This is a genomic window from Herbaspirillum sp. LeCh32-8, from assembly GCF_017814915.1.
In the GTDB taxonomy this organism is placed as follows: Bacteria; Pseudomonadota; Gammaproteobacteria; order Burkholderiales; family Burkholderiaceae_D; genus Herbaspirillum.
The window spans coordinates 115344-173014 of the sequence record NZ_JAGIPZ010000009.1; the positions used below are offsets into that span (position 1 = coordinate 115344).

Below are 57671 nucleotides of genomic sequence, written 5' to 3' on the forward strand. Positions count from 1 at the left end.
GATGTCTTCCACTGTCTGCAGCACGATCACACCGCGCACGCTGCGCCCCACCGGCAGCGGCGCCGGGAAACGCACGCGATTGAGGCCATAGTTGAGCAGCATCTTCACATCCGGGCCCAGGCTGATGGCGCTGCCCAGTATCTTCGAGAGCAAGGCCAACGTCAGGAAGCCGTGCGCCACGGTACCGCCGAAGGGCAGCTCGCGCGCCGCGCGTTCGGGGTCGACGTGGATCCACTGGTGATCGCCGGTGGCATCGGCGAAACGATTGACCTGGTCCTGCGACACTTCCATCCATTCGCTGACGGCCACTTCCTGGCCGACCAGCGCTTTCAACTCTTCCAGCGTAGCGATTTCGCGCATCCTGCTTCCTTGTCCTTGCCTTGTCTTTGTTTTGTCGCCGGCCTTGGCCAACTCGTCAGGCGTCTTTCGACACCACCCGGTTGCGGCCCTGCTGCTTGGCCTGATAGAGGCGGCGGTCCGCCATTTCGATCAATTCGCTGGGCTCCTGTTCCTCGCCCGGCACCAGGCAGCCGGCGCCGATGCTGACCGTCAGCCACTGGCTGGCGGCCGAACGCTCGTGCATCACCTGCTGCGCCTCGACCATGCGACAGATCTTCTCGCCGATGGCGTAAGCGCCGTCCAGCGCGGTGCGCGGCAGGATCATCGCAAACTCTTCGCCGCCGAAGCGCGCCGACAGATCGGCCGGGCGCATGATGCTGCCTTCCAGCGCCTGCGCCACCTGCTTGAGCACCGCATCGCCGGCCACGTGGCCGTAGGTGTCGTTATAGAGCTTGAAGTAGTCGACGTCGATCAGCAAGAGCGACAGTTCCAGCTTCTCACGCCGCGCGCGCTTCCATTCGGCGGCAAGGTAATCATCGAAATAGCGGCGGTTGGCGATGGACGTCAGGCCGTCGGTATTGGTCAGGCGCTGCAGCTCGAAGTTGGACTTCTGCAGCTGCTGCTGGCTTTCGCGCAGCGCGCGGTAGGCGGCGTCGCGCTGCAGCAGGTTGATGTAGGAGCGCGAATGGTGACGAATGCGCGCCACCAGCTCGATCACGTCCGGCAGCTTGACCATGTAGTCGTTGACGCCGCCGGCGAAGGCGTCGCGCTTGACCGTGGCGTCCTCCTTGGACGACAGCACGATGATGGGCACATCGGCCAGCGACGGCGTGGCGCGGTACTGGCGCACCAGCGTCATGCCGTCCACGCCCGGCATCACCAGGTCTTGGAGAATCACCGTGGGCCGGGTTTTTTCAGCCACGGCAACGGCCTCTTCGGCGCGGGTGCAGAAGTGGAAATCGATGTTCGGTTCGTTGAGCAGCGCGCGGCGAATAGCTTCGCCCACCATGGCCTGGTCGTCGACCAGCAGCACCATGATCTTGTAATCGTCTGCCGGCAGCGCGGGGGCGCCGGTCTGGATGTCGGTATGGACCGAGCTCATTTTTAATCCTTCAGATTGTTGCAGTCAAAATTGCCTGCAGCCGCGCCGCGATGCCCGTAACAGGGAGCACCTCGACGGCTGCATTGAGCGCCACTGCGGCCTTGGGCATGCCGTAGACCGCACAACTTTTCTGGTCCTGGGCGATGGTATGGCAGCCGCTGTCGCGCAGCGCTTTCAGGCCTGCGGCGCCATCGCGCCCCATGCCCGTCAACAGCACACCGATGGCCCGACCCGGCCAATGCTTGACGACGCTGTGGAAGAACATGTCTACCGAGGGCCGGTAGACGTCACTCGGCGAACCGCTGGCGTAGCCCAGCGTGTCGCCGCCCTTCAATACCAGATGCTTGTTGCTGCCGGCCAGCAGCACTTCCCCGCGACGCGGCTGGTCGCCCTCCGCCGCCAGGCGCACCTTGAGCAAGCACTGCTGCTGCAGCCACTCGGCCATGCCGGGGGCGAAGGCCTCATCAATGTGCTGCACGATCACCATGGCGCCGGCAAACTCGCGCGGCACCGCCTTCAAGACCATCGCCAACGCGGCCGGTCCACCGGCCGACGCGCCCACCGCCACCAGCGGCACCACGCCGTCCACCGGCGCGGCATGCGCCACGACGGCAGCAGCCTTCGGCCGCGGCGGCGGCGCCACCGCTTCGGGCGGCAGGCGGCCGAGGTTATCGATCTTCTCGATCAGGGCGGCGGCGTCACGCTTGCCGGCCGCGCCGATCAGGGCCGGCGTCTGCGTGGCGTCCAGCGCGCCGCAGCCCAGCGCCTCATAAATCTTGCCCGCGCTGGTGCCCATGTCGGAGGTCACTACCAGAATCGGGCAGGGCGTGTCCTGCATGATGCGGCGGGTCGCCTCGACGCCGTCCATCCTGGGCATCAACAGATCCATCAGCACCACGTCGGGCAGCTGCCAGGCGCACATCTGCACGGCTTCCTCGCCGTCGCGCGCAATCCAGATCAGTTCATGCCTGCCGGTCTCGGCGATCACCCGGCGCAGCACTTCCACCATCATCGGTGTGTCGTTGACGATGCCTATCCTCACGATGAAGCGTCTCCAATCAAGTCCGCGACGGCCTGCAGGAGGCTCTCGTCGTGGAAACTGCTCTTGGTGAAATAATGGTCGGCGCCGGCTTCGAGGCCGCGCTGCCGGTCTTCCTCCCGGTCCTTGTAGGACACGATCATCACCGGCAGCGACTGCAGGCTGGGCGCGCCGCGAATCAGCGTGACCAGCTCGATGCCGTCCATGCGCGGCATGTCGATGTCGGTAATGACCAGATCAAATCGTTCGGTGCGCACTGCGTTCCAGCCGTCCATGCCATCCACCGCGACGGTCACCTGGTAGCCGCGATTGGTCAGCAGCTTGCGCTCCAGTTCGCGCACGGTGAGCGAGTCGTCCACCACCAGCACCTTCTTGCGCACCTCGGCGGCAGACTGCACGCCGCCGCCCTGATGCACCGATTCCAAGCTGCCGGACGAAGTCAGCTTTTCCACCGAACGCACCATGTCGGCCACGTCCAGGATCAGCAGCGGCTCGCCGTCCTCCATCAGGGCGCCGGCCAACACATCGGGAATCTTGCCCAGGCGCGCGTCCAGCGGCTGCACCACCAGCATGCGCTCGCCCAGGAAGGCGTCCACCGCCAGGCCGTAGGTATGTTCATGATCGCCGATCACCACCACGCACACGCCGCCGTCGCGCTCGCGCCATTCCCCCTTTTGCAGGATCTGGTGCGCACTGACCAGGCCGACCTGGCGGCCGTCGTGCGTGAAGTGCTGGTAACCCTCCAGCGTCTGCAGCGCGTCGGTCTGCAGGCGCAGCGTGCGATTCACGTAGGCCAGCGGGAACGCGTACGGCTCGCCGCCGATCTCCACCAACAGGCTACGGATCACCGACAGCGTCAGCGGCAGCTGCATCAAAAAGCGCGTGCCCTGCCCCGGTTTTGTGGTGATGCGAATGGTGCCGCGCACCTGCTTGAGCATGTCGGCCACCACGTCCAGTCCGACACCGCGCCCGGAGATCTCGGTCACGGTATCGCGCAGGCTGAAGCTGGGCAGCAGCAGGAATTCCAGCAGCTCGGCCTCGGACAGGCGCGCCGCCGTCTCTTCATTGGAGAGCTTGCGCTGCACCACCGCGCGGCGTACCTGCTCCAGGTCGATGCCGCCGCCGTCGTCGGAGACTTCAATCAACAACATGCCAGCGCTGTGACGCGCCTCCAAGCGCACCAGCCCCTGCTCGGGCTTGCCGGCGGCCGCGCGCGCGGCGGCGCTTTCAATGCCATGGTCGACCGCGTTGCGCAGCAGGTGGCCGATGGGCGCATCCAGTTTTTCCAGGATGTCGCGGTCGATCTGCGTGGCGTTGCCGGAAATCTCCAGGCGAACCGGCTTGCCCAAGGCGTTGCCGACGTCGCGCACCATGCGCGCGAAACCGCCGGTGCCATCGGCGAAGGGCCGCATGCGGCAAGCCAACGCCTCGTCATACAGTCGCTGCGACAGATTCACCGAGCGGCGGTCGAACGCTTCCAGCTCGTTTAACTGGTCGCCCAGCAGGTGCTGGCCCTGCTGCATCAACGTGCGCAGCTCGGCCAGCGCGGCATGCGACAATTCGTCGGCGCTGGAGGCCGACAGCTTTTGCTGCAGCAGGTCGAGCGCCTGCATCGCCTCGCGCTGTACGCGTTTCATGCGCAGCATGCCGGCCGAGAATGGCTTCAGGCGGCGCGATTCGACCAGCGACTCGCCCGACAGGCTCAGCAATCGGTCCAGACTCTCGGCACTTACGCGCACGGCGCGCGAAGAGCTTGCCGGCAAGCCCGGGCCGGCATGCGCCGCCGGGGCCGGACTCTTGGCGTGTTCAGGTTCAGCGTGCGCAGCGACGGGCGCAGCGGCAGCCGGCTCGGCCGACACCGCCGGTGACGGCGGCGCCGAGGGCGCGCTCGCGACTGGCGCCACGGGCGCCTGCTCGGCAGCCGGTGCAGGCGTCGTCGCCCCCGGCCACGGCGGCGCTTCGCCGCCGCTCATTACCGCCGCCAGTCCCGCCATGAAGGCGGCCACCTCGGTACTGCCGGCGTGGTCGGCCCAGGCCTCGTCGCCGTCCGGCGGACTGGCGATGCGGCCCAGCAGGTCGGCGCCGCGCAGCAGCACGTCGATGTGTTTTTTCTCCAGCGCCAGCTTGCCCTGCTGGGCCAGTACGAAGCAGTCTTCCAGCACGTGCGCGATCTTCACGGCGGTGTCCAGGCCAACGATGCGGGCTGCGCCCTTGAGCGAATGGCCGGCGCGCATGCAGGCTTCCAGGTGTTCGGGCTGGGCGGGATTGTTCTCCAGCTCGAGCAGGCTGGTGTTAAGCAACTGGATCTGGCTTTCCGCCTCAAAGCGGAACAGATCCAGCATGGACATCTGGCTCAGGTCGGGCGTACTCATGTCATGCTCCGATTGAGCGCGTAGAACAGCAGGTCATGGTCGAGCAGGCCGACCTTGCGGCCGCGCCAGTCCACCAGACCGCGGGTGTACTGGGTGGCGGCGTGGGCCAGCGTGGTGGGCGTGGCGCTGAGCGCTTCGTCGTGATAGCGGTGCACGCCGGCCACTTCATCGACCGGGAACACCAGCGTCTGTCCTTCGTGCATGGCCACCAGCAGATGCTGTGCGGCGGGCTTGGCGCCGCCGTCGTCGATCTGGAACAACCGCGCCAGCGACACGCAGATGCGCAGGCCGCCGCGAATATTGAGCACGCCCAGGATGGCGCGATTGCGCTGGTGCGGCAGCGAATGGATGGCGCGCGCGCCGGCCACCTCGTTGACCACGCCGGTGGACAGCGCCAGCCATTCCTCGCCGATGCGAAACACCAGGGCGGAGTCGTCGCGAGTCAAATCCCGTACGTCCCCTTCCTGGAACGCCACCGGCGGCAGCTGCGCCTGTTCGCGCGCCAGGGCTTCGGAGGCCGAGACGCGGTCCAGCACGTACAGGACGCCGTCGGGATGCTTGTTGTCAGCCATGTGCGTTCTCCCGCGGCTTGCCCGCCTTTTCCGCACGCTCGGCGCGCTGGCGCATGGTCTGCGCGCCGGCGACGTCGCCTTGCGCCTGTAACAGCGCGGCCAGGTGCAGCAGCGCCTCGTGGTGCGCCGGCTGCAGATACACCGCCTTGCGGTAGCAGCGCTGGGCAGCAGTGACGTCGCCGCCCGCGTCCTGGATCAGTCCCATCAGATAAAAGGCATCGGCGCTGGCGCCATGCTCCCGCACGGCCTGCTCGCACAACTCGCCTGCCTGCGCGAAATCGCCCTGGTCCGCCAAGCGGCGGGCACGATCGAGCAGCAATTGAGGAACATGCACCTCGGTGGTTGCCGCGGCGGCCGGCGCGCTGCGCCGAGTCGGTGCGGCCACCGGGCGCGGCGGCACAGGCGGCGCCGAAGCCGGCGCCAGCATGATAGCCGGCAGCGGCGCAACCGCGGCGGCGGCCACCGGCCGGTCTTCCGGCAGGCGCTTGCGGAAACCGAAGGCCAGCGGGATACCCGCCGACGCCAGGCGCGGGCTGAGCATGATGCCGCCCTCGGCCGGGCCGACGAAGATATAGGCGTCGTCCTTCATCAGGTGTTCCAGCAGATCCACCACCTGCAGCTGCACTTCGCGCTCGAAGTAAATCAGCACGTTGCGGCACAGGATGAAATCGTAAGGTGCGCTGCCGCGCATGAAATCCGGCGTGAGCAGGTTGCCGGCCGAGAAGCGCACCTGCTCCTTGACGCGGTCGTCGATACGCCAGTCGCCATCCTGTACGGTGAAATAGGCATCGCGGAACGCCAGGTCGCGGCCGCGGAAGGAATTGCGGCCGTAGATGCCGTCGGCGGCGATCTCCAGCGAGCGGGTGCGGATGTCGACCGCGTCGACGCGGAACATGGATGCCGGCACGCCGGCATCGAACAAGGCCATGGCCAGCGAATACGGTTCTTCGCCGGTGGAGCACGGCAGGCTCAGGATGCGGATCTGGCCGGCCGGCATCGACGCCAGCTTTTCGCGCGCCATGCGCGCCACCGCCGACATCGCCTCGCGGTCGCGGAAGAACCAGGTCTCGGGCACCACCGCCAGCTCGGTCAGGCGCTGCAGTTCTGCGCCGGAAGTGATCAGCTCGGCCAGATAGCGTTCATCATCCTCGATCTCCAGCGCGGCCATGCGCTCGCGCACCACGCGTTCGATCAGGCTGGAACCGACGGTAGCCATGTCCAGGCCCATGGAGGCCTTGAGGGTGTCGGCGATGCGGTCGAGCGCCTTCATGCGCCCTCCTCAGGCGCCTGTGGTGCAACACCGGCGACATCGGCAATATCGGGATAGAGCAAGGCGCGGGTGGCGTCGTCCAGCAACTCATCCACCTTGACCCATTGCAGCAGGCCGTCGTGATGGTGCATCACCGGCCCCAGGTAGCGGGCCTCATCGTTGGAGATGCCGGAGTTGAGGAAATCATCGGGATCGCAACGCAGCGTGGAGGCCGCCTGCTCCAGCACCAGGCCCAGCAGCTCGGACGAACGACCGGCCGGCGCGTAGTGCACCAGCACCACGCGCGTGCTCAGCCGCAGCGCGGAAGGCTGTCCCTGGGCCAGGTGGGTCAGGTCGATCACCGGCACATGGCGGCTACCGTGGGACAGCAAGCCGCGCACCCAGGGCGGCGTGCCTGGCACCTGCTTGCATTGCGCCAGCGGCAGCACCACTGCCACGTCCGACGCCTGCAGGGCGTAACGGTCGCGGCCGATGCTAAACAGCAGGAACAGTTTCTGGGTCATGGCGATAAGGTATCCGGCGCGTTGACGGCGCTCTGGGTGCGGGTCGGGATCAGCCCGCCACCTTGAAGCGCGACACGCCGTTGCGCAGCTCGTTGGACACCACGGTCAATTCTTCGATGGCCTGGCTGGACTGCTGCAGCGACTCCACGGTCTGCTGCGCGGCCTCGGACAATTGCACCAGCGCCTGGTTGATCTGCTCGGCGCTGTTGGCCTGGGCCTGCATGCCTTCGTTGACCATCTGGAAGCGCGGCGCCAGCGCCTGCACCTGGGCGATGATCTGCGACAGCTGGCCGCCGGCGTTCTGCACTTCCTGCATGCCGCGACGCACCTGATCGGAGAACTTGTCCATGCCCATCACGCCGGCCGCCACGGCCGACTGGATTTCCTTGACCATCACTTCGATGTCGTAGGTCGCCACCGCGGTCTGGTCGGCCAGGCGGCGGATTTCAGTGGCCACCACCGAGAAGCCGCGCCCGTGTTCGCCAGCCTTCTCGGCTTCGATTGCGGCGTTCAGCGACAGCAGGTTGGTCTGGTCGGCCACCTTGGTGATGGTGGTCACCACCTGGTTGATGTTGCCGGCCTTCTCGTTCAGGATCGCCAGCTTGGCGCTGACCGAGCCGGCCGCGTCCATTACGCTCTGCATGGTGTCTTCCATGCGTGTCAGGCCGGCCTGGCCGTTGCCGGCCAGGTTGGAAGTCTGCTCGGACACGACCGACACTTCGCTCATGGTACGCACCAGATCGCGCGAAGTGGCGAAGATCTCGCGCGAGGTTGCGCCAATCTCGGTGGTGGTGGCGGCGGTCTCGGCAGCGGTAGCCTGCTGCTGCTTGGAGGTGGCGGCGATTTCGGTCACCGAGGTGGCGACCTGCGCCGAGGATTTCTGCGCCTGCCCCACCAGCGTGGTGAGGTCGTCGGTCATGCGGTTGAAGCCGGCGCCGAGATGGCCGAATTCGTCGTTGCTGTCGAGCTGCAGGCGGCGCGAGAAATCGCCGGAGCGCATGATGTCGAGGATGCCCATCAGTTTTTGCAACGGCTCGTTGATCGCGCGCATCAGGAAGAAGCCGCACACCAGCGCCGCCAGGAGCGCCGCCATCAGCGACACCAGCATGGCGAACTGGGCCGAGGTGACCGAATCGCTGATGTTGGCGGCGGCATCGTCGGCGATGGCCTTGTTCTTTTCCACCATGCGTTGGGTCAGTTGATAGGCCAAGCGCCATTGCGGGCGAATCTGTTCATTGAAGATCCTGTCGACCGCGCCTTCCTGGCTGAAGTCCATCTTCAGCACCTCGGTCACCATGGCGCGATACTTCTGGCGCGCTTCTTTGAAGTCGGTGAACAGCTTGCGGTCTTCGTCGCTGAAGACGGTTTTGTCGTAGTCTTCCTGCAGGCGGTCCAGGCGCTCGCCGTTACGACGCAGCAGCGCGATGTTGCCCTGGCGCTCGGCGTCGGTCTTGTCGATCTGGGCGATCTGTTGGCCCATCAGCAGGTTCTCGTACCAGGCAGCATTGATCATCGTGCTGTAGTAGAGGCCGGGTGTGGAATCCTTGCGCAGGCTGGTAGCGCTCTTTTCGATGCGGGACAGGTTGAAGGCCGAGATCCCGGCCATCAGCGCCATCAGAATGAGAATGAGCGTGAAGCTTCCCAGTATGCGTTGCTTGATCGTCCAGTTCTTCATGCGCAGGCTTTCTTGGTTTTGGTGTGCATTGATACGCTGAGCGTGTGCCGGCGGCCGGGTTGCACGTTCCAGGCGCTGCCGGAGCAATCATCCGGCTAGCAAATCACTGAGATTATGATCGAAACAATTCCATATGACCATCTTCCCCGCGCCCAGCCTGACATTTGCTTTTTAACAACATCTCGCCAACAGCGCCATCAATGCCTCGCCCCTAATAAAAAACGGCGTCCCGCAAGGAACGCCGTCCGATGAGCTGCCCGCTGCCGGGCTTCAAGCCGGGTCAGATCAAACCGGCATGGGCTTGTTGTCGTTGAGGTCGAGGAAGCCCTTGATCAGGCGATAGGCCTTCCAGATCCAAGCCAGCGTCCACACCAGGATGGCCAGCGGGATGCCCACTACCGTCACCCAGACCAGGCCGCCGGCGAACATCCAGAACAGATACCACCAGAACGAGCGGATCTGCCAGCGATGGTGGCTGTGCACGAAGGTGTCGCGGGCGTCGTCGCGCTTGATGTAGTTCACGATCAGCGGCAGCCACGACAGCATGCCCAGCGAGAACGCCAGGCAGATGCCGTGGAAGATATAGAGCCAGCGGGCCAGCTCCTTGGCCGATTGGGTCTTGTCGTCGAACACCAGTTCCTGGCTCATTGGGTCTCCTGTCTGTGGCAAAAGTCTGCGGCAAACATCAGCCGAGCAGATTCAAGATGCCGTCCAGACCGACAAAATTCAAGCCCACGTTGGCCTGCGCGCGCACCACCGGCTTGGCGCGGAAGGCCACCGACAGGCCGGAAATGCCCATCATCTTCAGGTCGTTGGCGCCGTCGCCCATGACGATGGCCTGCGACGGCTGCGCGCCGATCTCGCGGCACACGCGCTCCACGGTCAGGCGCTTTTCCTCGGCATTGACGATGCCGCCGACCACGCGGCCGGTCAGCTTGCCGTCCGCCACTTCCAGCGTATTGGAGTGGGTGTAGTCCAGGCCCAGGCGGGTCTTCATGCGGTCGGTGAAGAAGGTGAAGCCGCCCGACACCAAGAGCGTCTTCAGGCCGGCGGCCTGAATCGCCTTGAGCATGTGTTGCGCCCCTGGGGACAACTGCAGGCGCTCGTCGTAGACGCGCTGCAGGGCCGCGGCGTCCAGCCCCGTCAACAGCGCCACGCGGCGCGTCAGGCTTTCGTTGAATTCGATCTCGCCACGCATGGCGGCTTCGGTGATCTCGGCCACTTGCGGCTTCAGGCCCTGCATGTCGGCGATCTCGTCGATGCATTCGATGGTGATCAGGGTCGAGTCCATGTCCATCGCCACCAGCTTGAAATCGGCCAGCTTGCGCGCGGGATCGACGAAGGCGTAGTCCACCTTGGCGGCCAGGCTGGCGGCATCCACCCTCGCCTTGAGGTCGTCGCTGCTGGTGACGCCGGTCACGCGCCAGGCGTCGGCGTCGGGCACGCGGGTGTCGGCCAGCTTCTCGGCGGCGCCGCCGGCCAGTGCGGCGATGGCGTCGATGGCGGACTGGGAAACGGCGGTGCTCTTCAGGGCTTGCAGGATCAGGTTCATGTTCTTTTCTTGGTTGCTACTTTGAAAGGGTGGAATTCGTTGGCGCAACTGAGTGCTTCAGCGCCTCAGCCGCCCAGCGCCTTCATGATCGCCTTGACCTGCTGCACGCGGGCATTCAGGTCGGGCATGTTGGCGCTGATGCGCAGCTTGTCCTGGCCGTTGAGCTTGACTTGGCGATTCTTCTGCACCAGCTCGATGATGCGCATGGCGTCAATCGGCGGATTGGGCACGAACTGCATCAACGCCGCCTCGGAGTGGGCGTCGATCTTGCTGATGCCCAGCGGCTTGGCGGCGATGCGCAGGCGGTGCGTCTCGATCAGCGAACGAGCCGGCTCGGGCAGCTTGCCGAAGCGGTCGATCAGTTCTTCCTGCAACGCGTCGATGGCGTCGGCCTTCTCGCAGTTGGCGAAGCGCTTGTACAGCGACAGGCGCTCATGCACGTCGCCGCAATAGTCATTGGGCAGCAGCGCCGGCACGTGCAGGTTGATTTCGGTGGTGGACGCCAGCGGCGCGGCCAGGTCGGGCTCCTTGCCGTTCTTCAGCGCCCTGACCGCTTCGTTCAGCATGTCGGAATACATCTGGAAACCGATCTCGTGGATCTCGCCCGACTGGTGGTCGCCCAGCACCTCGCCGGCGCCGCGAATTTCCAGGTCGTGCATGGCGAGATAGAAGCCGCTGCCCAGCTCCTCCATCTGCTGGATCGCCTCCAGCCGGCGCTGCGCCTGCTTGGACAGGCCCTGCACGTCCTGCACCAGCAGGTAGGCGTAGGCCTGGTGGTGCGAGCGACCGACGCGGCCGCGCAGCTGGTGCAGCTGCGCCAGGCCGAACTTGTCGGCGCGGTGCATGATGATGGTGTTGGCGGTCGGCACGTCGATGCCGGTCTCGATGATGGTGGTGCACAGGAGGATGTTGAAGCGCTGCGCCACGAAGTCGCGCATCACCTTTTCCAGGTCGCGCTCATGCATCTGGCCGTGCGCCACGGCGATGCGCGCCTCCGGCAGCAAGGCCTCCAGCGCCGCCTTGCGGTTGGCGATGGTTTCCACCTCGTTGTGCAGGAAGTACACCTGGCCGCCGCGCTTCAATTCGCGCAGGCAGGCTTCGCGGATGGTCGATTCGCTCTCGGCGCGCACGAAGGTCTTGATCGCCAGACGCTTTTGCGGCGCGGTGGCGATCACCGAGAAATCGCGCAGGCCTTCCAGCGCCATCCCAAGCGTGCGCGGGATCGGCGTGGCGGTCAGCGTCAGCACGTCGACCTCGGCGCGCAGCGACTTCAGCGCCTCCTTCTGGCGCACGCCGAAGCGGTGTTCTTCGTCGATGATGACCAAGCCCAGGCGTGAGAACTTGACCTCGTCGGAGAGCAGCTTGTGGGTGCCGATGACGATGTCGATAGTACCGTCGCCCAGGCCCTTGATGGCTTGCGTGACTTCCTTGCCGGTGCGGAATCGCGACAGCTCGGCGATCTTCACGGGCCAGTTGGCGAAACGGTCGGCGAAGGTCTGCGCGTGCTGCTCGGCCAGCAGCGTGGTCGGCGCCAGGATCGCCACCTGCTTGCCGCCCATCACGGCGACGAAGGCCGCGCGCAGCGCCACCTCGGTCTTGCCGAAGCCGACGTCGCCGCAGATCAGGCGGTCCATCGGCTTGCCGCCGGTCATGTCCTTGATCACCGAATTGATGGCGGCGGCCTGGTCGGCGGTCTCTTCAAAACCGAAGCTGTCTGCGAAGGCTTCGTAGTCGTGCGCCGAATACTGGAAGGCATGCCCCTGGCGCAGCGCGCGGCGCGCATACAGGTTCAGCAGCTCGGCGGCCGTATCGCGCACCTGCTGCGCGGCCTTGCGCTTGGCCTTTTCCCACTGGCCCGAGCCCAGCGCATGCAGCGGCGCGTCTTCCGGCGAGGCGCCGGAGTAGCGCGAGATCACATGCAGCTGCGACACCGGCACGTAGAGCTTGGTCTCCTTGGCGTATTCCAGATGCAGGAACTCGGTCTCGCCCTCGCCCAGGTCCATGCTGATCAGGCCCATGTAGCGGCCAATGCCGTGGCTGGAGTGCACCACCGGGTCGCCGATCTTCAGCTCCGAAAGGTCGCGCACCATGTACTCGACGTCGGTGGCAGCCTGCTGCTTGCGGCTGCCGGCGCGACGGCCGGTGCCGGCGTACAGCTCGGTCTCGGTGATGAACACCAGGCCTTCGTCCTGCAGCGCAAAACCGGCGTGCAGCGGCGCCACGCCCAGCATCAGCTGTTCACCGTGGCCGCGGAAGCCCTGCCAGTCTTCGCACAGGACCGGGTGCAGGTCGTATTCGGCGAAGTACTGCTGCAGGGTCTCGCGCCGGCCGTTGGTCTCGGCGCAGATCAGCACGCGCTTGTCGGTCTGCAGCAGGAAGGAACGCAGGTTGGCCAGCGGATCCTCGATGCGGCGGTTGACGGCGATGTTGGGCAGCGGCGCCGACACCTCGGAAGGCGCGTCGTCGCCCTTCAGGATCCAGCGCGCGTGCGGCTTCAGCAGCGTGAAGAAATCCTCGTCGTCGAGGTAGATCGCCTTGGGCTCCAGCACCGGCCGCTCGCGGTCGGCGTTGAGGAATTTCCAGCGCGACTGGGTATCGCTCCAGAAGCGCTTGATGGCCTGCTCGATATCGCCGACGGTGGCGAACATCGCGCTCTCGAGCAAATACTGGAACAGCGTCGCGGTCTCTTCGAAGAACAACGGCAGGTAATACTCGATGCCGGCCGAGGCAATGCCGTTGCCGATGTCCTTGTAGATAGCGGTGCGCGACGGGTCGCCCTCGAACACCTCGCGCCAGCGGTTGCGGAAGGCCAGCCGCGCGGCCTCGTCCATCGGGAATTCGCGCCCCGGCAGCAGGCGCACTTCCGGCACCGGATAGAGCGAGCGCTGGGTGTCGGCGTCGAAGGTGCGGATGGTTTCCACGGTGTCGCCGAACAGGTCGAGGCGGTACGGCAGCACCGACCCCATTGGGAAGATATCGATCAGGCCGCCGCGCACCGAGTATTCGCCGGGCGACATCACCTGGCCGACATGGCTGTAACCGGCCAGCGTGAGCTGCGACTTGAGCTTGCCCTCGTCGAGTTTCTCGCCCTGCTTGAAGAAGAAGGTGTAGGCCGCCAGGAATTGCGGCGGCGCCATGCGCAACAAGGCGGTGGTGGCCGGCACGATCAGCAGGTCGCATTGCCCGCTCTGCACTTCGTACAGCGTGGCCAGGCGCTCGGAGACCAGGTCCTGGTGCGGCGAGAAGGCGTCGTAGGGCAAGGTTTCCCAGTCGGGCAGCAGGTGGCAGCGCAGCTTGTCTTCATCCTTGCCGCCGTCGGGCTGGAACCACGGGATTTCGGACAGCAGGCGCTGGGCGTCGGTGGCGCCGGCCACGACCACGGCCAGCATGCGGCCTTGCTTCTTGAGCTCCAGCGCCGCTTGCGCCAGCAGCCAGGCGTCGGCCGAACCGTGCACTGCGGGAGGCACGAAACGCACGCCGGGCTTGGGAAGGGATTTTTTCAGGTCAAAGGACATCGGGTGTTGGGGATGCGGCCAATGCGGGCGTCATTGCGAACGGCATCGCAGGCGACATCACGGGTAAATCGACGCCGCTTGCCTTGAATTGGCATTAAAATTCAGCCTCTCATTATAAACGATGCCCTCGTCGCGGGCCGCCCCGGACCGCCCTCGGCAGGGGCCCGCAGACCGCAATCCCGCCCGTATGAACCAACCGGCCTCCCCTTCTTGCGCCGCGGCCGCGCCGCAACGTTTCGCCCTGATCCCGGCCGCCGGCGTCGGCGCGCGCATGGGCGCCAAGATTCCCAAGCAGTACATGACCCTGGCCGGCAAGCCCATGCTGCACCATGCGCTGGAAACCTTCGCTGCGCATCCGCGCATTGCGCGCACCTTCGTGGTGGTCAGCGCCGGCGACGGCTGGATCGACGAGCTGCTCACGCCCGAACTGGCGCAGCGCATCAGCGTGCTGCGCGTGGGCGGCGCCACACGCCAGGAAAGCGTGCTGAACGGCTTGAATGAAATGCGCGCCGCCGCCACGGTCGGCGACGACGACTGGGTGCTGGTGCATGACGCCGCGCGCCCCGGCCTGAACGCCGAACTGATCGACCGCCTGCTCGACACGCTGGCCGAGGACGCCGTCGGCGGCCTGCTGGCCCTGCCGGTGGTCGACACGCTCAAGCGCGGGGACGATGCCCAGCGTTCGCAGGAAACCGTATCCCGCGCCGGCCTGTGGGCCGCGCAAACGCCTCAGATGTTCCGCTACGCGCTGCTGCAGCGCGCACTGGGCGAAGCCGCAGCGCAGGGCCGCATCGGCGCCATCACCGACGACGCCAGCGCCATCGAAATGCTGGGCCTGCAACCGCGCCTGGTCGAGGGCAGCCCGCGCAATCTCAAGGTCACGCTGGCGCAAGACGCCGCGCTGGCCGAATTCTTCCTGAAAGGCTGAACACCATGAGCACCTCATTTCCCTTCCGCATCGGCCAGGGCTACGACTGCCACGCACTGGTCGAGGGCCGTCCGCTGATCCTGGGCGGCGTCGAGATCCCGCACAAGAAAGGCCTGCTCGGCCACTCCGACGCCGACGCGTTGCTGCACGCCATCACCGATGCCCTCTTCGGCGCGGCCGCGCTGGGCGACATCGGCCGCCACTTCCCCGACACCGACCCGCAGTTCAAGGGCGCCGATTCACGCGCGCTGCTGCGCGAAGCCGGCAAGCGCCTGGATGCCGCCGGCTATGCCGTGGGCAACGTCGACGCCACCATCATCGCCCAGCAGCCCAAGATGGCGCCGCATATCCCGACCATGGTCGCCAATGTCGCGACCGACCTGGGGATTGCCGTCGAGCAAGTGAATATCAAGGCCAAAACCAACGAAAAGCTGGGCTATCTGGGCCGTGAGGAAGGGATTGCGGCTGAGGCCGTGGTGCTCATCCACAGCAAAAACCACGCTTGAGTTAATGTCAGCGTTTGACTGGCGGTGCACCGTAGGACAATGCCTGACACGCCAGAACCCGCACCAGACAAGGGATTTGGGAGAGGTGCATGCACCATTTCTCGACAAAAATCGAAATCTAAAGCACAAGCAAAAATAATTAAATATTTAAATTGAAGTTTGCATCTGAAAATAGCTTGCATTCTCGATTTAATGAGTATAATCAGCCCGTCGTTAGGATTCGAGCTGGTAGTGCGGTCATCGCTGTCATTCCTCCCGAGTAACGATAAAGAGCCGGGCGAATAGCCCCAATCAATTAAATTTAGGAGTCCGTAATGGCAACTGGTACCGTCAAGTGGTTCAATGATGCAAAAGGTTTTGGTTTTATCACCCCCGATGAAGGCGGCGAAGATCTGTTCGCTCACTTCTCGGCTATTCAGTCGAACGGTTTCAAGTCGCTGAAGGAAAACCAACGCGTTTCCTTCGAAGTGACCACTGGCCCGAAGGGCAAGCAAGCTTCGAACATCCAGCCTGTTGCTTAATAAGCTACAGCTGAATTAAAAAAAATCCCCGACTTGTCGGGGATTTTTTTCGTCTGCAGGTTTGTACACGGTGACACTCCACGTGCGTTCATACGGAATGTCACCCGGCTGGCCGTTCATGTCATTACACCAGCTCATCCCCTCCCTTTTCCGTTGCATCAATACTTCAGGTTCAACGCCAGCACTGCCGATCGCGGCGTCCCCGGGATGTAGCGGGCCCCACTGTTATTGAGCGCAGCCACGTACTTGCGATCGGCCAGGTTGTACAGATTCAACTGCAGCGAAGCACGCGGGGTCAGCGTGTAGGCAAGCATCGCGTCGAATACCCAATACGATGGCACGCCCGACATGTTGGTGGTGGCACCCGCGGCGTTGTTCAAGCTGCGCACCATGGAGTCGACATAGCGTGCGCCGCCGCCCACCAGCAACGATGGGCTCAGCTGGTAGCTGGTCCAGCCGGTGAAGGACAAGCGCGGCGACCAGTTCAATTGCGCGCCCTGCTGCGCCGCCGAGCCGCTGGTCACCGACGTGTTGACCAGCGCCAACCCGCCGCTGACTGCCCAGGCCGGTGTGATGTTGCCGCTGGCGCCCAGTTCCACGCCCTGGGCGCGCTTGCTGCCGCTCTGCACAAACAGGGTCGAATCGGTGGCGTCCTGCTTGATCTCGTTGCTGATGTCGGTACGGAACAACGCTGCGTTCAAGGCCAGCTTGCGGTCAAATACCTCCCACTTGCTGCCCAGCTCCCAGGTTTTGGTCTGCTGCGGATCGAAGCGCGGATTATCGGCGCTGCTGGCAGAAGCTGCATTCAGACTAAATGTCGCGCCGCCGGGCGGCTGCTGTGAAGTGGCATAGGCCAGGTAGATGCTGCCGATTGGGACCGGCTTGTATAGCGCCGCCAGCTTCCAGTTGGTCAGCACGCCCGACTTGCTCGCGGTGCTGGCAGCACCGGTCGCCGTGACCGACCTGAAATCGGTACGGTACCGGTCCACACGCAAAGCCGCGCTGAACTGCCATTGCGATCCGACATCGATGCTATCGGCGAGGTAGGGAGAAATGGTGTCGGTGCTGCCCAGCGAATAGCCCCCGTTGCGCCCCAGGGTCGTCAATGGCGATTGACCAGGATTGGGGGCATAGAGATTGGCCGGCGGCAGCTGATTGCGCCCGGTGCCGTTATAGAGTTGGTTGCGCTGCTGCTCGCGGGTCAACTCGAGGCCGCCGATGACGGTGTGCTTGACCAACCCGGTGCCGAAGCTGGCGCGCAGATTGGTCTGGTTGGTCCAGATCTCGTTCTCGATATCCTTGGCTTGGCGGATCCGCTCCACCGTCCAGTTGCCGCGATTGGGGCTGGTGGTGTTGAGGCTACCGGGAGCGCCGTCGGCAAAATACGGCGCTGCCAGGATCTGGTGCTGCGTAGTCTGGCCGTAGCGCGTGGTGTTACGCAGGCTCAGGGAGGAGCCGAAATCATGATCCACGCGCAGCGTCGCCATGTCGGAGCGCACACGGTTGTAGTCCGACACCAGGCCGTAGAAATTGGCACGACCGACTTCGGGCGCCGTGCGCGCCGCGGCTGAAGAACTGTAGAAGCCTGCCAGGCCCACCGTTGGAATGCCGCCATCTGGGACATTGTCTTGCTCGATGTGGGTGTAGTACAGCTGGACGCGGGTCGGCGTGCCCAGGCCGTAGGCAATGGTCGGCGAGATTCCCCAACGGTTCTCCTGCGCATTGTGGCGGCCCGGCACGCCGCTTTGCTGTTTCATCAGGTTCAGTCGGAATGCCGATCCGGTCCCGGTGTCAATTGCGCGATTGAGATCGGCAGTGACCCGCTTCTGGTTGCCGCTGCCGTATCCCACGCTGCTGCCGAAGGCATCGGTCATCGAGGCCGACTTGCTCTCCAGGTTGATGTAGCCGGCCGCCGCGCCGCGCCCGTTGTCGGCGGCAGCCGGCCCCTTGAACACTTCGACCTGCTCGACATTGAACATGTCGCGAGTGACCGCCCCGGTATCGCGGATGTTGTCGACGAAAATGCTGCTGGCGCTGGAGACGCCGCGCATGTAGACCGCATCGCCGCTCTGCGAATTGCCGTTCTCGCCTACATTGAACGTCCCCACTCCGGGTGTATTGCGCAGGGCCTCGGTCAGGCTGGTGGCGCCGGTCTGACGCAGCAGCTCGGGCCGGATCACGGTGACAGTTTGCGGCGTGTCCAGCAGCGGCCGCACGAACTTGGGCGAACTTACCGCGTCAGCCTTGAAACTCTCGCCCCGTTCGCTCCTGACCTCAATGCGCGGCAAGGGTTGGTCGGCCTCCTGCGCCACGGCCAGCGGCTGTAGGGACAGCGCGATGGCCGAGGCGGCGATGGATGAATGAATGCGTACGGCGCGGCGGTGCTTGGTGTTGCGGATGTAGGTCATGCGTGTTCCCCGATGGATGTGTTGAAGGCAAAACACCGCTTGCGGGGAAGACGCCAGCGCCCATCCGATGGATCGGACAGGCAACGCGAAATGGGATTGAAGCGGACTGGCGGGAGGCTGGCGGGCGTCAAGTGGCGTACGTCACCCGCGCGGGAAACCTGCCGCATCGCGGTGCGGATGCGCGGCCTCCCGACGGTGAACACGCAATGTAGTCAGGCTGGCCGCCGCCGTGCACGTGCGACGACAAGATACGAACAAATCTCGCCGCATCGCCAGCGACGCGCCGAAAGGCTGTATTGCAGATCCTCAATAAATTTCAGTCTCGCCCAAAGACGCCAAAAAAAAATCCCCGCCCTCTTGCGAGAGGCGGGGATGTTCCGTGACTTGATCAGGCCGGCGTGCAGTCGGCCTGCTGCACCAATCAGATTTCTTCGTACAGCGGCAGCGTCAGGAATTCCGCGAACTGCTCGGAAGTCGACATTTCTTCGAAGATCTTGGCGGCGCGGTCGTAGGTAGCACCGTTGCCGGCCACTTCCTTCACCTTGGCCAGCTCTTCCGGGATCATCGCGCGCACCATGTCGGCGGTGACCTTGCGGCCGTCTTCCAGCTTGCCCTTGGCGCTGCGGATCCACTGCCACACCTGCGCGCGGCTGATCTCGGCGGTGGCCGCATCTTCCATCAGGTTGTGGATCGGCACGCAGCCGTTGCCGGCCAGCCAGGCGCCCAGGTAGTGGATGCCGACGTTGATGTTGTAGCGCAGCCCGGCTTCGGTGATCGGGGTCTCCGGCTGGAAGTTCAGCAGGTCGGCCGCCTTCACGTCCACGTCCGGACGCTGCTTCTCGAACTGGTTGGGCTTGTCGCCCAGCACCGCGACGAATTCCTTCATCGACGCCTCGACCAGGCCCGGGTGCGCAACCCAGCCGCCGTCGTAGCCGTCGGTGGCGTCACGACGCTTGTCGTTGATGATGCCTTGCATGGCCACGGCATTCTTCTCCGGATCGTTCTTGATCGGAATCAGCGCGCTCATGCCGCCGATGGCCGGCGCGCCGCGCTTGTGGCAGGTCTTCAGCAGCAAGAGCGCGTAGGCGCGCATGAACGGCGCGGTCATGGTGACCTTGGCGCGGTCCGCCAGGCAGAAGTCCTTGTCGTTCTTGAACTTCTTGATGCAGGAGAAGATGTAGTCCCAGCGACCGGCGTTCAGGCCCGAGCTGTGCTCGCGCAGTTCGTAGAGGATTTCTTCCATCTCGAAGGCGGCGGTGATGGTTTCGATCAGCACGGTGGCCTTGATGGTGCCCTGCGGCAGGCCAATCTCGTTTTGTGCCATCACGAAGATGTCGTTCCACAGTCGGGCTTCCAGGTGCGATTCCATCTTCGGCAGGTAGAAGTACGGACCGGCGCCGCGCGCCAGCTGCTCCTTGGCATTATGGAACAGGAACAGCGCGAAGTCGAAGATGCCGCCGGAGATACGCTTGCCGTCGATGGTGACGTGCTTCTCGTCCAGGTGCCAACCGCGCGGACGCACCACCAGGGTGGCGATCTTGTCGTTGAGCTTGTAGCTCTTGCCGTTCGATTCCAGCGAGATGGTGCGGCGGATCGCGTCGGACAGATTGATCTGGCCGCTGATCTGGTTATCCCATACCGGCGAGTTGGAATCCTCGAAGTCGGTCATGTAGCTGTCGGCGCCCGAGTTGAAGGCGTTGATGACCATCTTACGCTCGACCGGGCCGGTGATTTCCACGCGGCGGCACTTCAGCGCCTCGGGGATCGGCGCGATCTTCCAGTCGCCGGTGCGGATGGACTCGGTTTCCTTCAGGAAGTCGGGGCGCTCACCGGCGTCCAGACGCTTGACGCGCTCGACACGGGCGGCCAGCAGTTCCTGGCGGCGGCCTTCGAAGGCGCGCGAGAGTTTGGCCACCAGCGACAGGGCCTCGAAGGTCAGGACGTTTTCGTAACCCGGTTTGATTTCACCGGTGATTTCCATGCCGGCGGGCAGCTTCAGTTGCGTCATGCTGGACTCCTTAAAAGAATTGAAATGGCTTGAGCGTGCTATTCCCTATTTCAGCCCCGCGTTCGGATGAGAAGGGGTAGTGCCAGGCGCGGCGCGCCGCTCAGGGAGGCCCCCTGTGCAAGCGCCGCAACACCGCAATACCCCTTCTCATCCGAACCCTGCGGGCAGCCTCGTAACAGGGCCGCCTGCTGCGTTACTCCTTCTTGCCGTAGTTCCGCTACGTCGCGTCGTCGCGCCTTGCATTCGACCCTGTTACGAAGCTGCGCGGGGACTGAAATAGGAAATAACACGCTCACGGATTGTGCCCGATGCGCGGCCATTTACCGCATTGCATCAGGAATTTTATGTACGCAGTATATTTAAACTAAATCGATATGAGTCGAACGTTTTATCAATTTATCTTTGCGTTTTAGTCACAAGTGGCAAGATAATCGGAAATACCCGTTTTTTGGCATCGCTCAGGGGCTTTCCATGGATCAGTTCAAGCAGATTTCGACCTTCGCCGAAGTGGTCGCGCGCGGCAGCCTGTCCGCCGCGGCCCGCGCCGAAGGCATTGCGCCGGCCATGATCGGACGCCGGCTCGACGCGCTGGAAGAGCGGCTGGGCGTCAAGCTGCTCCAGCGCACCACGCGCAAGATCGCGCTGACCAACGAAGGCGCGGCCTTCCTGGAAGACTGCCAGCGCATCCTGGCCGACCTGGAAGACGCCGAATCCGCCGTCTCCGAGCGCAGCGCGCGCGCCTCCGGCGACCTGCTGATCTCCGCGCCGGCCGGTTTCGGCCGCCAGCACGTGGCGCCGCTGGTGCCCTCCTTCCTGGCCGAGCACCGCGACGTTACGCTCACCTTGAACCTGAACGACCGCATCGCCGACGTCATCGGCGAAGGCATCGATGTCGCCATCCGCATCGCCACGCTGACCGACTCCAACCTGGTCAGCGTCAAGCTGGCCGACAACCACCGCGTGATCGTCGCCGCGCCCTCCTACCTACGCCGCCACGGCACGCCGCAAACGCCCGACGACCTGGCGCGCCACAACTGCCTCACCATGAGCAGCGAGGGCAGCCAGCGCGGCTGGACGCTGAAGCAGTCGGGCAAGGTCGGCGTGCAGAAGATCGGCGGCAACATGGTCTGCAACGACGGCGAAGTACTGCACAACTGGGCGCTGGCCGGGCGCGGCCTGGCGTGGCGCTCGATGTGGGAGGTCGGCGCCGCCATCGAGGCCGGCGAGCTGATCACGGTGCTGGACAAATTCGCCGCGCCCGCGCCTTCGATCTACGCCGTGTTCGCCCAGCGCCGCCACCTGCCGCTGCGCATCCGTGCGTTTGTCGACTTCCTGCGGCACGCCTATGCGCAGCCGGATTACTGGCGGCGAGGCTCTTGATCTCTCCCGATCCTGCAACTCCCGGGTTGCGATAAATTTCGCTTGCATTTTGGTTTCCAAGGAAACTAAAATGCAATCAAACAGGTTTCCCAGGAAACCAATTTATCTGACAGGATCCCCATGACCTCAAACAAGAAGCCACTACACGCCAGCCCATTGGAAAGCCATCTCGGTTTCTGGCTGCGCTTCGTCTCCAACCACGTCTCCGCGCGCTTCGCCGCACTGGTCGAAGAGCAAGGCATCACGGTGTCCGAATGGGTGGCCCTGCGCCACCTCTTCGACAGCGACGGCGCCGCCGCCGGTGAACTGGTCGATACGCTGGGCATGACCAAGGGCGCCGTCTCCAAACTGGTCGGCCGGCTCGAGGAAAAACAGCTGCTTGCGCGCGCCGCCAGCCCGGAAGACGGCCGCGCCCAGACGTTGGCGCTCACGGCGCAAGGCCGGAAACTGGTGCCCGCCCTGGCGGAGCTGGCCGACAAGAACGACGCCCTGTTCTTCGGCCACCTGCCGGCGGAAAAGCGCGAAGAACTCATCGCCATCCTGCGCGAGATCACGCAACGGCACCAGCTGCGCGCCCTTCCCACTGAATGAACCGAGGAGAAACACCATGATGGAAAAGCACATGGCCGACGCGGCCGCCCAATGCCTGCAAGATTCCTTGTCCGGCGCAAAACACTTCGGCCAGATCGTCGCGGCCTTGCAGGAGGCGGGCATCGAATCCTACTTCGCGGACTACCGCGGAGCTTGCACCACCTACTATGCCGGCGGCCAGTCATTGGCCTTGCCCCTGCCCATGCCGGAACAGGAAATCGCCGATCGCTTCGACGCCGCCGCCGTGCAGGAGGCGATCCGCGGCGCCCAGCGCGGCGAGGTGAAGTATCCCCGCTTCAAGCAGCTGACCATGGCGGCAGGGTGCATCGGCTACATGACGTGGATCGCAGGTCGCCACGTTGCCTATTTCGGCCGCCGCGGTGAAGTGCATGTCGAACGCTTCCCGTCCTGATGCGCATGGCCGGGTAAGTATCCGGTAAGGCTCCCCGGGGGATGATCCGCTGTCCTTTCCCTTCCCCCTCGACACGGAGCCTCCATGCGCAACACGCTTTTCCGCTTCTCCCACCTGGCCTGCGCGGCCGCCCTTCTGGCGTCCGGCGCCGCCCACGCCCAGCAGGGCGCGGCCCAGCCGGCCGCCGCCGATCCCGATGCACAGGAAGGCCAGTGGGCCCTGGGCGCCGGCGTGGGCGTCGAACGCAGCCCCTACGCCGGCTACGGCAACAAGACCCGGGCGCTGCCGCTGCTTATGTACAATGGCCGCTATTTCCGCTTCGCCGGCACCACCGCCGACCTCAAGCTGGGCGCGCTGGGCCCGGTCGGCTTCACGCTGCGCGCCCGCTACGCCGACGACGGCTACGACGGCAGCGACGCCCCCATCCTGAACGGCATGGAAAAACGCAAGGGCGGCTTCTGGCTCGGCGCCAGCGCGATGTGGCGCAATCCCTGGGCCGACTTGTCGCTGGAATGGCTGGCCGACGCCTCCGGCAACAGCCACGGCCAGACCGTGAAGCTGCAGGCCGAGCACCGCTTCACCGCCGGCCGCTTCACGCTGGCGCCTTACCTGGGAGTGAACTGGATGAGCAGCGACTACGTGGACTACTACTTCGGCGTGCGCCAGAACGAGGTCACCGCCCAGCGCCGCGCCTACCAGGGCAGCTCCACCGCCAACCTGGTCGGCGGCCTGCGCACCGACTACCGCTTCACGCAATCGCAATCGATGTTCCTCGACCTGCGCATGACCCACTACGGCTCCGGCATCACCGACAGCCCGCTGGTGGACCGCAGCAACTCGCCGTCGGCGCGCATCGGCTATCTCTATCGCTTCTGACCCTGCCATCCCGCCCATGATGAACCGCATCGCCCTGCTCGAAGACCATGAGCGCATGGCCGCCCTGGTGGCCAAGGCGCTGGCAGCGGCCGGCATTGAGACCGACGTCTACGCCTCGATCTCGCAAGCCACCATCGGGCTGGAGCAGATCCGCTACCCGGCGCTGGTGGTGGACCGCAACCTGCCCGACGGCGACGGCCTGGAGCTGGTGCGCAAGCTGCGCGCGCGGCGCATCGACACGCCCTGCCTGATGCTGACCGCGCGCGACGCCCTGCACGACCGCATCAGCGGCCTGGAGGCCGGCGCCGACGACTACCTGCCCAAGCCCTTCTCGATGGAAGAGTTGGTGGCGCGGGTGCGCGCGCTGATGCGGCGCGCGCCGCATCAGCAGAGCCTGGCGCCGGAGCACGGCGACGTGCGCATCGATCCGGTGGAAAGCCGCATGGCCTGCGGCGAGGAATCGATCTCGCTGTCGCCGGCCGAGCTGCAGCTGATGCTGGTCATGGTGCGCGCCGGCGGCGCCATGGTCAGGCGCACCGCGCTGGAAGCGGCGGCCTGGGGCATCGGCGAGCCGGTCACGCCCAACGCGCTGGACGTGGCCCTGCACCGGCTGCGGCGCAAGCTCAACGGCATCGATTCGCGCCTGCAGATCGCCAACCAGCGCGGCCTGGGCTATGCCCTGAAGGAAAACCATGCCGCCTGAAGCGCCGGGCTCCACGCATGGCCGCTGGCCGTGCTCGCGCAGCCTCTCGCTGCACCTGCTGGGCGTCACCGCCATCGTGCTGGCCCTGGCCGGCGCGACAGTGGTCGGCACCATCGCCGCCGTACTGCGGTGGGGCCCCGAACTGGCGATGGACCACATGCTGGAAGTCAACGCCGGGCGCGTGATCGATGGCCTGAAGTTCGACGCCGACGGCAAGCCCTTCAAGGTGGTCATCAACAACCGGCTGGAAGCCGCCTACGAGGTGCTGAAGAAGGATTGCGTCTACCGCGTGCTGGATGCCGACGGCGCGGTGCTGCTGGCCTCCGACGACGCCGCCTCGCCCTATACCCTTCCCGGCGCCGCCTTCGATCCCTTGCAGGAGCGCCTGAGCCTGACCTTGGACGGCGAGAAGCTGCAGGTCATCACCGAAGCCTTCGAGCACGCCGGCCGCCGCATGTTCGTGCAGGTCATGCGCAGCGACCGGCTGCAGCGCATCGCGCTGGACAACAATACCCAGCGTGTGCGTTCGCTGACCATCATCGCCGCCATCGTCGGCATGGCGCTGTTCTCCGTCGTCGTCGTGATCACGCTGCACCAGCTGCTCAAGCCGCTGCGCCGGGCGGCGGCTGCGGCCTCGGTGATCGATACCGACAATCTCTCGACGCGGCTGTCGCTGCAAGACGTGCCGCGCGAACTGGCGCCGCTGTTCAATTCGGTCAACCTGGCGCTGGACCGGCTGGAAAAAGGCTACCAGCAGCAGCGCGAGTTCCTCGCCACCGCCGCCCACGAGCTGAAGACGCCGCTGGCGCTGATGCGCGGCCAGGTCGAGCTGGACGCATCCGGCGAGCGCCGGATGCTGCTGCAGGACATCGACCAGATGGCGCGCCAGGTGCACCAGCTGCTGCACCTGGCCGAAGCCAGCGAGCGCAACAACTACCGGATGCTGGACATCGATCCCTACCAGGCGCTGGCCCAGGCCGGCGCCCAGCTGGAGCGGCTGGCGCAGCGCCGCCGCGTGCGCATCGTGTTCATGGCGGCCGCAGCCAATGCGCCGGCGCTGATCCACGCCGACCCGGGCGCGCTGTCGGTGCTGTCGAAGAACCTGCTGGAGAACGCCATCCACCACAGCCCCGAAGGCGGCGCGGTGACGATGCATGCGGATGAATATGGATTGTCGGTGCGCGACGAGGGCCTGGGCATCCCGCCCGAAGCCATGCCGCACCTGTTCGAGCGCTTCTGGCGCGGCCCGCACCGGCGCGACGACGGCGCCGGACTGGGCTTGTCTATCTGCGCCGAGATCGCCCGCGCGCACGGCTGGGAACTGCGGGCGTCCAACGCCCACCGCGGCGCCTTGTTCGAGGTGAGGTTCAAGCCGGCCACGGCTCACGCGCCGCAAACCCCGCCGCCAATCCGGCCATCGCTTCCTGAGGGCTACCAGTTGCCGTAGGTGGCCACCACGCCGCGCCACAGTGCGTCGCGCTCCTGGCCGAAGTGGTTGCCGCTGGCGTCGCCCGATGCCTCCTTGCCCACGCCCATGTGCACCATCACCAACTTGCGTTCCGGATCGACGAAGATGGCCTGGCCGTAGATGCCCAGCAAGGCGAAGCGGCGCGAACCGCCCGGCATGATCCAGGTCTGCAGGCCATAGCCGAAATAGGTGGCGCCGTGGCTGTCGACCATGGTCCCGGGCCGGAACGACGGCGGCTGGCGCGCGGCGTCGGTCATGTCGAGCAGGTGTTCACGGCTTACCACCTGGCGCCCGTTGGCCACGCCGTCATCGGCCAGCATCATGCCCAGGCGGGCATAGTCGTAGACGATGGCATTGAAGCCGCCGGCGGCGATCGGCTCGCGGTCGACCGGATTGAGCAGCCACGATGCCGTCGCCGCTGCACCGATGGGCTGCCAGATCTGTTCCCCTATCCACCGGCACAAACCCTGGCCGGTCGCCGCTTCCAGCACCAACCCCAGCACCATTGTCTGGGCCCCGGCGTAGTTGAAGCGCGCACCCTCGGGATCGGCGCGCTCGGTGACGCTGAGCGCCGCCTGCAGCGCGCCTTGCCGATGCAGCACCGCGTTGACGCGGGCGCGGTCGTCGTTGGGCGTGTAATCCTCCACGAAGCGCGCGCCCGAGGCCATGCGCATCAGATTGATCAAGCGGGTGCCGCCATACAGCGAACCCTGCAACGCCGGCAGGTAGTCTTGCGCCAGGTCGTCCAGCGAACGGATCTTGCCCTCCTCCAGCGCGCGCATGATGCCCAGCGCGACGATGGTCTTGCCCATGGAGTTGGAGAGCATGCGCATCTCCGGCGTGCGGTCGTAGTTGTAACGCTCGGCGACGATGCGGCCGTCCTTGATCACCACCACCGCGGTAGCGCGCTGGCGCTGCATGTAATCGTCAAGAGAATAGCTGCCGCCGCGGAAGCGGTAGCGGATGTCGGTCTGCGGCTCGGCCTTCTCCAATGTGCTCGGATGATCCGACGGCGGCTGCGTGCATGAAGGCGCGATGCGGTCCATCGCGCTGAAGGAGCCGACGATATAGCGCTGCTGGTAAGCCTGCGCCAGGTTGGGCGCGCGCGGGTAGCCTGCATCACGCCCCAGCGCCTGTTCGTCGGGCGCTGCCATGACGCCGGTGCAGGCCGCCGCCAGCAGCGCCGGCGGCACCAGCGACACCAGGCGCCGCCATGCAGACAACACGTTGGTCCCCGAAGCGTTCTTGCGTTTCATATCTCCCCGCATGCGATGTGATCGATGTGACGCGATAGTGCCTGCGCCCTCTGACAAAGCACTGACGCGCGCCATGAAAAATGGCGCCCGCAGGCGCCATGGTTCCGGATCATCGGCAGGCTCAGTCGCGCGCGGCCAGCTGGTTGGTCGGCGTAATGTCGATCTCGCGTCGCGCCGGCTGCTCGCCCGGCTGCAGCGTGAAGATGCTGACCACGCGCGTGAGCGTGTCGGCCTGGTTCTGCATCGAGGCCGCCGCTGCGGCAGCCTCTTCCACCAGCGCGGCGTTCTGTTGCGTCACTTGGTCCATCTGGGTGATGGCATGGTTGATCTGCTCGATGCCGCTGGTCTGCTCGGCGCTGGCGGCGCTGATCTCGGCCACGATATCGGTCACGCGGCGCACGCTGGAGACCACTTCGGTCATGGTCGCGCCGGCCTGCTCGACCAGCTTGCTGCCGGTGTCGACCTTGGACACGGAGTCGTCGATCAGGGTCTTGATTTCTTTCGCCGCCGACGCCGAACGTTGCGCCAGCGAGCGCACCTCGGAGGCCACCACCGCAAAGCCGCGGCCCTGTTCGCCGGCGCGCGCTGCTTCCACCGCCGCGTTCAGCGCCAGGATGTTGGTCTGGAACGCAATGCCGTCGATCACGCTGATGATGTCGACGATCTTGCGCGACGACTCGTTGATGGCGCCCATGGTATCGACCACCTGGCTCACCACGCCGCCGCCCTGCTCGGCCACCTCAGAGGCGGACACCGCCAGCTGGCTGGCCTGGCGCGCGTTGTCGGCATTCTGGCGCACGGTGGAGATCAACTCTTCCATGGCCGACGCGGTCTCTTCCAGCGAACTGGCCTGCTCCTCGGTACGCGAGGACAAGTCGAGGTTGCCGGCGGCGATTTCCGCCGAGGCGGTGGTGATGGTGTCGGTGCCGCTGCGCACGTTGCTGACGATGCCGCGCAGGCTGCTATTCATGTCCTTCAAGGACTGCAGCAGCTGGCCGGTCTCATCCTTGGATTTCACCTGCACGTCGCTGGACAGATCGCCTTCGGCCACACGACGCGAGATGCTCACCGCCGTGTCCAACGGACGCGTGATGCCCACCGTCAGGTAACGCGCGCAGACCACGCCCAAGAGCAGGATCAATCCTTCCAGCACCAGGATCAGCGTGCGGCTCTTGGCGGCGATCACGTCGATCTCCTGCGCGGTCTCGTCGATCTCCTTGCGCTGCAACTCCACCAGCTCGCGCATCGCGTCCTGATAGGCATTGGAGGCCGGCACGAAGACCTTGTCCAAGATGCGCGCGGCCTCCTCGGCATTGCCGGCGGCCTTGGCCTTGTTGATCTCGTCGCGCGAGGAGAGGTAGAGCTTGCGCTGGTCGCTGATCTTCTGGAACAGCGCTTTTTCCTGCGGCGTGCTCAACAGTGCCTCGACCTTCTTCTGGTACTCGCCGGAACTCTTGGAGGAGGCTGCCGCCTCTTCGGCGAAATACGGGCCCAGCGCCGGGTCGTTGCTCTTGGCGATGGCGATGGTGCGGCGGATGCCGGCGGCCAGGTTGGAATACCAGTCGGCCATCAGGCGCTCGGTCTTCAGCGGCTCGTCCATCATCTCGCGCGTGGCGGCCGATACGTTCTCCAGGCGCCACAGGCCGATGCCGGCGATGACGATGGAGAAGGTAAGAATGAGGGCAAAGCCCAGCGTGAGGCGTTTGCCAATTTTCATGTTGCCGATGAAATTCATGTCGTAAGTCCCTGTGTCGCGCGCCTTTGCGGCGTCGCCATTTTCTTGTGTTGGTGCTGATCCTGCAGCGTCTGGTGCTTGTTATTGTTTTATCTACATTCACCTGCGCGAACATAGAGTTGCACTATGGCACGCGGCGGATGAAGGAACAAGAAAGCTAAACGAGGAACAGGCGCCCATTGCGCCCTTACTTCGCCATTGCGTCAAAAAGCCTGCAATTGGCCTGGCATGCGGGACTCAGCCGGCGGGATTGCTTGAACTTTTGCCAAGAAGCTCACCCATGGCGCGGTAAAAGCGTTCGTCGGCCAGCAAGCCGACATTGAAGCGCGACCATGGCACCTGCTCGTCAGTGTCCAGCCGGAAAATGCTACCCGGAGCCAGCACGATGTTGCGCGCCATCAGGCCTTGAGCCAGTGCCTTGGCGTCGTCGAATTGCGGAAAGCGCGCCCACAGATACATCGATTGCTGCGGCGTGCAAAAGAGCTCCGCGCCGAGCTGTTCCAGCAGGTGGCGCGCGTGATCGGTAGCATGCGTGAGGCGGTCGCGCAGACGCGCGGTGTGACGGCTGAAATGGCCGTCCGAAAGAATCACGTCCAGCGTGCGCTCGCAGTACTCGGAGCTGGAGACGTGCACCAGCATCTTGATGTCGGCCAGGTCGCTGGCGAGATCGCGGTGGCAGGCGATAAAGCCCACGCGCAAGGCCGCCGATACCGACTTCGAAAAGCTGCCGATGTAGATCGTGCGGCGCAGCTGATCCAGCGTGGAAATACGTGCGGCGGTAGCCGGCTTGAAATCGGCGAAGGCGTCGTTCTCGACGATGACGGCGTTGTAGCGTTCGGCCAGCTGCAGGATCTTGTGGGCCTTGTGCGGCGAGGTGTCGGAGGCGGTCGGATTGTGCGCCAGCGACTGCGTGAAGAACAGCGGCGGCTTGCCCGGCAGCTTCAGCTCGCGCTCCAGCGCATCGACGTCCGGCCCGTCGGCCAGGCGCGGGATGCCGACGATACGCGCGCCGGACAGCTTCAGCTTCCCGTACAGCATGTAGTAGCCGGGCTCGTCGACCAACACGCGATCGCCGGGCCGGATGAAGTTGCGGATCACGATGTCCAGCGCCTGGTTGGCGCCGTGGGTCAGCACGATCTGCCCGGTGGCCGCCTCGATGCCATGCTGCGCCAGCTTGTGCGCCAGGTGCTGGCGCAGCGGCAGGTAACCGAAGCGGCTGCCGTAGCCGAACAGCGCGCCGATGCCGGTGCGCACCACCTTCTGGTGGAACTTGTCCAGGCGCACATCGTTGAGCCACTCCAGCGGCGGAAAACCGTCACCCAGGCGCAGGTGCGCGGGATCGCTCTTCAACTGTTCGCGCATCAGCCACACCACGTCCATGGCGCGACTCAGCGAACCTTCATCGTCTTCCTGCAACTGCGGCGGCGCCGCGCACACGAAGAAGCCGGAACCGCGACGCGGCTCGACCACGCCCAGCGCGGTCAGCTCGTCGAACACGTTGACGATGGTGTTCTTGGCGCAGTCATGCCGGGTCGCCATGTCGCGTATCGACGGCAGGCGACTGCCCGGCGGATGGACGCCCTCTTCGATCTGTCGGCGTATCAGTTGCACCAGCCGCGCGGTCAGCGTGCCGCCGCTGCGGTTGGCGTGGGTTTCGGTGGCCATGGTCTCTTCCGTTGATTTTTATTGTTGCATCGCAAAGCGATTGTCCTGGGTACAGCGCTAGCACTGTTGGCAGAAACTGTACCCATTTGAATTGGTACACGCTTGCTATTCTGCTTCAAATTCAGCGCCATGAGCGCATGACGCGCTCAACAAGCATCCCGCCACATCCAACGATAAAGAGAGACCCGCACCGATGAGCAATACCGCGCCGACTTCCCCCGATTCCGCCGATTCCCGCCTGCCCGGCTTTCGCTCCTTCACGCCCGAACAACGCCTGGCCGAAGTGTCCCGCCTGGCCGGGCTCGACGCTGCAGAGCAAACCCTGATCGGCCAGCCCGGCGCGCTGCCGCTGGCCACCGCCAACGGCATGATCGAGAACGTAGTCGGCACCTTCCAGCTGCCGCTGGGCGTGGCCGGCTACTTCCAGTTGAACGGCCGCGACGTGCTGGTGCCGATGGCGGTGGAAGAACCGTCGGTAGTGGCCGCCGCCTCCTTCATGGCCAAGCTGATCCGCGACTGCGGCGGCTTCCAGACCTCCAGCAGCGCGCCGCTGATGCGCGCCCAGATCCAGTTGATCGGCGTCACCGATCCGCACGGCGCGCGCCTGGCCATCCTGAAGGAAAAACAGGCCATCCTCGACATCGCCAACAGCCGCGACCAGTTGTTGAACAAACTGGGCGGCGGTTGCCGCGACATCGAAGTGCACGTCTTCCCCAACACCCGCCGCGGCGCGATGGTGGTCACGCACCTGATCGTCGACGTGCGCGACGCGATGGGCGCCAACACCGTCAACACCATGGCCGAGGCGGTGGCGCCGCATATCGAGAAGATCACCGGCGGCAAGGTGCGCCTGCGCATTCTCTCCAACCTGGCCGACCTGCGCCTGGCGCGCGCGCGCGTGAAGGTCTCGGCCAAGGTGTTGGGAACCGAGCAGTACAGCGGCGAGGAAGTCATCAACGGCATCGTCGACGCCTATGAATTTGCCGCCGTCGACCCCTACCGCGCGGCCACCCACAACAAGGGCATCATGAACGGCATCGACCCGGTGATCGTCGCCACCGGCAACGACTGGCGCGCGGTGGAAGCCGGCGCCCACGCCTACGCCAGCCGCAATGGCCACTACACCTCGCTGACGCATTGGGAAATCGCTGCCGACGGCGACCTGGTGGGCACGCTGGAAGTCCCGATGCCGGTCGGCCTGGTCGGCGGCGCCACCAAGACCCACCCGGCGGCGCGCGCGGCGCTGAAGATCCTCAAGGTGCAAAGCGCCCAGGAGCTGGCCGAGGTCGCGGTCGCCGTCGGCCTGGCGCAGAACATGGCGGCGCTGCGCGCGCTGGCCACCGAAGGCATCCAGCGCGGCCACATGGCCCTGCACGCGCGCAACATCGCGCTGGCGGCCGGCGCCAACCCGGAGGAAATGGATTGGCTGGTGCAGCAGATGGTGGCCAAGCACGACGTGCGGGTGGACTACGCCGCGCAACTGCTGGCGCAAAAGCGCGCACAATAAGCCGGCCCGCACAAGACGGCAACTGATGCACCCAAGCAGCAGATGCACCCAAGCGCCGCCATCAGGCGGCCGATAAAAATCAGACAGGAGACAGCACCATGAACAAACCCACACTGCGCGGCAAGACGCCACGCCTGCTCGCAGCATCGCTGGCTGTCGCCGGCGCCCTCGCCTGCGCCGCCGGCGCCCAGGCGCAGGTGTCCAACGACACCGTGCGCATCGGCTTCATCACCGACATGTCCGGCCCCTATGCCGACACCGACGGCGCCGGCGGCCTGGAGGCGATCCGCATGGCGGTGGCCGACTACGGCGGCAAGGTGCTGGGCAAGCCGATCGAAGTGATGTCGGCCGACCACCAGAACAAGGCCGACATCGCCGCCACCCGCGCCCGCGAGTGGGCCGACGAACGCGGCCTGGACATGCTGGTGGGCGGCGTCAACTCGGCCACCGCGCTGGCGATGAACAAGGTGATGGCGGAGAAGAAGCGCGTCTACATCAACATCGGCGCCGGCAGCGCGCGCCTGACCAATGAGGAATGCACGCCCTACACCGTGCACTATGAATACGACACCGTGGCCCTGGCCAAGGGCACCGGCATGGCGGTGTTGAAGCAAGGCGGCAAGTCGTGGTATTTCCTGGAGGCCGACTACGCCTTCGGCCGCGCGCTGGCCACCGACACCGCCGCCGTGGTCAAGGCCAACGGCGGCACCGTGGTGGGCTCGGTGAAGCACCCGCTGTTCGCCTCCGACATGTCGTCCTTCCTGCTGCAGGCGCAGGCGTCGAAGGCGCAGATCCTGGGCCTGGCCAATGCCGGCGACGACACCGTCAATGCCATCAAGGCGGCCAAGGAATTCGGCATCACCAAGACCATGAAGCTGGTCGGCCTCTTGATGGTGATCAACGACATCCACGCGCTGGGCCTGGCCAACGCCGAGGGCCTGATGATGACCGACAGCTGGTACTGGGACAAGGATGAGGCCTCGCGCAAGTTTGCCAACCGCTTCTTCCTGAAGATGAAGAAGATGCCCAGCACCCACCAGGCCGCCGCCTACTCCGCCACCACCACCTACCTGAAGGCGGTGCAAGCGGCCGGCACCGACGACTCGACCAAGGTCATGGCGCAGCTGAAGAAGAGCAAGATCGACGACTTCTACAACAAGGGCTACATCCGCGCCGACGGCCGCAACATCCACGACATGTACCTCTACCAGGTGAAGTCGCCGGCCGAGTCGAAGAAGCCCTGGGACTACCTGAAGCTCCTGGAAACCATCCCGGGCGAGCAGGCGTTCACCACCGTGGCGGAGTCGAAGTGCAGCTTGCTGAAGCAATAAGGCAGTCGGCACGCTGAACAGGCGTTCATTGATACGCGACGGACGACGCTGGGTCCCTGCTTTCGCAGGGACGACACGAAAGAGGTGGCTTGAACCCACGACTGCACGATCCCCGCCCCTTTCTGTCGTTCCTGCGAAAGCAGGAACCCAGTGTCGTTCACCCAAGCCGGCACAAGCTCCCCTGACCAAAACATCGCCCGGCCTTACGATGCCGCAAGACCGAACTTGAACACCTGACGGCTCAAACCACCGCCTCCTTGTCGTTCCTGCGAAAGCAGGAACCCAGCGTCGTTAGCGATCGCCTGCACCACCACTCCCTGCGCAAACCCGCCCCGTCAGCCTTTCGTCAGCACGAAGCGCTTGCACAAGCCGCCACACCGGCATATTCTTGCAGTCCGCCGCACCGGCGCCGATCCATCTTCCATACAGATGGCCTCCGGCACAATATTCCCGGCCCTGATCCGTCACTACCGCTGCCTGCCCCGGCATGCGAATCCGCGCGAGCTCTTTCCACGCCCTCCTCCACACGGCGCGTGCGCGCATCGTCGATACAAGAAAACGCCAAGGAGTTCATTTGAACAACAAAGACAACACCACAGTTGCCTCCAAGCCAAGCAGCTTCACCCCGTACCAGAAGACCGTCGTCGGTCTGCTGGCCTTCCTGCAATTCGCCGTCATCCTCGACTTCATGCTGATGTCGCCGTTGGGCGCGATGATCATGCCCGACATGAAGATCAGCGCCCAGCAATTCGGCCTGGTGGTGTCGGCCTACGCCTTCTCGGCCGGCATCTCGGGCCTCTTGACCGCCGGCTTTGCCGACCGCTTCGACCGCAAGCGCCTGCTGCTGTTCTTCTACACCGGCTTCGTGGTCGGCACCTTGTGGTGCGGCCTGGCGCAAAGCTTTGAAAGCCTGCTGCTGGCGCGCATCGTCACCGGCCTGTTCGGCGGCGTGATCGGCTCCATCGTGCTGGCAATCTCCACCGACCTGTTCCCGCCGCACATGCGCGGACGCGTGATGGGCGTGATCCAGACCGCCTTCGCGGCCAGCCAGGTGCTGGGCATCCCGATCGGCCTGTACCTCTCCAACAACTGGAACTGGCATGTGCCCTTCATCGCCATGGCGGCGCTGGGGCTCATTGGCGGCGTCGTCGTGACGTGGAAGATGCAGCCAGTCGACGGCCACCTGACCCTGAAGCAGGAGCGCAGCGCCTTCGCCCACCTGCTGCACACCGTGACCGAGCCACGCTACCTGACCGCCTTCGCCACCACCGCGTTGCTGATGACGGGCGGCTTCATGCTGATGCCCTTCTCCAGCGCCTACCTGGTTGGCAACCTCGGCATCGACCTGCACCACCTGCCGACCGTCTACATGGTGACCGGCATCTGCACCATCGGCTTCGGCCCGTTGATCGGCCGCGCCGCGGACAAGGTCGGCAAGTTCCGCGTGTTCATGTTCGGCGCCGTGCTGTCCATCATCATGGTGCTGATCTACACCCACCTGGGCCCGGTCACCGTGCCGATGATCATCCTGGTCAACGCGGTGCTGTTCCTGGGCATCTTCTCGCGCATGATTCCGTTCCAGGCGCTGGTGTCCTCGGTGCCGGCGCAGACGCAGCGCGGCTCCTTCAACGCCATCAGCGCGTCGATCCAGCAGCTCTCCGGCGGCGTGGCCTCGGTCATCGCCGGCCACATCGTCACGCTGGGTCCGGACGGCCGCCTGGCCAACTTCGACGTGGTGGGCTTCGTGATCGTTGGCACCACGCTGGCGGCGTCGGTGCTGGTGTGGCGACTCAACCGCGACGTGCAGGCGCGTGCGGCGCAAGCCGCCGCAGCAACTGCAACCGCACCCGCAAAGAGCCACTGACCACGCACGAACGAAGATGCATCCATGAAAAAAGGCGGGCATGATGCCCGCCTTTTTCATTGCCCGCCCCGCTACGGCTAAACCGGCACATGGCAATCCAGGAAGTGCTGCACCGCGTCGAGCACCAGTGCCGGCTTTTCCCGATGCGGCACATGCCCGCACGCCTCGAACCTCAGTTGCCCTGCCACGCCGCCGCGCGCCCCCGCCAGCGCAGCGATGCGTTGCGGATGCAGCGCCGAGCCGAATTCGTCGCCATCGCCATGCATGGCCAGCAGCGGACAGCGCAAGCGTTGCAGGTCGTCATCGAGCGACCAGTGCGCGAAGTTCGGTTCGAGCCAGGTCTGGATCCACGCATCAAGCACCCACTGCGCCCTGGCGGGATCATTGCCATGGTATTTCGCCAGCCGAGCGAGCTGGGCCGGATCGGCAAAATTGTCCCGGGCCGCGCGTATGCCCTGCAGCGTGAGCGCTTCGACGAACGCCTGGGCCGACTCGGTGATGAGCGCGACGACCCGGTCGGGCAGGCGGGCCGCAGCCGCCACCGCCATGCCGCCGCCTACGCTGTGACCAAAGAGAATGACCTGCTCCAACCCCAGCTGATCCAGCAAGGGCAGCACGGAGGCATGCGCCTCCTCGGCGATGAAGCCGGGGCCCAGGCGGCCCGGATGCGCGGCCGAGTTGCCGAAACCCAGGCGGTCATAGGCGATCACGGTGCGCTGCGTCTGCAGAGACAACAGCGCGGGGAAATCCCGCCACAACTCCACCGCCCCCAAGGAATCGTGCAGCAGCACGATGGGTGCGCGTCGGTGCAATTGATCAGGCGCGGCAGGCGTCCACACGCGTGCATGCAACGGCCTGCCGCCGGCATCGGCAAACTGCCTGGCTGTCGATTCCATGAGCCTTCCCGGTGATGTGATCCCGCCATTGTGCATCAGGCGCTGACGACGGACTGTCGTCCGGATCACAATCGCTGCGCCGCAGACGGCGGCGCCGGGATCGCGCTCAGTACTTCCAGAGGATGTCCTGCAGGGCCGCGGTGTCGTTGGTCCTGGTCAACGCCAGCTGCATCAGGATGCGGGCCTTTTGCGGACTCAGGTCGGCCGCTACCAACCAGTCGAACCGGCTGTCCGGCTGTTCGCCGTCGCGCGTGACGATGCCGGCGCCGGTGCGCGAGGCGCGCACGATCTGGATGCCCTGTTGGCGCAGGCTGAACAGCGTGGAAATCAACTGCTCGGGTACACTGCCGTTGCCGGTGCCGGCATGGATGATGGCGCGCGTGCCGGCCTCGGCCAGCGCGTCGTAGGCGGTGGGCGTCACGCCGCCGTAGCTGTAGACGATATCCACGCGCGGCAGGCTCACCAGCGTATCAATGTCGAACTCGCTGCTCAGGGTGTGCGGCCGGGCCAGCTGGCGATAGAAATAGACGTTCTCATCGGTCACCAGCCCGAGCGGGCCGTACAGCGATTGCATGGTCTCCAGCTTGCCGGCGTCGCGCATGCTGACGTCGCGCGCGGAATGGATTTCATCGTTCATCACCACCAGCACGCCCTTGTTGGCGGACTCCCTATTGGCGGCCACGCGCACCGCGTTGTACAGGTTGGCCGCACCATCCGCGCTAAGAGCCGACGTCGGCCGCATCGCGCCGACCAGCACCACCGGCTTGCCGCTCCTGAGCGTCAGGTTGAGGAAGAAAGCGGTTTCTTCCAGCGTATCCACACCGTGGGTGATGACGACGCCGTGCACGTCATCCCTCCTGAGCAGGTCGGAGATGTACTTGCCCAGTTGCAGCAGGCGCGGCGCGTTGAAGTTTTCGCTGGGCACCTGAAACAGTTGCTCGCCCCGCACCTCGGCCACGTTTGCCATTTCCGGCAATGCCGCGATCAGCCGGTCAACCGGCACCGCAGCGGATTTGTAGGCCGCCGATTGCACGCTGGAGATGCTGGCCCCGGCAATGGTGCCGCCGGTGGCGACGATGACGATCTTCGGCTTGCCCGCCGCATGCCCAAGCGACGTGCAAAAACCGGTGCACACCGCCAATAGCAGGCAGGTAAGCGTCTTCAACAAACTGTATCGCATGAAAGCTCCTTGAAAAGGCTGCTTCACGCTCTCCCTGAACTCCCCACGGACGCTGCCATTGTTGTCGCAAGTGGTGAAGTGCCGCATTTTTTATCGAATCGGCAACTTGCCTATGATCACGCAGGATGCTGGATTCAATCAGCCGAACAGGCGGGAAAAAGGAAGGCGAATTGCCGCTTCGACAAACCCTCGCCCACGCGCTAGATCTGCGTGTACGCCAGCGTCGCAGGAGACGTCGGCGGCGTATAAGACAACTTGAACACCGCCACCACCTGATTGAGTTTGGCGGCTTGATCCTGCAGGGATTGCGATGCAGCCGCTGCCTCCTCCACCAAGGCCGCGTTCTGCTGCGTCACCTGGTCCATCTGCGATACGGCCTCATTGATCTGCTCAATGCCGTTGGTCTGCTCGGCGCTGGCGGCAGTAATCTCGGAAATGATGTCGGCCACGCGCTTGACGCTGTCCACAATGTTCAGCATTGTCGCGCCTGCTGACTCCACCAGCTTGCTGCCCGCATCGACCTTCTCGACCGAGGTATCGATCAAGACCTTGATCTCCTTGGCTGCTGCCGCCGCGCGCTGGGCCAGAGTTCTCACCTCCCCTGCCACCACGGCAAATCCACGTCCTTGCTCGCCTGCGCGCGCCGCCTCCACTGCCGCGTTCAAGGCAAGGATATTGGTCTGGAAAGCGATGCCGTCGATGACGCCGATGATGTCGACGATCTCGCGCGAAGACTCGGTGATCGCACTCATCGTATCCACCACCTTGGCGACGGCGGCCCCTCCTTGCGCTGCAACCACCGAGGCCGATTGCGCAAGCTGTTTGGCCTGCACCGCGTTATCGGCGTTCTGCTTGACCGTCGCGGTCAGCTGCTCCATCGAGGAGGCTGTCTCTTCCAATGAGCTGGCCTGCTGTTCCGTGCGCGAGGACAAATCAAGATTGCCCGTCGCAATCTGGCTGGATGCGGAAGAAATGACCTCGGTGCCGCCGCGCACCTCGGAAACAATACCGATCAGTCCCTGGTTCATCTTCTGCAAGGCCTGCAGCAACGCTCCGGTCTCGTCCCTGGACTTCACCTCGATGTTGCTGGTCAGGTCACCGTCGGCGACCGTTTGCGCAATGCGCACCGCGTGCGCAATCGGGCGCGTGATGGAGCGAGTCAACACCATACCGAGCAAGAGGCCCGCGCAAGCGCTGCTGATCACCAAAATCAGCATGTACAGCCGGCTCGACTCGTACAATTCGGTGGTGAGCCGGTCAGCCTCGGCGCCGTTCCTCTCCTTGACCTTGCTCAGGTCGGTGATCAGATCGTCGACCGCATCCCCCTTCCGACTGAGCTCACCGAAGAAGTACGGTGCCAGGGGATGCGGCTCGTGCAGGCCGTCCTGCGTGATTTTTCCCGCAAAACCGCTGACCAGTGCATCGTACTCGGCGTACTTCTTGTCGAAGTCAGCCATCAGTCTTTTCCCGGCATCGGTATAGAACAACGGCCGGGCCATGTCGGCATTGGCCTTCAACTCCTTCCTGGCCTTCTCCATCAGCGTCAGGAATTCCTTGCGTTCCTTCTGGCTCGACGCCAGCAAGGCGTTGCTCATGGCACGTCCGACGTAGATCAGATCGATATTGGCCTCCTTGATATACGACAGTCCCAGCAACTCGCGCTGATACAACTCCGACGCCTTGTCGTTGATGGCGCTCATGTTCTTGATGCCGACGACGCCGACCAGCGCGGTAAGAATTGCCAGCGCCAGAAAACCCAGGAGCAAGCGGCTTCCGATCTTCATATTGTCAAGCATGTTTTGTTCCCCAATCCGGTTCGCGAACCGATAGCCGCAAGCCGGGAAATTCGGCCTGAGCGTGCATGCGCCAGGCCTGCCGGCGCCACTGACGTTTTCAGATTTGTTGGCGCAGCCGCTTGCTTGTGGCGTCGTGATCCGTGGAAGTCAAACTATAGGGCCGACATGCACCATCAATCCATGCCGCAGAGTGACGCGATGCAACCGCACCGGTGACGGGCATGCTCTGAAAATGCGCGCATGACGCTGCTAACGACGGCAGCGACGTCCTTGGCGGACAGAGGGTTTTTGCAACAGGATCGGATCGCATGAAAGCTCCTTGGGACATGCGGTTCTCGTCCTCCCCGAGTTCCCCGCCGGCGCCGCGATCGATATTGTGGTTGTGAAGTCGCCCTCCGTATGGAATACGGCGACATGTCTATCATCGCGCGGAGCATGGGATTCAATCAGCCGAACAGATGCGCAAATCGCCCCCGATTCGCCTCCTCTGGCCGACGTGGCATGAGAACACGGGCATCTGCCGATCTGTTCGCGGTCGCGGCCATACGCAGCAAGCCGGCGCGCGATGGCGTCGCCACAAAAGAAAAGGCGCACCCGAAGGTGCGCCTTAATTGCATTCAAGAGGTATGTCTCCCCCTTAATATACCCGACACGCTGTCAGCGTTTGCGACGTGCGAGCCGGTGTATCCGACTGGCGCATACGCTGATGCATGCTGCTTCGCCATCAGTGATGCGCGCCGCCACCAAGGTAGGCGGCTTGCACCGCCGGGTCGTTTTGCAACTTGTCGGCGGGGCCATGTACAGAGATCTTGCCATTCTCCAACACATAGCCGTAATCTGCAACATTCAGTGCAGCGGCGGCGAATTGCTCAACAAGCAACATCGTCACGCCCTGCTCCTTCAGGCGCAAGATGATGCGGAAGACTTCTTCCACCAGGATGGGCGCCAGGCCCATCGACGGTTCATCGAGCAGGATCACTTCCGGGTTCAGCATTACGGCGCGCGCCATGGCCAGCATCTGCTGTTCGCCGCCGGAGAGCGTGCCGGCCAGCTGGGTCTGGCGCTCCTTCAGTCGCGGGAACAATTCCAGCGCGCGTTCGAGATCATGGGCGATGTCGCCCTTGGGACGCGCGCGGGTAAAGCGCGGGAAGGCGCCCAGCAGCAGGTTGTCGGTGACGCTCATGGTGGCGAACACGCGCCGGCCTTCGGGCGAGTGCGCCAGGCCGAAGCGCGCGATCTTGTGCGAGTCCAGGCCGGTAATGTTCTTGCCGTCGAGGGTGACTTCACCGCCTTTCGGTTTGATCATGCCGGAGATGGCGCGCATGGTGGTGGTCTTGCCGGCGCCGTTGGAGCCGATCAGGGTCACGACCTTGCCCTTGGGGACGTCCAGCGAAATGCCATGCAGCACTTCGACCTTGCCGTAGGCGGCGTGGAGGTTGTTGATGGTCAGCATGTTCAGGCTCCCGCGCTGCTTGGTTTGTTCTCATGGGCGTCGCCCGCTCCGCCTCCCAGGTAGGCCTCGATGACCTTGGGGTCGGCCTGCACCTGGGCCGGCTTTCCTTCGGCGATCTTCTGGCCGAAGTCGAGCACGGTGACGGTGTCGCAGATCGACATGACCACGTCCATGTGGTGTTCGATCAGGATGATGGTGATGCCCGCTTCGCGGATCTTGCGGATGATGGCGACCAGCTCCTTGATGTCCGGTGCGGTCAGGCCCGCGGCCGGCTCATCCAGCAGCAGCAGGCTGGGGTTCAGGCCCAGCGCGCGGCCGATTTCCAACAGGCGCTGCTTGCCGTAGGGCAGGTTGCGCGCCTCCTCGTTGGCGAGGTCGGCCAGGCCGACGAACTCCAGGATGGCGGCGGCGCGTTCGCGCGCCTCGCGCTCTTCACGCGCATAACGCGGCGTGTGCACCATGACGTCGACCACGTTGCTGTTGAAGGTGTGGTGCAGGCCGACCAGCACGTTCTCGGTGGCGGTCATTTCGCCGAACAGCTGCACGTTCTGGAAGGTACGCGCCACACCGCCCAGGGCGATGGTGGACGGCGTGCTGCCGGAGATCTGGCGGCCGTCGTATTCCACGGCGCCGTCGGTGGGACGGTAGATGCCGGTCAGCACGTTCATCATGGTGCTCTTGCCGGAACCGTTGGGGCCGATCAGGCCGTGCACGGTGCCCTTCTTCACGTCCAGGTCGACGCGGTTCAAGGCCTTCAGGCCGCCGAACTGCATCAGGATCTGATTGACCTTCAACAGCGTCGCGCCTTCGTCCTTGACGGAGTCGGTGGTGATGACGGCGTGGTTCTTGTCGCCGGCGATCTGCTGCGCGACCGGCAGGTTCTTGGTCAGCACGCGACCGAACAGGTTGCGGCAGAAGCCGACGATGCCGTCCTGCAGGTAGTACACGACGAACAACGTCATCAGGCCGAAGATGGTCAGGCGCCAGTCGGTGATGTTCTCCAGCTGGTAGGAGAACGCCGCCATGGCGACGGTGGCCACCACCGGCACGATCACGCCGCGCGCGGTCTTGGTCTTTTTGATCACCATGAAGGCCGAGCCGACCACCACGATCACGGCCAGCACGGTCGCAATCTGGCGGAACAGTTCGATGTCCGACAGCAGGCTGGGCAGCATCACCACGATCAGCGCGCCGATCATCGAGCCGATGCGCGACTTGCGCCCGCCCATGATCACCGCCAGCAGGAACAGGATGGTCAGTTCGAAGTTGTAGGTATTGGGCGAGATGTACTCTTCCGAATACGCGTACAGCGCGCCGGACAGGCCGGCCAGCGCGGCGCTGATGATGAAGGCGTAGACCTTGTAGCGATACACCGACACGCCCATGCAGTCCGATGCGATCGGGCTGTCGCGCAGCGCCTGGAAGGCGCGGCCGAGGTTGGACTTGAGGATGCGGTGAACCACGCCCATGGCGATCACGGTGAGGATGGCGACCAGGTAGAAGAACTGGACTTCGGTCATCTTCTCGCCGCCGATCAGCGGCTTGGCGACCTTGATGCCGAGCGGGCCTTCGGTGAGGAAGGTCATCTCGTTGATCAGGATCTGGATGATGGTGCCGAAGGCCAGCGTCACCATCGCCAGGTACGGACCGGTGACGCGCAACGCGGGCAGCGCGAGGATGGCGCCGAACACGGCGGTGATGGCAATGGCCGCCGGGATAGTCACCAGGATGGGCATGCCGAGCTTGAAGAACAGCACGCCGGCCACATACGAGCCGATGCCGAACAGGCCGGCATGGCCCAGCGAGACCTGGCCGGTGTAGCCGACCACGATGTCCAGCCCGAACAGCAGGATGGCGTAGATGAGGATGGTTTCGACCAGGTGCAGGTAATACGGGTTATGCACCACCAGGGGAATGCCGGCAAGCGCGGCGATGCCCAGCAAAGAGAGCAGCAGGATTTTCTTGTTCATCGCATCAGACCTTCTTGATCGCAGTTTTGCCGAACAGGCCTGCAGGTTTCACGGCCAGCACCAGGAGCAGCAGCACCAGGCCCGGGACTTCCTTGTAGCCGGTGGAGATGTAGAAGCCGGTGACGGTCTCGGCGATGCCCAGGATCAGGCCGCCGACGATGGCGCCCATGCCCGAGGTCAGGCCGCCGATGATGGCCACCGCAAAGGCCTTCAGGCCCAGCGCCGCGCCCATGGTGGCGCCGGTCAGGGTCAGCGGCGCCACCAGCACGCCGGCGAAGGCGGCGGTGGCCGACGACAGCGCGTAGGAGAAGGTGATCACCATGCTGGTGTTGATGCCCATCAGGCCGGCGGCGTCACGGTCGTTGGAGGTGGCGACCACGGCCTTGCCGTAGATCGACTTGCGGTTGAACAGCTCGACCGCGGCCATGATCAGCAAGGCGCCGATCACCACCAGCACCTGCATCGGCTGCACGTTGGCGCCGAAGATCTGGAACGGGGTGCCGGAGATCGGCGAGGGGAACGGCAGATCGTCCTTGCCCCAGATGTTCTCGGCGACGTTCTTGAAGATGATTGCCAGCGCGATGGTGGACATGATCCAGCCGAATTCGGACTTGATCTTGATGGCCGGACGCACGCCTATCCATTCGACGAACATGCCTTGCAGCGCGCCGAAGACGAGGACGATGGGGATCATCAGCCAGTAGTTGAGGTAAGGCCCGCCGTGGATGTTGCCGACCACGGAGAGGCCGACCAGCGCGCCCAGCATCAGGGCTTCGCCCTGGCCGAAGTTCAGCGTGCCGGAAGTGGCAAAAGTGAGTTGGTAACCGAACGCGATGACGGCATAGATCATGCCGAGCGCGATGCCGGAGAAGACCAGCTGTAGCAGAATATCCATTGTGTTTCCCAAGAAGCGGCTGCCGCCGGATGGCGGAGTTGAGTTGTGCGGGCAGGCGCGACGCTGCACATGGCAGCGTCGTTACCAATACGTCAACAACTCGTGTGAAAAAGGCCAGTCCCCGGATCGCAAGGACTGGCCTCTTCGACTATCGACTACTGATCGTACGAAAGCAGTTGGTGCTTACTTGCCGAGAACGACGCGGCCGTTGCGCACTTCGCCCATCACGACGGTGGAGGCCTTGATGGCTTCGTGGTCGTCCTTGGTGAACGGCTTGTCGTAGGTGGTGACCACGCCTTCGACCTTGGTGTTCAGGCCTTCCAGTGCGGCGCGGACCTTGTCGCCGTCGGTGGTGCCGGCTTGCTTGATGGCGGCGGCCAGCAGCAGGATGGAGTCATAGCCCTGGGCGGCGGAGACGGCCGACGGCATGCGATCGATCTTGTATGCCTTTTGATAAGCTTCGATGAAGGCCTTGCGCTTGGGCGTGTTGCCGTCCTGGATGAAGGTTTGCGGCATGCGGGCGCCGTTGCCGTTCTTGCCGGAGTTGTCGATGAAGTTACCCATCGACAGCGGCCAGCTGCCGATGATGGGCACGTGCCAGTTCAGCTTTTCCATGCCGTTGGCGATCTGCGCCAGCTCGGGGCCGATGCCGTAGGTCAGCACGACTTGCGCGCCGCCCTGCTTGGATTTCAGCAGCTGGGCGGTCATGTCGACGTCCTTCAGGTTGTACTTCTCGATGGCGACCGGGGTGATCTTCTTGGCGGCCAGCGCCTTTTCCAGGTCTTCACGACCGAGCTGGCCGTAGTTGGTGGAGTCGGCCAGGATCGCGACCTTGGTGTACTTCTGCTTGTCGATCGCTTCGTCAGCCAGCATCTTGGCCTGGATCGCGTCGTTGGCCGAGGTGCGGAAGATGTAGTTGTCCTTGTCCTTCTCGAACTGCTTGGTCACCACGGTGCCGGTGGCCACGTTGGTGATCACGGGGATCTTGGCTTCCTGGTAGAAGCGCTGCGAGGCCAGCGCCACGCCGGTGTTGGCGAAGCCGACGGTGGCGACCACCTTTTCCTTGTTGATCAGTTCTTGCGCGATCTGCACGCCGCGCTCGTTCTTGGCTTCGTCGTCGCGTTCGACGATCTGCAGCTGGCGGCCCAGCACGCCGCCCTGGGCGTTGATTTCGGCCACGGCCAGCTTCACGCCGTCACGCATGGACACGCCCATGGGAGCGGAGCCGCCGGTGTAGGGACCGGAAACACCGATCTTGATGGGATCTGCGGCCTGCGACGACATTGCAAACGTCATCAATGCGGCGGCTACCAAGGCTTGGGTCTTGTATGTCATGTCTTCCTCCAGGATTTAATTGTCGGCTAGCACATCTTTTGGCGGGCTGAGCTCTTGTGGCTCCCTCCGCTCTTCTGGCGGTTGCTGCGGGAGTGTCGGGCCGATTCTGTCGCAGTTTCCTTTCGCTAAACTTACAAGCCTGTCAGGAACTGTCGCAGCGAATCGGGCAATGCGGTTGACTTTTCTTTCTTGAAATCGACCCAGACAATTTTTGCGCCGCCATCAGCATAGATGATCTGTTCGTCGTCGGCATCGCGGATGACATACGTAGTTTCCACACTCGTGCGGCCCATCTGGCCGGCGAACATCTGTACCGCAATGCTGGCCGGATACTTCATCTGGCGGCGGAAGTTGCAGTGCGCATTGACGATCACCGGCCCCTCCACCGCCGCCACCGTGGGGCCGAAGGCGGCATCCAGCCATTCGATGCGGCACTGCTCCATGAAGCGGAAATAGACGGTGTTGTTGACATGGCCCAGCGCATCCATGTCGCCCCAGCGGATGACCTGGCGCGAGACGTGCAACAGTTTTGCCTGCAACTGATCAACCTTGGTGGAGGTGGCGTGGCTGTTCATCGATGTTCCCTTTCCTGTTTGCTCTGTGTTCGATTCATCGGTGGATGTAATTTTTTTCATCTTGACGGCGGCCTGCGCCCGACATTCGGCGAGCGACCGACCAGCAATGTTTCCCGCAAGCATCGCCGGCGGCCCGTCTTGCGGATCAGACACGTCCGGTGCGTTCCGCTCGTCGGCGGATTTGCATAACATTCTGTTATCAACTCAAGCCATAACGGTATGAGTGAGGCCTGCAAAATCCAATAAAATACGCGGCATTGCCGGAAAACACACCCGGCGCAGCTTCCGGGGCTGCGGTCGCTATTAAAAATTTCACGCACGGGCGCACAAAAAACCTACTGCCCTCTAGCGTTTCGTCGAAAAATACTGAACAATAGCACGATCGTTCGAAAATAAATGCCTCATATAACTACGGGACATCCATGACTTCATCTCAAGACTTGCTTGAACAATACGGCCCACGCGAATCAATGGAGTACGACGTGGTGGTGGTCGGCGGCGGCCCGGCCGGGCTGTCGGCGGCGATCCGCCTGAAACAGCTGGCCGCGCAGTCGGGCAAGGAAATCGGCGTGTGCGTGCTGGAAAAAGGCAGCGAAGTCGGCGCCCACATCCTGTCGGGCGCGGTGATGGATCCGCGCGCGCTGACCGAGCTGATCCCGGACTGGAAGGAGCAAGGCGCGCCGCTGACCACGCCGGTCACCGAAGACCGCTTCCTTTTTCTCTCCGCCAGCAAAGCCTATAAGACTCCGTCTTGGCTGCTGCCAGCCTGCTTCCAGAATCACGGCAACTATGTGATCTCGCTGTCCAACGTTACGCGCTGGCTGGGCCAGCAGGCCGAAGCGCTGGGCGTGGAAATCTTCCCCGGCTTCCCGGCCGCCGAAATCCTCTACAACGAGGACGGCTCGGTCAAGGGTGTCGCCACCGGCAACATGGGCATCAACAAGGAAGGCGAACCCGGTCCCGAGTTCCAGCTCGGCATGGAGCTGCACGCCAAGTACACCTTCTTCGCCGAAGGCGCGCGCGGCCACCTGGGCAAGCAACTGATCTCGAAGTACAAGCTGGATGCCGGCCGCGATCCGCAGACCTACGCCATCGGCATCAAGGAACTGTGGGAAGTGAAGCCTGAAGTGCATCAGCCGGGCCTGGTGGTGCACACCGCCGGCTGGCCGCTGGCCAACGACACCTACGGCGGCTCTTTCCTGTATCACCTCGATAACAACCAGGTGGCGGTGGGCTACGTGGTCGGCCTGGCTTACGAGAATCCGTATCTGTCCCCGTTCGAAGAGTTCCAGCGCTACAAGACCCACCCGGAGATCCGCAAGTTCTTCGAAGGCGGCAAGCGCATCTCCTACGGCGCGCGCGCGATCACCGCCGGCGGCGTGCAGTCGCTGCCCAAGCTGGTGTTCCCGGGCGGCGCGCTGCTGGGTTGCGACGCCGGCTTCCTCAATGCATCCCGCATCAAGGGCAGCCACGCGGCGATCAAGAGCGGCATGATGGCAGCCGAGTCGGCCTTCCACGCGCTGGGCGAAGAGCGCCACAACGACGAGCTGGTGGAATACATCGCCGCCTTCGAAGCCTCCTGGCTGAAGGACGAACTGCACAAGGCCCGCAACTTCAAGCCCTCGATGAGCAAGGGACTGGTGACCGGCACCATCCTGGTCGGCATCGACCAGGTGGTGTTCGGCGGCAAGGCGCCGTGGACCATGCGTCACACTCACGCCGACCATGAGTGCCTGAAGCCTGCGGCCAACTACGCGCCGATCGCCTATCCCAAGCCGGACGGCAAGCTGACCTTCGACCGCCTGTCGTCGGTGTTCATCTCCAACACCAACCACGGCGAAGACCAGCCGGCGCACCTGACGCTGAAGGACAAGAACGTGCCGGTGCAGGTCAACCTGGCGCAATATGCCGGCCCCGAGTCGCGTTACTGCCCGGCGGGCGTGTACGAGTTCGTGAAGAATGAGGACAACACCGATCGCCTGCAGATCAACGCGCAGAACTGCGTGCACTGCAAGACCTGCGACATCAAGGATCCGACGCAGAACATCGTGTGGGTGACGCCGGAAGGCGGCGGCGGGCCGAATTACTCGGGCATGTAAGGACGTTCGCGCAACGATGCGACAGACAATAAGCCACGCCGATGCGTGGCTTATTTCTTTTTGGCGGCCGTTTTGCGCGCCGGTGTCTTCCTGGGTTCGGCCGCAGCAACATCGGCAGCGGCCGGCACGGCGATCGAGGCCTTGAGGAACCACGACAGCACCGACTCGGCGGTCTTGCCGTCCACCATGTCGGGCGCGCAGCGGTGCGAGAAGCTCACCCCTTCGCACAGCGCCATCAGGCCGATGGCGATCTCGCGCGGCGGCGCGGCGGGCGCGGTGTTGGTCAGTTTGGAGAACATCTCGACGAACTCGGCGATCTGGCGATAGCGCTCCTCCAGATAACGGTTGAGCTCTGTGCGGAATTTCTCGTCGCGCAAGGCGACGATGCGCGCCTCCATCCACAACAGGCTGCACTTGTCGCCCTGGTACAAATGGGAATAGTGGCGCGCCACTTCTTCCTGCAATGCGACAGGATCGACCGCCGGGCCGCTCAGCATGCGGTGAAATTCCTGGTCGATGCCCTCGCCTTCGCGGCGCAGCAGTTCGAAGAAGAGCTGGGTCTTGTCGTCGAAGTTGGAATAGAACGCGCCGCGCGAATAGCCGGCGGCGGCGCTGATGTCTTCCACGCTGGCGAGCGGGAATCCTTTTTCCATGAATACGGTGTGGGCCGCGTCCAGCAGGCGTTCCCTGGTCTGCTCCCGGCTTTGCTCGCGGCTGAGTCGTTGGCGTGTCATGGGTCGAATTTTATCACCCATGAATTCAAATACAAGGTTGCATCTGAATTCATATACGTATTAGAATCCGAACAAATTCGAAGCAATTGCCATCGGGATTCGGAGCGCACGGCGGTCCGGACATCCACCTTCCATGAAAGGAACGTCGTGAAGCCAGCCCCCGCCCCTGCCCTATCTTCCCGTCCAAGCAGTCCACCCGGCACGCCGCGCCTGGCGCCGGTGCTGTTGTCGCTATCCCTGGCGTTCACGCTGGCGGCCTGCAGCAAGCCCGCACCGGTGGCCGAAGCGCCGCGAGAAGTCGTGGTGCTGCAGGCGCAGCAGCGCAACGGCGCGCAAGCGCTGCATCTGCCGGCAGAGGTGCAGTCGCGCTTTGTGACCGCGATGTCCTTCCGCGTGGCCGGCCAGTTGATCGAGCGTCGCGTCCACCTCGGCGATGCGGTGCGCAAGGGCCAACTGGTGGCGCGCTTGGATCCGGCCGACGCCGAACACAATGCCGCCAGCGCGCGCGCCGAGCTGGAATCCGCACGCCAGCACCTGGACGCGGCACAAAAGCAATTCAAGCGCGACACCGAACAGGCGCGCGAAAACCTGATCAGCGCCCAGCAGCTGGAGCAAAGCCAGGACGCGCATGCCGCCGCCCAGGCCCAGTTCCAGGCGGCGCAAGCGCGTGCGGCGGTAGCCGGCAACCAGCGCGGCTACACCTCGCTGCTGGCGGAGCATGACGGCGTGATCAGCGCCGAGCAGGCCAATACCGGCGACGTGCTGTCGGCCGGCCAGCCGGTGTTCTCGCTGGCCTGGTCGGGCGCAGTGGACGTGGTCACCGACGTGGCCGACAGCCAGGTCGCGCGCATCCGCCCGGGCGCCACGGCGACCGTGACGCTGCCCGCCCTGCCGGGAAAAAGCTTCACCGGCCGCGTGCGCGAAGTTAGCCCGGCAGCTGATCCGCAAAGCCGCACCTATCGCGTCAAGGTCACGCTGGAGCAGCCGGATGCCTCGCTGCGCCTGGGCATGACCGGCGAGGTGGTGATCACGCCGGCGGCCTCGACCGCTGCTGATGCCGTCATGCTGCTGCCCGCCACCGCGCTGTTCCACCAGGGCGACAAGCCGGCGCTGTGGATCGTCGGCGGCGACGGCAAGCTGACGCTGCGTCCGGTGACCGTGTCCGCCTACGGCGAACGCAGCATCTCGGTGACGCAGGGCGTCTCCGCTGACGACAAGGTGGTGGTGCAAGGCGTGCATACGCTGACCGCCGGCGAGAAGGTCAAGGCCATCGCGCCGCTGCATGCCGAGGACTTCGCACTATGAGCGCGCCTGGCCGTTTCAACCTCTCCTCCTGGACGCTGCAGCACCAGGCGCTGGTGACCTTCATCCTGGCGCTGGTGACGCTCTTGGGCATGGGCTCCTACAACCGGCTTTCGCAGTCGGAAGATCCGCCCTTCACCTTCAAGGTCATGGTGATCCAGACCGACTGGCCGGGCGCCACCGCGCGCCAGGTGCAGGAACAGATCACTGATCGCATCGCGCGCAAGCTGCAGGAGACGCCCGACGTCGACTTCCTGCGCAGCTACTCGCGCCCGGGCCAGTCGCAGCTGTTCTTCACGATCAAGGACACGGCGCCGGCGGCGCAGGTACCAAAGACCTGGTACCAGGTGCGCAAGAAAGTCGGCGATATCGCGGCCACCTTGCCGCAAGGCGTGCGCGGCCCCTACTTCAACGATGAGTTCGGCGACGTCTACACCAACATCTACGCGCTGGAAGGCGACGGCTTTTCGCCGGCGCAACTGCGCGACTATGCCGACCAGCTGCGCGGCGAGCTGCTGCGCGTATCTGGCGTGGGCAAGATCGATTACTTCGGCGACCGCGACCAGCACATCTACATCGACATCGGCAATGCGCAGATGACGCGCCTGGGCATCAGCCCGCAGCAGTTGGCCGACGCCATCGGCGGCCAGAACGCCATCGTCCCCGGCGGGCTGGTGACCACCGGCGACGACCGCGTCTACGTGCGTCCCAGCGGCCAGTTCGAGGACTTGCGGGCGATCGAGAACAAGATCATCCACATCAACAACCGCAACTTCCGCCTGGGCGATATCGCCACCGTGCGGCGCGGCTATGACGAGCCGCAGCAGCAGGAGATGCGCTCCAACGGCAAGCCGGTGCTGGGCATCGGGGTGACCATGCAGCCCGGCGGCGACGTCATCCGCCTGGGCCACGCGCTGGACGCGCGCACCGATGAACTGCGCAAGCGCCTGCCCGCCGGGCTGACGTTGACGCCGGTGTCCAGCATGCCGCACGCGGTGGAAAAATCGGTGGACGACTTCCTGGAAGCGGTGGCCGAGGCGGTCGCCATCGTGCTGGTGGTGAGCCTGGTGTCGCTGGGCATTCGCACCGGGATGGTGGTGGTGATCTCGATCCCCATCGTGCTGGCGGTCACCGCGCTGTTCATGTACATGTTCGACATCGGCCTGCACAAGGTCTCGCTGGGCACGCTGGTGCTGGCGCTGGGCCTGCTGGTGGATGACGCGATCATTGCGGTGGAGATGATGGCGGTGAAGCTGGAGCAAGGCTGGAACCGCCGCCGCGCCGCCGCCTTCGCCTACACCAGCACCGCCTTCCCTATGCTGACCGGCACGCTGGTGACAGTGTCGGGCTTCCTGCCGATCGCGCTGGCTAAGTCGGGCACGGGCGAATATACGCGCTCTATCTTCGAGGTATCGGCGATCGCGCTGCTGCTGTCCTGGCTGGCGGCGGTGGTGCTGATTCCGCTGCTGGGCTACCACATGCTCAAGGAAAAACCGGATGCGCTGACCGACGAACAGATCGCCGCCAACCCGCACGCCGGGCACGACGAGGAAGACCACGACCATCCGATCTACCAGACCAAAATCTACACCCGCCTGCGCAAGATGGTGGCGTGGTGCGTGGCCTACCGCGGCCGCGTGGTGCTGGCCACCGCCCTGCTGTTCTTCGGTTCGCTGGCGGCGTTCGGCCTGGTGCCGCAACAGTTCTTCCCCAGCTCGGATCGTCCCGAACTGCTGATCGACCTGCGCCTGCCGGAGCGCGCCTCCTTCGAAGCCACGCAGCGCGAGGCGCAGCGCATGGAGGCGGTGCTGAAGGGTCGCGCCCAGATCGACCACGTGATCAGCTTCGTCGGCACCGGCGCGCCGCGCTTCTACCTGCCGCTGGACCAGCAACTGCCCAGCGCCAACTTTGCGCAGTTCGTGGTGACCGCCAAGTCGGTGGAAGATCGCGAGGCCCTGGCCAAGGCCTTGGAAGAGCCTCTGCGCACCCAGTTCAGCGGACTGCGCACGCGCCTCACGCGCCTGGAGAACGGCCCGCCGGTCGGCTTCCCGGTGCAGTTCCGCGTCAGCGGCGAACAGATCCCCAAGGTGCGCGCCATCGCCGAACAGGTGGCCGCCGAGATCCGCAAGGAAAGCCGCGCCACCAACGTGCAGTTCGACTGGGATGAGCCGGCGCAGCGTTCGGTCTCCTTCGAGATCGACCAGAAGCGCGCCGGCGAGCTGGGTCTGTCTTCGCAGCAGATCTCCAACTTCCTGGCGATGCAATTGTCCGGCTATACGGTCACGCAGTACCGCGAACGCGACAAGCTGATCAGCGTCGACCTGCGCGCTCCGCGCAGCGAACGCGTCGATCCGTCGCGCTTGGCGACGCTGTCCATGCCCACCACCAACGGCCCGGTGCCGCTGGCTACGCTGGGCCACTTCCGCAACACGCTGGAGTACGGTGTGATCTGGGAGCGCGACCGCCAGCCCACCATCACAGTGTTGGCCGACGTGCGCACCGGCGTGCAAGGCATCGACGTCACCAACGCCGTCAACGAGAAACTCAATGCCTTGCGCGCAGACCTGCCGGTGGGCTACCGCATCGACGTCGGCGGCCCGGTGGAAGAAAACGCCAAGGCGCAGTCGTCGATCTCGGCGCAAATGCCGCTGATGGTGATTGCCGTGCTGCTGTTGCTGATGGTTCAGCTGCAAAGCTTCGGCCGCACCATGATGGTGGTGATGACCGCGCCGCTGGGCCTGATCGGCGTGGTGGGCGCACTGCTGCTGTTCCACCAGCCGTTCGGCTTTGTCGCGATGCTGGGCACCATCGCCATGCTGGGCATCATCATGCGCAACTCGGTGATCCTGGTGGACCAGATCGAGCAGGACATCGCCGCCGGGCGCGGCCGCTTCGACGCCATCGTCGGCGCCACCGTGCGTCGCTTCCGCCCGATCACGCTGACCGCAGCCGCCGCCGTGCTGGCGCTGATCCCGCTGTTGCGCAGCAACTTCTTCGGCCCGATGGCCACCGCCCTGATGGGCGGCATCACCATCGCCACCGTGCTGACCCTGTTCTACCTGCCGGCGCTGTATGCGTTGTGCTACCGGGTCAAGACCAATGAAACCCATCATGTGGCCGGCACTGCCGGCGCGCAAGGGAGCCACTGATGCAGATGCATGAATCGCATGAATTGTTCAGGCCGCGCCGACTAGCCCTGCTGACAATGCTGGCCCTGTCGGGCTGCGCGCTGGGCCCCAGCGGCGACGCACCGGCCGTGCCGCAACCGGCCCACTACGCGGCAGAGGCTACGCCGCAAGACGTCGGCCCCGAAGGCGCCCGCCAGCATTTCGTGCTGGGCCAGCGCGCCGTACCGCAATGGTGGCAGGCCTATGGCTCGCCTGAACTGTCGGCCTGGGTGGATGAAGGTTTGAAGAGCAACCATTCGCTGGCCCAGGCCGAGCACAGCCTGGCCGGCGCCAAGGAGCAGTTGCGCGGACAGATCAACGAGTCGCTGTGGCCCACCGTCGACGCCGTCGGCCAGGCCACGCGCCAGCGCGCGCTGGGGTTGCCGACCATGGGGCCGCCGACCAACCTGTACAACGTGTTCGCCGGCGAGATCAACGCCGGCTACACCTTCGACCTGTTCGGCGTGGAGCGCTATGCCAACTCGGCGCTGGCGGCCCAGGTCGATGCCCAGTCCTACCAGCTGGACGCGGCGCGTCGCACGCTGGCGGCCAACATCGTGATCAGCGCGATCAACTCGGCCTCGCTGCGGGCCCAGGTCGCGCACACCGAGCGCCTGGTGGCGCTGGCCGACACGGATGCGCAGGAACTGCAACGACGCGCGGCCTTCGGCGCCGTGAGCGACGACGACGTGCTGGCCGCCAAAGCCAACGCGCAATCCTTGCGCGCCAGCCTGCCCGGCCTGCAGGCGCAGTGGCAGGCCACCCGCCATGCGCTGGCGGTGCTGATGGGGCGCACGCCGGACATGGCGCCGACCGATCTCGACATCACCGCGCTGCGCCTGCCTGAGCGCGTGCCGATGTCGGTGCCTTCCGAGCTGTTGCGCCAGCGACCCGACATCCTGGCCGCCGATGCCGCGCTGAAGGTAGCGGCAGCGCAGGAAGCGCTGGCCACCGCCGAGATGTTCCCCAGCCTGTCGATCAATGCATCGTTCGGGCAATCCGGCTTTACCTGGCCCAAGGCCACCGGGGCCGCGGGCGCGGTCTGGGGCATCGGCGCGTCGATCACGCAGCCGATCTTCCATGGCGGGGCCCTGCGCGCGCGACGCAAGGCGGCGCAGGAGGCCTATCTGGCCTCCGAGGACAATTATCGGCAAACGGTATTGAATGCGTTCCAGAACGTGGCCGATACGCTGAGCGCGCTGACCCATGATGCCGACGCCTTGCAGGCCGCCGCGGCCGCACGCGGCCACAGCGAGCAGGGCTGGCGCAACGCGCAAAGGAAAACCGCCTTGGGCGCCCTGCCGCCGAGCGCGGCGCGCGCGGGCGAGCGGCAATACCTGAATGCGCGATTGGGCGAGATCCGCGCCACGGCCGCCCGCATGGCCAACACGGCGACGCTGTTCCAAGCCATGGGCGTGGGCATCGAGGCGCCGCGGACCGCGGCGCCCTGAGCGGCCCGCGTTCATTCCGGCCGGCGCCGCCTTGGCGGAACCGGCCGGGTCTCACGCCATGCGTTGCGCTACATGGTAAAACGGCGGGGAGCGATGCATGCAAGCACCGCTCCCCGCCGTTGTTATTTGACCGGGCTGCCTGAAGACGATATCAGGCGCCGGCATCGGGACTCAAGGCTGCGCCGGCGGCGTCCATTGGCCGCTGACGATCTTCTCCAGCCAGAACACGCCGATCACCGTCTTGACGTCGGTGATCTGGCCGTTGCGCACCTGCTCCAGCAACTCCGCGAGCGGCGCCTTGTAGATATCGAGGAATTCGCCGTCGTCCAGCTTGCGCACGCCCTCTTTCAGGCCGCGCGCCACATACAGCAGCAGGCGCTCATCCGAATAGGCGATGGCGTTGTGGATGGTGCAGACGTATTGCCAGTCGGTGGCGGTGTAGCCGGTTTCTTCCTGCAATTCGCGCTTGGCGCAGGCCAGCGTATCTTCGCCCGGGTCGATCTTCCCCGCGGGGAACTCGATGAACACCCGGTCCAGCGGATAGCGGAACTGGCGCTCCATCAGCACGCTGCCGTCGTCGAACAGCGGCAGCACGGCCACCGCGCCGGGATGCTTGATGTATTCGCGCAGCGCTTCCTTGCCGTCGGGCAGGACGATGGTGTCTTGCTGTACTTTGAGGAAGTGGCCGTCGTAGACCTGGCGGCTGTCTTTCTGAGTCTCTTTCAGGTGTGCGTCCATGGTGGGCTCTGGAAAGGAGTGGAGGGATCAGGCGCAACCGTTCCCTCGCGGGCCGAAAGAACAGTCGAAGGAAATGAAACCGGCGGCCGCTGATGCTAGCGAGCCGCCGCGTGCCGAGCCCGAGAGGCTATCAGGCGTGTTTCTTGCGCAGGTAGCGCATCACATAGCCAGGATAGGCAAGCACCAGGAACAGACAGCCGGTGATTGCATAAAATTCCCAGGTCTGGGTAAAGACGTTGCCGATGCCGGCTTCGAGGAAATGGGCGACGATGCCCACGACAAAATACAGCGCCACCAATTCGATCAGGCGCACCCAGATCGGCTTGACCCAGGCGGTTTCCTTCCTGAGCGGCACCAGCGCAAACAGTTGCTGGTTGAAGAAAGGCAAATTGGCCGCGAAGGCGGCCAAGATGATTACTACCCAGCTGAAGAGGGAAACGTTCACGTTCCCCTCCCCTTATGCCACAACCTTGCTGAGGAAGGTCGCCAGCGTGGTGACGATGGCATTGGTGCAGGCGTCCATCAGGTGGCCCGGCCACAGGCCGATGGCCAGGGCGGCGATGCCGTTGAGGCTCAGCACGATGCGCATGTCGGGCGTGGCTTCGATCTTGGCGTTGTCGACCGGATCATCGAAGTACATGACCTTGACCACGCGGATGTAGTAGAACGCGCCGATCAGCGAGAACACTACGGCCAGCACGGCCAGCCAGATCTGGCCCGTACCCAGCACGGCTTGCAGCACCGACAGCTTGGCGTAGAAGCCGACCAGCGGCGGGATGCCTGCCAGCGAAAACATCAGGATCATCATCACGGCGGCGAACCACGGGCTACGCTGGTTCAGGCCCTTGAAGTCGTCGATGGTGTCGGCTTCGAAACCGGCGCGCGAGAGCAGGATGATGACGCCGAAGGAACCCAGCGTGGTGATCACGTAGGTCACCGCGTAGAACAGCGAGGAGCTGTAGGCGTTGACGGCCGAGAACAGGTTGCCGTCGACCACGCCGGACATCATGCCCAGCAGCATGAAGCCCATGTGCGAGATGGTCGAGTAGGCCAGCATGCGCTTGATGTTGCTTTGCGCGATGGCGGTGACGTTACCCAGGATGATGGACAGCACGGCCAGTACCATCAGCATCTGCTGCCAGTCGACGGCCAGCGGCAGCATGCCTTCCACCAGCAGGCGGAACGTGATGGCGAAGGTGGCCAGCTTCGGCGCCGCGCCCAGCAGCAGCGTGACGGGAGTCGGCGAGCCCTGGTAGACGTCAGGCACCCACATGTGGAAGGGCACGGTGCCCAGCTTGAAGGCCAGGCCGGCCACCACGAACACGATGCCGAACACCAGCACGGTGCGGTCGACAGTGCCCGAGACGATGGCACGGAACACTTCGTTGAGCTCCAGCGCGCCGCCGGTGGCGCCGTAGAGCATCGAGATGCCGTACAGCAGGAAGCCGGAAGCCAGCGCGCCCAGGATGAAGTACTTCATGCCCGCTTCGGTCGCGGCGGCGTTGTCGCGGCGCAGGGCAACCAGCGCGTACAGCGACAGCGACATCAGTTCCAGGCCCAGGTAGATGGACAGGAAGCTGTTGCCGGAGATCATGACCATCTGGCCCAGCAGCGCGAACAGCGCCAGGGCGTAGTATTCGCCGCCCAGCTGACCGCCGGTGATGCCGCGCACGCTGTTGTACTGACGGGAGTACACCAGGGTGACGCCGACGCCCAGGTAGGTGAAGAGCTTCAGCAGGTTCGACAGCGGATCCGACACGAACATGTTGTTGAAGGTGTAGACCGTCGCGCCGCCGTTGAGGTCGCCGAGGGTCAGCACCGCGCAGACCACCAGTGCCAACAAGGACAGCAGGTAGGTGATGACGCGCTTGCTCTCCGGCAGGAACATATCGATCAGCAGGATCGCGGAAGTCGCGATCAGCAGAAATATTTCCGGATAAACAGGGATCAGATTCATGTTGTTCATTTAGTTACTACCGCTTGTGTTCGCCCGCTTGTGTCGCGACTTCCAGTCGCGCCGCCTGACCGGCAGTGCCACGCCGGCTCGTCTCGTTACTTGCTTACCGGCGGGGCCGTCCTGCCGCCCCGCCCTGTTCAGTCTTTACTGCTTGCCCAGCTCAACTCAAGTTCAGTTGATCTTGGAGACCGCCACGTGCTGCAGCAGGTCGGTGACCGACGTCTGGATGCTGTCGGTAATGATGGCCGGGTACAGGCCCATCACCATGGTGGCGATCGCCAACAAGCCCAGGATGAAGAACTCGCGGCCGTTCAGGTCGACCAGCTCTTCCACGTGGTGATTGGTGATGGCGCCGAAGATCACGCGCTTGGCCAACCACAGCGAGTACGCCGCGCCCAGGATCAGGGCGGTGGCGGCCAGCAGGCCGATCCAGAAGTTGAACTTCACGCCGCCCAGGATCACCATGAATTCGCCGACGAAACCGGAGGTGGCCGGCAGGCCGCAGTTGGCCAGCGAGAACAGGATGAAGAAGAAGGCAAAGCGCGGCATCTTGTTCACCACGCCGCCGTACTGGGCGATTTCACGGGTATGCATCTGGTCGTACAGCACGCCGATACACATGAACATTGCGCCGGACACGAAGCCGTGCGAGATCATCTGCACGATGCCGCCCTGCACCGCCATGTCGTTGAACATGAAGAAGCCCAGGGTGACGAAGCCCATGTGGGCGATCGACGAGTACGCGACCAGCTTCTTCATGTCCTGCTGCACCAGGGCCACCAGGCCGATGTAGATCACAGCGACCAGCGACAGGAAAATCATGAAGCCGGACAGCGCGTGGCTGGCGTCAGGCAGGATCGGCAGCGAGAAGCGCAGGAAACCGTAGGCGCCCAGCTTCAGCATGATCGCGGCCAGCACGATGGAACCGCCGGTCGGCGCCTGCACGTGGGCGTCCGGCAGCCAGGTGTGCACCGGCCACATCGGCACCTTCACCGCGAAGGCGGCCAGGAAGGCGAAGAACAGCA

45 protein-coding genes (2 of these 45 cut by a window edge) are annotated in these 57671 nt (G+C 64.6%); 16 read left to right on the top strand and 29 right to left on the bottom strand.

What is annotated here, in order from left to right:
- The 11 genes from J8I26_RS16215 to mfd all read right to left on the bottom strand — a co-directional run.
- Positions 1-360 carry the 5' portion of a MaoC family dehydratase gene (locus tag J8I26_RS16215; RefSeq protein WP_209608145.1) on the bottom strand. It extends 96 nt beyond the left edge of the window, so 360 of the gene's 456 nt are visible here — the first part of the coding sequence; its start codon is at positions 358-360; its stop codon lies off the left edge, out of view.
- A gap of 55 nt (positions 361-415) precedes the next feature.
- Complete coding sequence (locus tag J8I26_RS16220; protein ID WP_209608146.1) at positions 416-1441, bottom strand: diguanylate cyclase; 1026 nt, start codon at positions 1439-1441, stop codon at positions 416-418.
- Between the two features lie 10 nt (positions 1442-1451).
- Positions 1452-2483 carry a chemotaxis response regulator protein-glutamate methylesterase gene (locus J8I26_RS16225; RefSeq protein ID WP_209608147.1) on the bottom strand — a complete coding sequence of 344 codons (1032 nt, stop codon included), beginning with the start codon at positions 2481-2483 and terminating at the stop codon, positions 1452-1454.
- Positions 2480-4852: a hybrid sensor histidine kinase/response regulator gene (locus tag J8I26_RS16230; RefSeq protein ID WP_209608148.1), complete on the bottom strand. Its 2373-nt coding sequence runs from the start codon at positions 4850-4852 to the stop codon at positions 2480-2482. Before J8I26_RS16230 ends, J8I26_RS16225 begins: the two co-directional genes overlap by 4 nt.
- Positions 4849-5424, bottom strand: a complete 576-nt coding sequence (locus J8I26_RS16235) for a chemotaxis protein CheW (protein ID WP_209608149.1) — start codon at positions 5422-5424, stop codon at positions 4849-4851. Before J8I26_RS16235 ends, J8I26_RS16230 begins: the two co-directional genes overlap by 4 nt.
- Positions 5417-6694 (bottom strand): protein-glutamate O-methyltransferase CheR, encoded by a 1278-nt coding sequence (locus J8I26_RS16240; RefSeq protein WP_209608150.1) that lies wholly within the window; start codon positions 6692-6694, stop codon positions 5417-5419. Before J8I26_RS16240 ends, J8I26_RS16235 begins: the two co-directional genes overlap by 8 nt.
- Positions 6691-7197 carry a chemotaxis protein CheW gene (locus tag J8I26_RS16245; RefSeq protein WP_209608151.1) on the bottom strand — a complete coding sequence of 169 codons (507 nt, stop codon included), beginning with the start codon at positions 7195-7197 and terminating at the stop codon, positions 6691-6693. The genes J8I26_RS16240 and J8I26_RS16245 overlap by 4 nt, the downstream gene beginning before the upstream one ends.
- A gap of 49 nt (positions 7198-7246) precedes the next feature.
- The gene (locus J8I26_RS16250) at positions 7247-8872 is read right to left on the bottom strand and encodes a methyl-accepting chemotaxis protein (RefSeq protein WP_209608152.1); all 1626 of its coding nucleotides are present in this window, start codon (positions 8870-8872) and stop codon (positions 7247-7249) included.
- A gap of 285 nt (positions 8873-9157) precedes the next feature.
- Positions 9158-9520 carry a hypothetical protein gene (locus J8I26_RS16255; protein ID WP_209608153.1) on the bottom strand — a complete coding sequence of 121 codons (363 nt, stop codon included), beginning with the start codon at positions 9518-9520 and terminating at the stop codon, positions 9158-9160.
- 37 nt (positions 9521-9557) lie between these two features.
- The gene (gene serB / locus J8I26_RS16260; RefSeq protein ID WP_209608154.1) at positions 9558-10424 is read right to left on the bottom strand and encodes a phosphoserine phosphatase SerB; all 867 of its coding nucleotides are present in this window, start codon (positions 10422-10424) and stop codon (positions 9558-9560) included.
- Between the two features lie 65 nt (positions 10425-10489).
- Complete coding sequence (gene mfd / locus J8I26_RS16265; protein WP_209608155.1) at positions 10490-13939, bottom strand: transcription-repair coupling factor; 3450 nt, start codon at positions 13937-13939, stop codon at positions 10490-10492.
- Positions 13940-14126: 187 nt separating this feature from the next.
- Here mfd and ispD point away from each other — a divergent pair, with 187 nt between their 5' ends.
- The 3 genes from ispD (at position 14127) to J8I26_RS16280 (ending at position 15894) form a co-directional block, all read left to right on the top strand.
- Positions 14127-14867, top strand: coding sequence for a 2-C-methyl-D-erythritol 4-phosphate cytidylyltransferase (ispD, locus tag J8I26_RS16270; protein ID WP_209608156.1), 741 nt, complete (start codon positions 14127-14129; stop codon positions 14865-14867).
- A gap of 5 nt (positions 14868-14872) precedes the next feature.
- On the top strand, positions 14873-15373 hold the full coding sequence (ispF, locus tag J8I26_RS16275) for a 2-C-methyl-D-erythritol 2,4-cyclodiphosphate synthase (protein WP_209608157.1): 501 nt from the start codon (positions 14873-14875) through the stop codon (positions 15371-15373).
- A gap of 314 nt (positions 15374-15687) precedes the next feature.
- Positions 15688-15894 carry a cold-shock protein gene (locus J8I26_RS16280; RefSeq protein WP_050468323.1) on the top strand — a complete coding sequence of 69 codons (207 nt, stop codon included), beginning with the start codon at positions 15688-15690 and terminating at the stop codon, positions 15892-15894.
- 158 nt (positions 15895-16052) lie between these two features.
- Here J8I26_RS16280 and J8I26_RS16285 read toward each other — a convergent pair whose 3' ends face one another.
- Positions 16053-18302, bottom strand: a complete 2250-nt coding sequence (locus tag J8I26_RS16285; protein ID WP_209608158.1) for a catecholate siderophore receptor Fiu — start codon at positions 18300-18302, stop codon at positions 16053-16055.
- 421 nt (positions 18303-18723) lie between these two features.
- Entirely contained in the window at positions 18724-20310 is a 1587-nt protein-coding gene (gene aceB, locus J8I26_RS16290) for a malate synthase A (RefSeq protein ID WP_209608159.1), read from the bottom strand.
- Positions 20311-20781: 471 nt separating this feature from the next.
- On the opposite strand from aceB, the gene J8I26_RS16295 reads away from it, so the two are divergent.
- The 6 genes from J8I26_RS16295 (at position 20782) to J8I26_RS16320 (ending at position 25719) form a co-directional block, all read left to right on the top strand.
- Entirely contained in the window at positions 20782-21690 is a 909-nt protein-coding gene (locus J8I26_RS16295; RefSeq protein ID WP_209608160.1) for a LysR family transcriptional regulator, read from the top strand.
- 120 nt (positions 21691-21810) lie between these two features.
- A complete protein-coding gene (locus J8I26_RS16300; RefSeq protein ID WP_209608161.1) occupies positions 21811-22281 on the top strand; it encodes a MarR family winged helix-turn-helix transcriptional regulator in 471 nt (156 codons plus the stop codon).
- Positions 22282-22297: 16 nt separating this feature from the next.
- The gene (locus tag J8I26_RS16305) at positions 22298-22693 is read left to right on the top strand and encodes a DUF1398 family protein (RefSeq protein WP_245200368.1); all 396 of its coding nucleotides are present in this window, start codon (positions 22298-22300) and stop codon (positions 22691-22693) included.
- Between the two features lie 84 nt (positions 22694-22777).
- Positions 22778-23569 (top strand): MipA/OmpV family protein, encoded by a 792-nt coding sequence (locus J8I26_RS16310; RefSeq protein ID WP_209608162.1) that lies wholly within the window; start codon positions 22778-22780, stop codon positions 23567-23569.
- A gap of 19 nt (positions 23570-23588) precedes the next feature.
- Entirely contained in the window at positions 23589-24272 is a 684-nt protein-coding gene (locus J8I26_RS16315; protein ID WP_209608224.1) for a response regulator transcription factor, read from the top strand.
- Complete coding sequence (locus tag J8I26_RS16320; RefSeq protein ID WP_209608163.1) at positions 24262-25719, top strand: ATP-binding protein; 1458 nt, start codon at positions 24262-24264, stop codon at positions 25717-25719. The genes J8I26_RS16315 and J8I26_RS16320 overlap by 11 nt, the downstream gene beginning before the upstream one ends.
- Here J8I26_RS16320 and J8I26_RS16325 read toward each other — a convergent pair.
- The 3 genes from J8I26_RS16325 to J8I26_RS16335 all read right to left on the bottom strand — a co-directional run bounded on the left by J8I26_RS16325 (position 25704) and on the right by J8I26_RS16335 (position 30396).
- Positions 25704-26996, bottom strand: a complete 1293-nt coding sequence (locus J8I26_RS16325; RefSeq protein WP_245200369.1) for a serine hydrolase — start codon at positions 26994-26996, stop codon at positions 25704-25706. The genes J8I26_RS16320 and J8I26_RS16325 overlap by 16 nt on opposite strands.
- 121 nt (positions 26997-27117) lie before the next feature.
- Complete coding sequence (locus J8I26_RS16330; RefSeq protein ID WP_209608164.1) at positions 27118-28731, bottom strand: methyl-accepting chemotaxis protein; 1614 nt, start codon at positions 28729-28731, stop codon at positions 27118-27120.
- Positions 28732-28968: 237 nt separating this feature from the next.
- Entirely contained in the window at positions 28969-30396 is a 1428-nt protein-coding gene (locus J8I26_RS16335) for a PLP-dependent aminotransferase family protein (protein ID WP_209608165.1), read from the bottom strand.
- Between the two features lie 193 nt (positions 30397-30589).
- On the opposite strand from J8I26_RS16335, the gene J8I26_RS16340 reads away from it, so the two are divergent.
- The 3 genes from J8I26_RS16340 to J8I26_RS16350 all read left to right on the top strand — a co-directional run bounded on the left by J8I26_RS16340 (position 30590) and on the right by J8I26_RS16350 (position 35098).
- Entirely contained in the window at positions 30590-31903 is a 1314-nt protein-coding gene (locus J8I26_RS16340) for a hydroxymethylglutaryl-CoA reductase, degradative (RefSeq protein ID WP_209608166.1), read from the top strand.
- 98 nt (positions 31904-32001) lie between these two features.
- Positions 32002-33234, top strand: coding sequence for an ABC transporter substrate-binding protein (locus J8I26_RS16345; RefSeq protein ID WP_245200370.1), 1233 nt, complete (start codon positions 32002-32004; stop codon positions 33232-33234).
- A 574-nt stretch (positions 33235-33808) separates the two neighbouring features.
- On the top strand, positions 33809-35098 hold the full coding sequence (locus J8I26_RS16350; RefSeq protein WP_245200371.1) for an MFS transporter: 1290 nt from the start codon (positions 33809-33811) through the stop codon (positions 35096-35098).
- A 77-nt stretch (positions 35099-35175) separates the two neighbouring features.
- On the opposite strand, the gene J8I26_RS16355 is transcribed toward J8I26_RS16350, so the two are convergent.
- The 8 genes from J8I26_RS16355 to J8I26_RS16390 form a co-directional block, all read right to left on the bottom strand.
- Positions 35176-35994 carry an alpha/beta fold hydrolase gene (locus J8I26_RS16355; RefSeq protein WP_209608168.1) on the bottom strand — a complete coding sequence of 273 codons (819 nt, stop codon included), beginning with the start codon at positions 35992-35994 and terminating at the stop codon, positions 35176-35178.
- 106 nt (positions 35995-36100) lie between these two features.
- Positions 36101-37174, bottom strand: coding sequence for an asparaginase (locus tag J8I26_RS16360; protein WP_209608169.1), 1074 nt, complete (start codon positions 37172-37174; stop codon positions 36101-36103).
- 200 nt (positions 37175-37374) lie between these two features.
- Entirely contained in the window at positions 37375-38970 is a 1596-nt protein-coding gene (locus J8I26_RS16365; protein ID WP_209608170.1) for a methyl-accepting chemotaxis protein, read from the bottom strand.
- 724 nt (positions 38971-39694) lie between these two features.
- On the bottom strand, positions 39695-40423 hold the full coding sequence (locus J8I26_RS16370) for an ABC transporter ATP-binding protein (protein ID WP_209608171.1): 729 nt from the start codon (positions 40421-40423) through the stop codon (positions 39695-39697).
- 2 nt (positions 40424-40425) lie between these two features.
- Positions 40426-42393 (bottom strand): branched-chain amino acid ABC transporter ATP-binding protein/permease, encoded by a 1968-nt coding sequence (locus J8I26_RS16375; RefSeq protein ID WP_209608172.1) that lies wholly within the window; start codon positions 42391-42393, stop codon positions 40426-40428.
- 4 nt (positions 42394-42397) lie between these two features.
- Positions 42398-43288: a branched-chain amino acid ABC transporter permease gene (locus J8I26_RS16380; protein WP_209608173.1), complete on the bottom strand. Its 891-nt coding sequence runs from the start codon at positions 43286-43288 to the stop codon at positions 42398-42400.
- A gap of 183 nt (positions 43289-43471) precedes the next feature.
- On the bottom strand, positions 43472-44623 hold the full coding sequence (locus tag J8I26_RS16385; protein WP_209608174.1) for an ABC transporter substrate-binding protein: 1152 nt from the start codon (positions 44621-44623) through the stop codon (positions 43472-43474).
- A gap of 131 nt (positions 44624-44754) precedes the next feature.
- Entirely contained in the window at positions 44755-45198 is a 444-nt protein-coding gene (locus tag J8I26_RS16390; RefSeq protein ID WP_209608227.1) for an acyl-CoA thioesterase, read from the bottom strand.
- 422 nt (positions 45199-45620) lie between these two features.
- Between J8I26_RS16390 and J8I26_RS16395 the strand changes: the two genes are divergently transcribed.
- Positions 45621-47297: an electron transfer flavoprotein-ubiquinone oxidoreductase gene (locus J8I26_RS16395; RefSeq protein ID WP_209608175.1), complete on the top strand. Its 1677-nt coding sequence runs from the start codon at positions 45621-45623 to the stop codon at positions 47295-47297.
- A gap of 50 nt (positions 47298-47347) precedes the next feature.
- On the opposite strand, the gene J8I26_RS16400 is transcribed toward J8I26_RS16395, so the two are convergent.
- Positions 47348-48031 carry a TetR/AcrR family transcriptional regulator gene (locus tag J8I26_RS16400; RefSeq protein ID WP_209608176.1) on the bottom strand — a complete coding sequence of 228 codons (684 nt, stop codon included), beginning with the start codon at positions 48029-48031 and terminating at the stop codon, positions 47348-47350.
- 147 nt (positions 48032-48178) lie between these two features.
- Here J8I26_RS16400 and J8I26_RS16405 point away from each other — a divergent pair, with 147 nt between their 5' ends.
- The 3 genes from J8I26_RS16405 to J8I26_RS16415 are packed head-to-tail and all read left to right on the top strand — an operon-like array spanning position 48179 to position 53951.
- The gene (locus J8I26_RS16405; protein ID WP_348635330.1) at positions 48179-49336 is read left to right on the top strand and encodes an efflux RND transporter periplasmic adaptor subunit; all 1158 of its coding nucleotides are present in this window, start codon (positions 48179-48181) and stop codon (positions 49334-49336) included.
- Complete coding sequence (locus J8I26_RS16410; RefSeq protein ID WP_209608177.1) at positions 49333-52482, top strand: efflux RND transporter permease subunit; 3150 nt, start codon at positions 49333-49335, stop codon at positions 52480-52482. Before J8I26_RS16405 ends, J8I26_RS16410 begins: the two co-directional genes overlap by 4 nt.
- The gene (locus tag J8I26_RS16415; protein ID WP_245200372.1) at positions 52482-53951 is read left to right on the top strand and encodes an efflux transporter outer membrane subunit; all 1470 of its coding nucleotides are present in this window, start codon (positions 52482-52484) and stop codon (positions 53949-53951) included. The genes J8I26_RS16410 and J8I26_RS16415 overlap by 1 nt, the downstream gene beginning before the upstream one ends.
- A gap of 171 nt (positions 53952-54122) precedes the next feature.
- Here the strand turns inward: J8I26_RS16415 and J8I26_RS16420 are convergent, their stop codons facing one another.
- The 4 genes from J8I26_RS16420 to J8I26_RS16435 form a co-directional block, all read right to left on the bottom strand.
- Positions 54123-54689 (bottom strand): NUDIX hydrolase, encoded by a 567-nt coding sequence (locus J8I26_RS16420; protein WP_209608178.1) that lies wholly within the window; start codon positions 54687-54689, stop codon positions 54123-54125.
- Between the two features lie 130 nt (positions 54690-54819).
- Positions 54820-55134 (bottom strand): DUF2818 family protein, encoded by a 315-nt coding sequence (locus J8I26_RS16425; protein ID WP_209608179.1) that lies wholly within the window; start codon positions 55132-55134, stop codon positions 54820-54822.
- 12 nt (positions 55135-55146) lie between these two features.
- Positions 55147-56655, bottom strand: coding sequence for an NADH-quinone oxidoreductase subunit NuoN (nuoN, locus tag J8I26_RS16430; RefSeq protein ID WP_209608180.1), 1509 nt, complete (start codon positions 56653-56655; stop codon positions 55147-55149).
- Positions 56656-56817: 162 nt separating this feature from the next.
- Positions 56818-57671: the 3' portion of an NADH-quinone oxidoreductase subunit M gene (locus J8I26_RS16435; protein WP_209608181.1), read on the bottom strand. It continues 637 nt past the right edge of the window; the window shows 854 of its 1491 coding nt (coding positions 638-1491); its start codon lies beyond the right edge, outside the window; the stop codon is at positions 56818-56820.

Coding starts and splice junctions, on each gene's coding strand:
- J8I26_RS16410 (WP_209608177.1), top strand. CDS start 49,333: ATGAGCGCGCCTGGCCGTTTCAACCTCTCCTCCTGGACGCTGCAGCAC.
- J8I26_RS16220 (WP_209608146.1), bottom strand. CDS start 1,441: ATGAGCTCGGTCCATACCGACATCCAGACCGGCGCCCCCGCGCTGCCG.
- J8I26_RS16255 (WP_209608153.1), bottom strand. CDS start 9,520: ATGAGCCAGGAACTGGTGTTCGACGACAAGACCCAATCGGCCAAGGAG.
- J8I26_RS16330 (WP_209608164.1), bottom strand. CDS start 28,731: ATGAATTTCATCGGCAACATGAAAATTGGCAAACGCCTCACGCTGGGC.
- J8I26_RS16380 (WP_209608173.1), bottom strand. CDS start 43,288: ATGGATATTCTGCTACAGCTGGTCTTCTCCGGCATCGCGCTCGGCATG.
- J8I26_RS16310 (WP_209608162.1), top strand. CDS start 22,778: ATGCGCAACACGCTTTTCCGCTTCTCCCACCTGGCCTGCGCGGCCGCC.
- J8I26_RS16375 (WP_209608172.1), bottom strand. CDS start 42,393: ATGAACAAGAAAATCCTGCTGCTCTCTTTGCTGGGCATCGCCGCGCTT.
- J8I26_RS16415 (WP_245200372.1), top strand. CDS start 52,482: ATGCAGATGCATGAATCGCATGAATTGTTCAGGCCGCGCCGACTAGCC.
- J8I26_RS16235 (WP_209608149.1), bottom strand. CDS start 5,424: ATGGCTGACAACAAGCATCCCGACGGCGTCCTGTACGTGCTGGACCGC.
- J8I26_RS16335 (WP_209608165.1), bottom strand. CDS start 30,396: ATGGCCACCGAAACCCACGCCAACCGCAGCGGCGGCACGCTGACCGCG.
- J8I26_RS16280 (WP_050468323.1), top strand. CDS start 15,688: ATGGCAACTGGTACCGTCAAGTGGTTCAATGATGCAAAAGGTTTTGGT.
- J8I26_RS16245 (WP_209608151.1), bottom strand. CDS start 7,197: ATGACCCAGAAACTGTTCCTGCTGTTTAGCATCGGCCGCGACCGTTAC.
- mfd (WP_209608155.1), bottom strand. CDS start 13,939: ATGTCCTTTGACCTGAAAAAATCCCTTCCCAAGCCCGGCGTGCGTTTC.
- aceB (WP_209608159.1), bottom strand. CDS start 20,310: ATGACGCAACTGAAGCTGCCCGCCGGCATGGAAATCACCGGTGAAATC.
- J8I26_RS16345 (WP_245200370.1), top strand. CDS start 32,002: ATGAACAAACCCACACTGCGCGGCAAGACGCCACGCCTGCTCGCAGCA.
- J8I26_RS16300 (WP_209608161.1), top strand. CDS start 21,811: ATGACCTCAAACAAGAAGCCACTACACGCCAGCCCATTGGAAAGCCAT.
- J8I26_RS16340 (WP_209608166.1), top strand. CDS start 30,590: ATGAGCAATACCGCGCCGACTTCCCCCGATTCCGCCGATTCCCGCCTG.
- J8I26_RS16250 (WP_209608152.1), bottom strand. CDS start 8,872: ATGAAGAACTGGACGATCAAGCAACGCATACTGGGAAGCTTCACGCTC.
- J8I26_RS16320 (WP_209608163.1), top strand. CDS start 24,262: ATGCCGCCTGAAGCGCCGGGCTCCACGCATGGCCGCTGGCCGTGCTCG.
- J8I26_RS16325 (WP_245200369.1), bottom strand. CDS start 26,996: ATGAAACGCAAGAACGCTTCGGGGACCAACGTGTTGTCTGCATGGCGG.
- J8I26_RS16240 (WP_209608150.1), bottom strand. CDS start 6,694: ATGAAGGCGCTCGACCGCATCGCCGACACCCTCAAGGCCTCCATGGGC.
- serB (WP_209608154.1), bottom strand. CDS start 10,424: ATGAACCTGATCCTGCAAGCCCTGAAGAGCACCGCCGTTTCCCAGTCC.
- J8I26_RS16365 (WP_209608170.1), bottom strand. CDS start 38,970: ATGCTTGACAATATGAAGATCGGAAGCCGCTTGCTCCTGGGTTTTCTG.
- J8I26_RS16360 (WP_209608169.1), bottom strand. CDS start 37,174: ATGCGATACAGTTTGTTGAAGACGCTTACCTGCCTGCTATTGGCGGTG.
- J8I26_RS16230 (WP_209608148.1), bottom strand. CDS start 4,852: ATGAGTACGCCCGACCTGAGCCAGATGTCCATGCTGGATCTGTTCCGC.
- J8I26_RS16400 (WP_209608176.1), bottom strand. CDS start 48,031: ATGACACGCCAACGACTCAGCCGCGAGCAAAGCCGGGAGCAGACCAGG.
- J8I26_RS16395 (WP_209608175.1), top strand. CDS start 45,621: ATGACTTCATCTCAAGACTTGCTTGAACAATACGGCCCACGCGAATCA.
- ispF (WP_209608157.1), top strand. CDS start 14,873: ATGAGCACCTCATTTCCCTTCCGCATCGGCCAGGGCTACGACTGCCAC.
- J8I26_RS16355 (WP_209608168.1), bottom strand. CDS start 35,994: ATGGAATCGACAGCCAGGCAGTTTGCCGATGCCGGCGGCAGGCCGTTG.
- J8I26_RS16370 (WP_209608171.1), bottom strand. CDS start 40,423: ATGCTGACCATCAACAACCTCCACGCCGCCTACGGCAAGGTCGAAGTG.
- J8I26_RS16295 (WP_209608160.1), top strand. CDS start 20,782: ATGGATCAGTTCAAGCAGATTTCGACCTTCGCCGAAGTGGTCGCGCGC.
- nuoN (WP_209608180.1), bottom strand. CDS start 56,655: ATGAACAACATGAATCTGATCCCTGTTTATCCGGAAATATTTCTGCTG.
- J8I26_RS16305 (WP_245200368.1), top strand. CDS start 22,298: ATGATGGAAAAGCACATGGCCGACGCGGCCGCCCAATGCCTGCAAGAT.
- J8I26_RS16385 (WP_209608174.1), bottom strand. CDS start 44,623: ATGACATACAAGACCCAAGCCTTGGTAGCCGCCGCATTGATGACGTTT.
- J8I26_RS16390 (WP_209608227.1), bottom strand. CDS start 45,198: ATGAACAGCCACGCCACCTCCACCAAGGTTGATCAGTTGCAGGCAAAA.
- J8I26_RS16285 (WP_209608158.1), bottom strand. CDS start 18,302: ATGACCTACATCCGCAACACCAAGCACCGCCGCGCCGTACGCATTCAT.
- J8I26_RS16315 (WP_209608224.1), top strand. CDS start 23,589: ATGAACCGCATCGCCCTGCTCGAAGACCATGAGCGCATGGCCGCCCTG.
- J8I26_RS16420 (WP_209608178.1), bottom strand. CDS start 54,689: ATGGACGCACACCTGAAAGAGACTCAGAAAGACAGCCGCCAGGTCTAC.
- ispD (WP_209608156.1), top strand. CDS start 14,127: ATGAACCAACCGGCCTCCCCTTCTTGCGCCGCGGCCGCGCCGCAACGT.